This is a genomic window from Dickeya dadantii NCPPB 898, from assembly GCF_000406145.1.
Taxonomy (GTDB): Bacteria; Pseudomonadota; Gammaproteobacteria; order Enterobacterales; family Enterobacteriaceae; genus Dickeya; species Dickeya dadantii.
This window is the reverse complement of sequence record NZ_CM001976.1, coordinates 1,982,161-2,039,831: the sequence shown is the minus strand read 5'-3', so window position 1 is coordinate 2,039,831 and position 57,671 is coordinate 1,982,161. Positions and strand designations below refer to the sequence as shown.

Sequence of the window (57,671 nt, the reverse complement as noted above, 5' to 3'; positions counted from 1 at the left end):
ACAATGGCAAACGGCAAAGCATTGCTTTCCACCCTTTCCGACCGTGAAATTCATAACCGCTATGGATCCGGCATGCTGGAAAGAATAACGCCCAATTCAGTGGTCAATGTCGACGACTTAGTGAAACAACTTAACGCTATTCGGGCTGGTGGGTTCGCCTACGATAGAGAAGAGCATGCTGTAGATTCATGCGCCATTGGCCTACCACTCCGTATCTGGGGTGGGCTTAATCTCGCCATATCCGTAGTGGTTCCCACCCACAGGTTTCATTCGCACAGAAATGAAATTGAAACAGCGCTGAGGCTCTGCGTAGATGAATGCAATCAGTATCTGCTGAAAATGGACACACCAGATGAGTGAGCCACTAAGTCACATTATTATCCGCGGTGTGTCAAGGTCCCGTCGCTTCTTCAAGATGAATCAGATACGTCATGGCATCTTCGCGGTTCGTTGAACACATTTCGTGCGAGGGTTGTAAGCTACCACAGACTTTCGGGCGTAGCGGAGACCCGAAAATGTTGCACAGGTTATTTGCAGAGAGTTGGATGCAGGGCGTATTGGCCGGTTTTCCCTGCGGCATGCCGGGAATCGGGCTGGAGATAGAAGGCGCGGTACAGCAGGCGCCGCAATCAGGGCGACATTCCATCAACATAACCTCCGGGGATTCCCGTTACTCTTTCAGGCCGCAGAGCCTAACAGGCTGTCGGCCGCAAGGCCACTATTTACCTTATCGCCGTTTTACCGCCGTTTTTACTACCACCGTTTTTACTGCTCCGCCGCCGGTCTGTTTGGCATCTGGCCGCCACAAATCCCGCTTGCCTGAACCCATCCTGACGGGTAACGTGTCGCCACAAAAATTTCTCTTCTTTATTTAAGGTATGTTTCATGGCAAGAGCAAATGAGATCAAACGCGGCATGGCCGTTAACTACAACGGTAAGCTGCTGCTGGTAAAAGATATCGATATCCAGAGCCCCAGCGCCCGCGGCGCCAGTACGCTGTACAAAATGCGTTTTTCCGATGTCCGTACCGGCCTGAAAGTAGAAGAGCGCTTCAAAGGCGATGATATTCTGGACACCATCACCCTGACCCGCCGTTCCGTGACGTTCTCCTATATTGACGGTGACGAATACATCTTTATGGACGAGGAAGACTACACCCCGTATACCTTCAAGAAAGAGCAGATCGAAGATGAACTGCTGTTTATTCCTGAAGGCGGCATGCCGGGCATTCAGGTATTAACCATGGACGGACAGTTGCTGGCGTTGGAACTGCCGCAGACGGTCGATCTGGAAATCGTGGAAACCGCGCCGGGGATCAAAGGCGCATCCGCCAGCGCCCGCAACAAACCGGCCACGCTGACCACCGGTCTGGTGATTCAGGTGCCGGAATACCTGAGCGCCGGCGAAAAAATCCATATTCATATCGCCGAGCGCCGCTACATGGGTCGCGCGGACTAACCGCCCGCCGGTGAATTGAATACCCGCGTCTGGCGGGCCAAGCCAGACGTATTCCTGCAGATACAAGGAGGCTCCCTGTGTTGACGAAAGTAAACCTGATCACCGGTTTTCTCGGCAGCGGCAAAACCACCACCATCAAGCACCTGCTGTCCCGCAAGCCTGAAGACGAAACCTGGGCGGTGCTGGTCAATGAGTTCGGTGAAATCGGTATCGACGGCGCGTTGCTGAGCGATACCGGCGCACTGCTCAAAGAGATCCCCGGCGGTTGCATGTGCTGTGTGAATGGCCTGCCGATGCAGGTGGGGCTCAATATGCTGCTGCAGAAAAAACCTCACCGCTTACTGATTGAACCCACCGGTCTCGGCCATCCGAAGCAAATTCTGACGCTATTGACCTCGGAAGCCTATCAGCCGTGGCTCCAGTTGCAGGCTGCCGTGTGTTTGCTGGATGCGCGCCAGCTCGGCGACAGCCGTTACACCGAAAATGAAAACTTCCGCGACCAGTTGGCCGCTGCCGACGTGATTGTCGCCAACAAGCAAGATACCTGGCAGGACAGCGACCACGACGCGCTGCAGGCCTGGTATCAGCAGCAGGGTCAGGATCGTCGTCTGATCACCCTGTCTCAGGGGCAGTTGGATATCGCCGTGCTGGATTTGCCGCGGGAAAACCACAATGCGCTGCCGGATGCCCGTCACCACCATCACTCCGCCGTCGCCAAAACCGGGCTGGCCGCACTGAAACTGACCGGCCGGGAAAGCTGGCGCCGCGCACTGAATCAGGGTCAGGGCTATTATGCCTGCGGCTGGATTTTCGATGGCGATACCCAGTTCAACACCGCCAGTCTGCTTGACTGGGTGCGTCTGGCACCGGTAAGCCGCGTTAAAGGTGTGATGCGTATTCCAGAAGGCACGCTGGTGGTTAACCGACAGGGATTCGACCTGCGCATTGAAACGCAATCCGCCTCACCGCCGGACAGCCGCATTGAAATCATTAATGAATCTGAAGCGGAATGGAACACCTTGCAAAAGCAGTTGTTAAATTCCCGTTTAATATAAGCGATGTAAATTATACGCTTGGACAAATTTGACAGTGAGTCAGGATGTATGTCAAAGCGTAGTAAGCTACTTATTTTATTATTCAATCTTCTGGGTTTTTCTCTGTTCTTCTCCTGGTATTTGCCCGCACAGCACGGGTTCTGGTTCGACATAGACACATCATTGTTTTTCTATTTCAACCAGCGCCTGGCTACATCCAGCGCGTTTCTCCATCTGGTGGCGATTACCAACAATCGCGCCTTCGACGCCAGTGCGCTGCTGGCCATGGGGCTGCTTTATCTGTGCTATTACCTGCGTCGCTCCCATGACGCGCGCCGTCAGATGCTGCTTATCGGTCTGGTGATGCTGATGACCGCGGTGGTGCTAAACCAACTGGGACATCTGATACCGATACAGCACAGCAGCCCGACGCTGTTTTTCAGCGACATCAACCGGGTGGGTGATCTGACCGGTATTCCCACCAAGGATGCGTCCAGCGATAGCTTCCCAGGCGATCACGGAATGATGCTGATGATATTCGCCGCATTTATGCTGCGCTACTTTGGCCGGCTAGCCTTTGCCGTCAGCCTGTTGATCGTGCTGGTATTTGCCACGCCGCGCATCATGAGCGGCGCGCATTGGTTTACCGATGTCGCCGTCGGGTCGCTGTCAATCGTGCTGGTGGGGCTCAGTTGGTGGCTGCTGACCCCAGCCTGCGACGCGCTGATTAGCTGGCTTGACCACCTGTTACCCGGCAAAAAATCGCTCAGTCAGCAGGCCTGACTGATGGTGACCACTGCAAACGATCTGTCGCCTCCGGTAGTCGCCAAGATAGTGGTCACCCTGCCCACCTGTTCAACTTTTTTGGCTATTTTGCGCACGTTTTATCGTTCCACTCTCCCGCCGCAGATTTTTATAGGGCTGGCGTGAAAAATTTCATCATGAAATCGTATAAACAAAAGAGACAAAAAAACTCGCAATCTGATTTTCGTTAAGGTATGGTCGTCGAGGCTCGCGATTCATGGGCAGACATCCGGCCAGTTAACCAACTGTTGCCAAACCAATAATAGTGTGCAGTGTTGCACAATTTGGTGGATGGATAATTGTCCCATGAAAAGTAGTGCTTTAGTCTGACACTCGTTTTGTTTGGCATAGACACATTGATCATTGGCATAGAAACATTGATCAATAGACACATCGTTCAATAAATACATCGTTCATAAACACAGCGATAGCGATTGAATCGTTAAGGACATCAAGGGAACATAACAACAATGGTCAAATCTCAACCGACTCTGAGATATATCTGGCGGGCCTTGCCTGCCGTGGCGGTAGCGGTAATGCTCTCCGCCTGTACCAACAATACTGCAAGTGTTAATAATCAAACTGATAGGCGTGTGGTTAACGGTGGTGACCCTTCACTACAAGCCTCTCAGGATGAATTCGAAGCGATGGTTCGCAACGTGGAAGTCAAATCCAAGTTGCTTGAACAGTACGCCAGTTGGAAAGGCGTGCGTTATCGCCTCGGGGGCGACAGCCGTAAAGGCATCGATTGCTCCGGTTTCGTTCAGCGTACTTTCCGTGAACAATTCGGTATGGATTTGCCGCGTTCCAGTTATGAACAGCAGGACATCGGCGTTCAAATCCAGCGCAATAAGCTGCGCCCGGGTGATCTGGTCGTGTTTCATGCCGGCTCTACCGGCCGCCATATGGGCATCTACATCGGCAACCAGCAGTTCGTTCATGCTTCCACCAGCATTGGTGTGACTATTTCCAGCATGGATGACAACTACTGGAAACCTCGCTACCGCGAAGCGCGCCGGGTGCTGAAGCAGGATTCGCACAGCTGATTTTCTTTTTCCTTGATGTCGTCCAAACAAACTTAAAACGCCGCTCGTCAGACAGCGGCGTTTTTTATTGCTCCACTCGTCCCTCCGGTAACAACTTGGATCGATTAACAGTAGGTTTGACGCCTTAATTCATGGTAAAACAGAGCACCATAGCGTCCGGCATCGTGATTGCCAGGAATTTCAGGCACTTTCTCCGGCAAGTCGGCTTTTCATACGGGGAAACATGAGGTTATCAGGAGTCTGCCATTTCGATGTTTATACGTGCACTTATCGCCACCTTGCTGTCTGCCTGCACCTGGCTGGCCTATGCCGAACCGACCACGCAGCAGACTTATGCGTTTGCGACCCTGGGCGAACCGAAATACCAGCAGGGATTTACCCACTACGATTACACCAATCCATCGGCCCCCAAAGGCGGCAAAATTACGTTCAGCGCGCTAGGCACTTTCGATAACTTTAACCGCTTTGCTTTGCGCGGTCTGGCCGCCGCCCGCACCGAAAGCCTGTACGACGCCCTTTACGTCAGTTCAGAAGACGAACCCGCCAGTTACTACCCGTTGATCGCGCTTACCGCGCGTTATGCCAGCGATTACAGCTGGATTGAAGTAGAGATGAACCCCGCCGCGCGTTTTCATGACGGTTCGCCGATTACCGCCGCCGACGTGGCGTTCACCTTCAATATGTTCATGACCCAAGGTGTACCGCAGTTCCGTCTGTACTACAAAGGCGCCGACGTCAAAGCCATTACGCCGCACACGGTGCGCTTTACCTTCCCTGAACCAGACAAGGAAAAGATGCTGGGGATGCTGACGTTACCGGTCATGCCGGAGAAATTCTGGCGCGACCACAAACTCAGCGACCCGCTGAGCAAACCACCGTTGGCCAGCGGCCCCTACCGCATTACCGATTACCGCATGGGCCAGTACGTCATTTATTCGCGCGTGACCGACTACTGGGCAGCCAACCTGCCGGTCAACCGCGGCCGCTACAACTTTGACCAGTTGCGTTATGACTACTACCTGGACGACAGCGTAGCGCTGGAAGCCTTCAAGGCCGGCGCATTTGATTTCCGCATCGAGGGTTCCCCCAAACACTGGGCGACCCAGTACGAAGGCGGTAATTTCGCCCGCGGCTACATTCGCAAGAAAGATGAAACCAATCAGGCGGCGCAGGATACCCGCTGGCTGGTGTTTAACATCCAGCGGCCGCAGTTTAGCGATCGCCGGGTGCGTCAGGCGCTGGCGCTGGCCTTTGACTTCAACTGGATGAATAAAGCGCTGTTTTTTAATAGCTATCAGCGCCCCAACAGCTTTTTCCAGAACACCGAGTACGCGGCGCAGGGCGCGCCATCGGCGGAAGAGCTGGCCTGGCTGACACCGCTGAAAGACAAGATTCCCTCCGAAGTCTTCGGCCCGGCATACCGGCCGGAAGAATCCGACGGCAGCGGTTACGACCGCGCCGGGCTGCTCAACGCGCTGCAACTGCTGCAACAGGCGGGTTGGGAGCTGAAAAATCAGGTGCTGGTGAACAAGCAGACCGGTCAGCCTTTTCGTTTCGAACTGTTGTTGCCGAGCGCCGCCAACTCCATCTATGTGCTGCCGTTCCAGCATAGTCTGGCGCGACTCGGTATCCGCATGGAAGTGCGCAGCGTCGATAGTCCGCAGTTCAATAACCGGTTTCGCAAGCGCGACTTCGACATGATCCCGAAGCTGTACCCGGCGATGCCCTACCCCAGCTCCGACCTCGCCATCAGTTGGAGTTCCGGGTATATCAACTCCTCCTATAACTCGCCGGGGGTGCAAGACACCGCCATTGACCAGTTGATTGACAACATCGTGCGCCATCAGGGCGACAAGCCGGCGCTGTTGTCGCTGGGACCGGCGCTGGACCGAGTGCTGACCTGGAACCAGTTCGCCATACCGATGTGGTATTCCAATCACGATCGTTTCGCTTACTGGAATAAATTTGCCATGCCTGCAACCCGCCCGGCCTATACGCTGGGTATCGACAGCTGGTGGTATGACGCGGATAAAGCGGCCACCCTGCCGGCAGCGCGTCGATAAGGAGCCGATGTGGGAACTTACCTGTTACGTCGACTATTGCTGGTGATCCCCACGCTGTGGGCCATCATCACCATCAACTTTTTTATTGTGCAGGTCGCGCCGGGCGGCCCGGTCGATCAGGCCATCGCCTCGATTGAAATGGGCCAGGGCAGCGGCTTTAGCGCCGGCGGGGACGGCGGCGGGCTGGCGCGCGGGCCGGGCGGCAAACCGTCGGTGGAAAACACCTATCGCGGCGCCCGCGGGCTGGACCCGGAAATCATCGCGGAGATCACCAAACGCTACGGCTTCGATAAGCCGCTGCACGAGCGCTACGTCAAATTGATCTGGGATTACGTGCGGTTTGACTTCGGCAACAGCCTGTTTCGCGGCTCGTCGGTGCTTGCCCTGATTAAAGAGAGTATGCCGGTGTCGATATCCCTCGGGCTGTGGAGCACGCTGATCATCTATTTGGTTTCCATTCCGCTCGGCATCAAAAAGGCGGTGCGCAACGGCTCGGCCTTCGACGTCTGGAGCAGTACGCTAATTATCGTCGGCTACGCTATCCCGGCGTTCCTGTTCGCGATCCTGCTGATCGTGCTGTTCGCCGGCGGCGGTTACCTCGACTGGTTCCCGCTGCGCGGCCTGGTATCGCCGCATTTCGACAGCCTGTCCTGGTTTGATAAGGTTACCGATTATCTGTGGCACATTGCGCTGCCGGTACTGGCGATGGTGATTGGCGGCTTCGCCACGCTGACCATGCTGACCAAGAACTCGTTTCTGGATGAAATCCGCAAGCAGTACGTGGTCACCGCCCGCGCCAAAGGGCTGGATGAAAAACGGATTCTCTATCGCCACGTGTTTCGAAATGCCATGCTGTTGGTGATCGCCGGTTTCCCCGCCACCTTCATCAGCATGTTTTTTACCGGTTCGCTGCTGATTGAGGTGATGTTCTCCCTCAACGGCCTTGGCCTGCTGGGGTACGATGCTACCCTGCAACGCGATTACCCGGTGATGTTCGGCACGCTGTACATTTTTACCCTGATTGGCCTGCTGCTGAATATTCTCAGCGACATGACCTATACGTTGGTTGACCCGCGTATCGATTTCGAGGAGCGCCAATGAGCCGTCTAAGCCCTATCAATCAGGCGCGTTGGGCACGTTTTCGCGCTAATCGTCGTGGTTACTGGTCGCTGTGGGTTTTTCTGGCGCTGTTTGTCGTTACCCTGTGCTCTGAGCTGGTCGCCAACGACAAACCGTTGCTGGTGCGCTACGACGGGCAGTGGTACGCGCCGGTTATGGTGGATTACAGCGAAACTACCTTCGGCGGCCAGTTGGCGACGCCGGCCGATTACCGCGATCCCTGGTTAGTGCAGCGGCTGGAACAAGGCGGCTGGGCGTTGTGGCCGCTGATTCACTACCGCTACGACACCATCAACTACGCCACCCAGAGCGCGTTTCCGTCGCCGCCGTCGCGCCAGAATCTGCTCGGCACCGACAGTCAGGGGCGCGACGTGCTGGCGCAGGTGCTGTATGGCTTTCGTATTTCCATTCTGTTCGGGCTGGCGCTGACACTGTTGTCCAGCCTGATTGGCATCGTAGTAGGTGCGTCTCAGGGGTATTACGGCGGACGCGTAGACCTGTGGGGACAGCGCCTTATCGAAGTCTGGTCCGGTATGCCGACGCTGTTTTTGATTATCCTGCTCTCCAGCGTAATTCAGCCGAACTTCTGGTGGCTGCTAGGCATTACCGTACTGTTTGGCTGGATGGCGCTGGTCGGCGTGGTGCGGGCCGAATTCCTGCGTACCCGCAATTTTGACTATATCCGCGCGGCACAGACGATGGGCGTCAGCGACCGGTCCATCATGTTTCGCTGCATGCTGCCCAACGCCATGGTCGCCACCCTCACCTATCTGCCGTTCATTCTCTGCGGTTCCATCACCACCCTGACCTCGCTCGACTTTCTGGGGTTTGGTCTGCCGATGGGGTCCGCCTCGCTCGGCGGCCTGCTGCTGGAAGGGAAAAATAATCTACAGGCGCCGTGGCTTGGCATCACGGTCTTTATGGTGCTGGCGGTGGTGCTGTCACTGCTTATCTTTATCGGCGAAGCGGTTCGCGACGCCTTTGACCCAGGTAAGGCGCATTGATATGTCCGCACACCCTTTACTTGAAATCCGGGACCTGAGCATTGCGTTTCGCAACGGCGACCAGCAGCGGCAGGTGGTCGACCGAGTCTCGCTGAGCATTGAGGCCGGAGAAACGCTGGCGCTGGTCGGCGAATCCGGCTCCGGCAAAAGCGTGACCGCGCTGTCGGTGCTGCGTTTGCTGCCCTCGCCGCCGGTGGTCTACCCTCACGGCGACATCCTGTTTGCCGGCGAATCGTTACTGAACGCCAGCGAGCAGCGGCTGCGCCAGGTGCGCGGCGACCGGATTGCCATGATCTTTCAGGAGCCGATGGTCTCCCTCAACCCGCTGCACACCATTGAAAAGCAACTGGCGGAAGTGCTCTCGCTGCACCGGGGTATGCGCCACGAAGCCGCGCGAGGTGAAATCGTCGGTTGCCTTGAACGCGTCGGTATTCATCAGGCGGCGCGACGACTGGCGGACTTTCCCCACCAGCTTTCCGGCGGTGAACGCCAGCGGGTGATGATCGCCATGGCGCTGCTGACGCAGCCCGACCTGCTGATTGCCGACGAACCGACCACCGCGCTGGACGTCACCGTACAAGCGCAAATTCTGGCCCTGCTCAACGAGCTGAAACAAGAGCTAAACATGGGCCTGCTGTTCATTACCCATAACCTGAACATTGTGCGCCGGCTGGCGGACCGGGTGGCGGTGATGCAGGCCGGGCGTTGCGTAGAGCAGAACCAAACCCGCGAGTTGTTCAGCGCGCCGCAGCATCCATATACCCGGCAGTTGCTGGATGCCGAGCCGACAGGAGAAGCCTTGCCGCTAGAGCAGGCCGCATCGACGCTGCTGGATGTCCGGGAGTTGGGCGTCAGCTTCCCCATCAGACGTGGCCTATTGCGCCGCACGGTGGGAGAAAAACCGGTGTTACAGGCGCTCAGCTTTAGCCTGCGCCGCGGAGAAAGCATCGGACTGGTGGGCGAATCCGGCTCCGGCAAGAGCACCACCGGACTGGCGTTGCTGCGCTTGCTGCGCAGTCGCGGCGAGATCTGGTTCGACGGCCAGCCGCTGCACCGTTTTAACCGTAAGCAGATGCTGCCGGTGCGTCGCCGCATTCAGGTGGTGTTTCAGGACCCAAACGGTTCGCTGAATCCCCGCCTGAACGTGGAGCAGATTATCGCGGAGGGGCTGCGGGTACACCACCGGTCAAGTCCGGCGGAACAGACGCAGCGGGTGATCCAGGCCATGCAGGAAGTCGGGCTGGACCCGGACAGCCGCCATCGCTATCCATCAGAGTTTTCCGGCGGCCAGCGCCAGCGTATCGCTATCGCCCGGGCGTTGATCCTGCAACCGGAACTGCTGATTCTCGACGAACCGACCTCATCGCTCGATCGTACGGTACAGGCGCAGATTCTGGCGCTGCTGAAAACCCTGCAACAAACCCACCAGTTAGCTTATCTGTTCATCAGCCACGATCTGCACGTAGTGCGTTCACTGTGTCATCAGGTTATCGTGCTGCGGCACGGCGAAGTGGTAGAGCAAGGCGAGTGTCGGCAACTCTTTGAACACCCACAGCAGGATTATACCCGGCAGTTATTGCAACTGTCGGTCTGAGCATCTCGCTCGGTTCAGGAAAGCCTGGAGAGAAGTGGCGTTACCGCAGCATCGTTACCGATGCTGCGGTTTCAGAAAGGGTATTGAGCACAGACGGATTCGGCGATCGCCACGCCGACGTCTTTCAGACGGCACATAGCGGCGCTTTCGTCCTGACGATGCAGGAACAGGCACGGCTCGCCTTCCCACTCGACTACCGCGCATTGCAGCTGGATATCATCCAGTGACTGGTTGAGGTGGCGCATAATCTGGCGAGCTTCTTCGCCGTCGTGGCTGAGCAGTTTAAAACCGATCAGATAACTGTCGTCATCCATGCTGCAAAGCGGAATCGGTTCAACTTTGATGCCAGTAAAACCGGATAACCAGCGGTAACTTTGCGGCAAGCGATGAACCACCGAAAGTTGGAGAGTATTCACAGCGGTCTTCCTCAGCTAAGCTGCTTTTAAAATTCACAAAATTATAACATAAATCAGTAAACTTTTTTTGCTCCGCATCTTCATTTACTACTATTCGGACACAAAAAAGCAACATTTCGTCATGATGAGGCCGTCCCAGAAGCATGGCGCTCAGATTGGTAACCGTTCAAAACGTTAACAAGATCACGATTTTGACTGATTTTGCGCTATATGTAACCTTTTATTCCAGATATCTCAACCAATTTCTTCAAGTTGTTCACTTTTGGTTCAATATTTTCACATTTAAGCGCAGCAGGCGGAGAGCACTGCCGGCAGGTTACCGGCAGCAAGAAGCAGGAAAGAGAGGAGTGAAAGAGGAACCTAACGCCGACTGGCGTACAGGAATAAACCGAACGCGCCTGCCGAGCAGAACGCCATAGCGCCCACCATCGGCCACACGCTCTGGAACGTCGCCAGCGACAATAACGTCCCCACCAGCGACCCCAGCCCGAAGCGCATGGTGCCGGCCAGCGAAGACGCCGTTCCGGCCATATGGGGGAAACCATCGAGAATCACCGCCATGGCGTTGGATGCCACCGTGGCGACGCAGCCCACGAATACCGCAACGCCGATCACCAGCGGAATAAACCCCAAATCGAAACTACTGACCACCACCAGCCATATCCCCATCACAAACTGGATAATCAACCCCAGCCGGAACATGAACATCGCTCCCATCCGCGACACAATACGGCTGTTGAGCAACGTCATCAAAAACAGGAATACGATATTCAGCGCAAAGTAGTAGCCGAAATGCTGGGGCGACACGCCGTTAAGATCGATGTAGACAAACGGCCCGGCGCTCAAAAAGGCAAACATGCCGGAAAACGACAGCCCGCTGGCAAACATGTAACTGAACACGCGGCGGTGGCGGACCAGTTGGGAAAAGTTCCCCAGCGTGGTACGCAGATGGAAACGCTGTCGCCGTTCCGCCGGCAGGGTTTCATGGATAAACAGCCATACCAGCACCGTCGCCACCAGCGACGCGGCGGCGATAGTCCAAAAGATGGCGTGCCAGCTAAGCCAGAACAACAGCGCGCCGCCGATGATCGGCGCCAGCAGCGGCGCCACCGTCATCACCAAAATCACAAACGACATCATGCGCGAGAACTCATCCTTCGAGAACATATCCCGCATCAGCGCGTTGATCACCACGCTGGCCGACGCGGCCGACAAGCCGTGCAGGAAGCGCATATGAATCAGTTGATCGACCGTTTGCGACAGCGCGCAGGCGGCGGCGGCCAGAGTAAAAATCAGCACGCCGCCCAGAATCACCGGCTTACGGCCGATGCTGTCCGACATTGGGCCATAGAAAATCTGGCCGATGGCGAAACCGAGTACATACGAGCTGAGGGTCATCTGCACCCGGCCCGGATCGACCGAAAATTCTTTTGCGATCACCGGCAGCGCCGGTAAATACATATCGATGGCGATTGGCATCAGCATCGATATCAATCCCAGAATAAAAATCAGACCGACGCGCGAGGATGAATGTGGTTGCACGAAAAACGGTTCTCCAGGTAGACGCGGTTTCCCGCCACCCGACGGCGGCGGATACAGGGATTTAACAGATAACAGGCCGGTGACCGACGGTCTTTCGGCTATTGCCCGATGCCGGCCACTTCTTCCGGCGTCAGCGGGCGATATTCGCCGGGCTCCAGCGCGTCATCCAGCGTAATGGCCCCGATGCGTTCACGATGCAACGCCACCACATGGTTGCCAACCGCGGCAAACATGCGTTTTACCTGATGATAGCGGCCTTCGCTGATGGTCAACCGCACCTGGTGCTCAGAAATCTGCTCCAGCGTTGCCGGGCGGGTCAGATTCTTCTCACCGTGTAATTGCACGCCAGCCTGAAAATTATCCGCAGTATCCGGCGCCAGCGGCTGCTCCAGCGTCACCAGATAGGTTTTTTCGCAATGGTGCTTCGGCGAGGTAATACGGTGCGACCACTGGCCGTCGTCGGTCAGCAGTACCAGACCGCTGGTGTCAATATCCAGCCGGCCGGCGGCGTGCAGCTTGTGCGCCACCGGTTCATCGATAAAATACAAAATCGTCGGATGGTCGGGATCGTCGGTGGAGCACACATATCCCTGCGGCTTATTCAGCATGAAATAACGCGGACCGTTCTGCTGTTCGAGCACATTGCCGTCGAACGCCACTTCATGCTCCGGCAGCAGCTTGAACGCACCGCTTTTTATCACCTCACCGTTTACCGTCACACGCTGTGCGCGCAGTTCGCGCGCTACCAGCGCACGGCTGATCCCCAACTGCTGGGAAAGAAATTTATCCAATCGCATTAATGAATACTGCCTATGGTCGTTACGAATTGCCGGTCAGGCATGGCGCTGACCGCCGCCTGATAGGAAAAGGCGCTGGCTTTCACACCGGATATTGATGTAAACCGCCCTTCTGCGCCGTTTAAAAAAAGCATAATAAAAGCAACTTTTTGCTCTTCACTGCCCTGCTACCCTGCCCGTCATTAAGCAGGAAAGGGAGAGTGCACCGCGACGTTTTGCCGTGTTGGCGGCATTTCATCGCCCGATAATTATCAGGAGCCCTATTATGTCATCGATTCACGGTCATGAAGTATTACATATGATGGTGGCCGCCAACAGATCCTTTACCACTGACGAGCTGATTGCCGCCATTGAGGCGCGTTTTGGCCGCGATGCCCGCTTTCATACCTGCTCCGCTGCCGACATGACCGCCGCCGGACTGGTGCAATTTCTGGCTGACAAAGGCAAATTCATTCCGCAAGATAACAGGTTTACCACCCATGAAAGTAAAATCTGCCGCCACTGATGTCCTTTACACTGCGCCCGTACCAGCAAGAGGCGGTTGACGCCACCCTTGCCTATTTTCGCCAGCACACCGCGCCGGCGGTGATCGTTCTCCCCACCGGCGCCGGCAAAAGCCTGGTGATCGCCGAGCTGGCGCGGCTGGCGCGCGGCCGGGTATTGGTGCTGGCGCACGTCAGGGAACTGGTGGAGCAGAATCACGCCAAATATTGCGCGCTGGGGCTACAGGCGGACATTTTCGCCGCTGGGCTCAATCAGCGCGACAGCGAAGGCAAGGTAGTGTTTGGCAGCGTGCAGTCGGTGGCGCGGCACCCCGGCAAATTTGATGACGCGTTCTCGCTACTGATCGTCGATGAATGCCACCGGATTAGCGACGATGAAAACAGCCAATACCAGCAAATCATCCAGCATTTGCAGCAGGCCAACCCGCAGTTGCGGCTGCTGGGATTGACCGCCACCCCGTATCGCCTCGGCCGGGGCTGGATCTACCAGTACCACTATCACGGCATGATCCGTGGTGACGACAGCTGTCTGTTCCGCGACTGCATCTACGAACTGCCGCTGCGCTATATGATCCGGCACGGCTTTCTGGTACAGCCGGAACGGCTGGACATGCCGGTGGTGCAGTACGACTTCAGCCAACTGGCGGCGCGCGGCGATGGACTGTTCAGCAATGGACTGTTCAGCGACGTGGAGCTGAACCGCGAGCTGAAGCGTCAGCAACGGGTCACGCCGCAGATTGTCCGCCAGATTACCGAGTACGCCGCCAACCGACGCGGCGTGATGATTTTCGCCGCCACGGTCGAACACGCGCGGGAAGTCGAAGGGTTGCTGCCGGCCGGCGAAGCGGCGTTGATCAGCGGCGAAACGCCGGCACCACAGCGGGATGCGCTGATCGCCGCCTTCAAGCAGCAACAGCTGCGCTATCTGGTCAACGTGTCGGTGCTGACTACCGGTTTTGATGCGCCGCACGTCGATGTGATCGCCATTTTGCGCCCGACGGAGTCCGTCAGCCTCTATCAGCAAATCATCGGCCGCGGCCTGCGCCTGTTTCCCGGTAAAACCGATTGCCTGATTCTGGACTACGCCGGCAACCCGTTTGATCTCTACACGCCCGAAGTCGGCCACAGCAAACCGCACAGCGACAGCCAACCGGTGCAGGTGTTCTGCCCGCAATGCGGCTTCGCCAACCTGTTCTGGGGAAAATGCACCGACGATGGCACGGTGATTGAGCATTATGGCCGCCGTTGCCAGGGGTGGCAGGCGGATGAGCAAGGACGGCGGCAACAATGCGACTACCGCTTCCGCTTCAAAAGCTGCCCGCACTGCGGCGCCGAAAACGATATCGCCGCACGACGCTGTCAGGCGTGCGATGCGGTGCTGGTCGACCCAGACGACATGCTGAAAGCGGCCCTGAAACTGAAAGACGCGCTGGTGCTGCGTTGCAGCGGCATGAACCTGCAACACGGCGTCGACGCCAAAGGCGAATGGCTGCGCATCACCTATTACGATGAAGACGGCGCCGACGTCAGCGAACGTTTCCGGTTGCACACCGCCGCCCAGCGCCACGCCTTTACGCATGTGTTTCTGCGCACACACCAGCGCGCGCCCGGCGTGCCCTTCCACTGGCAGCGTGCCGAGGATGTGGTCGCGCAGCAGGCGCTGCTGCGCGCGCCGGATTTCGTGGTAGCTCGTTTGCAGGGCAAATTCTGGCAGGTCCGGGAAAAGATCTTCGATTATCAGGGCCGCTATCGCCGCGCCCATGAACTGCGCGGCTAATCTGCGGCGGTTTTATTTGCCCGCGCCATCATATTCCGCTAGAATCTCGCCCGCTTTTATTTCGAATATCAACATGGTTATTTGAACAAAGCGGATTATCCTGCCTGTTGCTGGGTCGCCTGTAGCAGGTTCATTTTATCAAGTAGAGAAAGCAATGATTACTATCAACGCAGAAGTACGTAAAGAGCAGGGTAAGGGTGCGAGCCGCCGCCTGCGCACTACCGGTAAATTCCCCGCCATCGTTTACGGCGGCAGCGAAGCACCGGTTTCCATCGAACTGGACCACGATATCGTTAAAAACCTGGAAGATCGTAACAGCGAAGGTCTGTACGGTGAAATCGCCCTGGTTGTCGATGGCAAAGAAACCAAAGTAAAAATTCAGGCTGTTCAGCGTCATCCGTTCAAGCCGAAACTGACTCACATCGACTTCGTTCGCGTTTAATCACGCAGCGACGTCTTCGTCGAGCCAGCAAAAACGCCGCACTTGTTGCGGCGTTTTTGTTTTTCTCATCGGCATATTCCCGTGATCTCACCAGTACCTCACTTCCTCCCTTGCCCTATCCCTTCCCCCCCAAAAAAAACGCCACCGGCATGGTGACGGTGACGTTTGGCTACACGATTTGGCTACACGAAAAGGGTGAGGCTTCTTAATCAGGCGTGGCTGCCCTGTGCGACCAGCGGCGCATCCTGCTCGCGCGGCGCTTTCGGCGGCTGAATGAACAGGGTAATCACCAGCGACACCACCGACAGCAGCGCAATGGCGATAAAGGTACTGTGGAACCCGCCCAGCGCGGCGGCGATAAAGGAACCGGCCAACGGCCCCAGACCGAAGCCCTGATAAATCAGCCCGTAGTTTTTACTGTGATGCTTCAGGCCAAAGAAATCGGCCACAATCGCCGGGTAGACGGTGATATTACCGCCGAAACAGAAGGCCACCGCACCGGTGCACAGGAAGAACGTCATAGCATTCAACGGCAGGAAAGCCATCACGGTCACCGACAGCGCGGTCACCAGCAACGTAAAGTTCAGCACCCGCAAGCGCCCCACTTTGTCGGACAGATAACCGAGAATCAGGCGTCCGGCGGTGTTGCAGATGGCAATCGCCGATACCACGCTGGCGGCCGTCACCGCATCCAACCCGGCCATTTTCACACCGATATCCTTCGCGATGCCGATCAGATAAAGCCCGCTCATGCAGGAAGTGAAGAACACCACAAACAGCAGCCAGGCTTCTTTACGACGCAGCATTTCGCTGACGGTAAAGTTGACGTTGCCACCGAGTGCCGCCGTCTGGGCCGGTTGTACCGGCGCGTCTTTCAGCAGCATGGCGCCGCCGGTAATCATCACCAGCGCCATCGCTCCCCACCAGAAGAAGGTCTGGGACACACCGACCTGCGCCAGCAACGCGCTGTTGATGTATTTGAACACCAGGCTGCCGGTGCCGTACGCGCCGACCGAAATCCCGGCGATAACGCCCTTGCGATTCGGGAACCATTTAATCAGGTTGGACAATGTAGTGATGTAGGCCGCGCCGTCGGCAAACCCGACCACCACCCCCACCAGTAGCCACAACATCGGCAGCGAGGACACCATAGAGGCCGCCATCAGCGCCGCTCCCAGCACCAGACCGGCGATCAACGTCAGCTTACGGATACCGATGCGCTCCTGAATACGCCCGGCAAACAGCGTGGCGAACGCCAGGAAAAAGCTGGTTAAAGAAAAGGTGGTCGCCACCGAACTGAGCGGCCAGTCGAATTTGTCGACCAGCGGCTGGTTGTAAAGGCTCCAGGTGTAAATAGTCCCCAGCCCCATTTGGGCGAGGACAGTCCCTGCAATAATAACGCCGCGATTTGCCGGTTTGCTGTTCATACCGGACCCCCTGATTTTTCTGATGTGAAGATAAAACAGGCCGGAGCCTGCCGAATGGCACCAGTATAAAGAGGGGCTAAATCCATGGGTTTAATAAGGGCATGAACGGCATGAATTAGGGAATGAAATGCCGCCAGAGCGGTATCAATGACATTGAATACGTTTCATGCCGGACCTATTTACAGCTACAACCGCATCAGCTGGCGAAATTCCCTCACTTTGCTGCGGCTGACCGGCACCTGAAAATCCAGGTCGCTCAGTTTGAGAATATAGGTGTTGTTGAACCAGGGTTCGATCTCGCGGATCTTGCTCAGGTTAACGCAGTACGACCGGTGACACCGGAAAAAATAGGCCTCCGGCAGCCGGCTGCAAAACTCGGTGATGTTCATCGACATCACGAACTCGTCACGTCGGGTATAGACAAAGGTCAGCTTTTCGTGGGATTCGGCGTAATAGATATCGTGAATATTGGTGACGATAATCCGTTTATCTTTAATCAGATTGATGGTCATCGGCGCCGGGCGGTTGTCGCCGCCGGAATGGGTAGGCAATTGCTGTTGCTGCCACGCCGCTTCAAGTTTTTGCAGCATGCCGACAATGCGGGTTTCATGGTAGGGCTTGAGGATATAGTCGAACGCTTCCAGCTCAAACGCCTCCACCGCATGATTCTTATACGCGGTGATGAAGACGATCAAGGGCTTATGGGCGAACTGGCTGATGTTCTTCGCCAGCATCACCCCGTCCAGTGATGGAATGTTGATATCCAGGAAGATCACATCCACCCGGTTATCCTGCAGGTATTTCAGCACGTCGAGGCCATCGTCAAACACGGCGGCCACCTCGATCTGACTGTGTTGTTTGACCAGCCAGCTCAGTTCCTGCTGCGCCAGAAATTCATCTTCGACAATGATCGCTTTCACGCTTTTCTCCTACCGCCAACCCCGTTCACGAGGGAAACGCCACCATGCTGTCCGAGCGGTTAACGTTGTCCCGGGTGATAAAAAATTCGATTTCCGTGCCGGGGTTGAGCCGGCGAATCCGCAGCCCCTCACCATACAGCAGTTTGATGCGATGATGCACATTGAGCAGGCCAATCTTGTTGCCCGGCAGTTCGTTGCGCTCGACGCGGGCGATCACCTCATCGCTGATGCCGCTGCCGGTATCCCGTACCGCCACCCGAATACGTTCCCCCTGCTCCTGAATACTCAACGTCACCACGCCCTTGCCTTTACAAGGCCGAATACCGTGCACTATCGCGTTTTCAATCAGCGGCTGAATCAACAGGCTGGGGATATGGCAACTGACCTCTTCATCAATGTCGTAAATCACCGTCAGTTTGTCGCCGAAACGGGCCTGCTCGATGGCGATGTAATCCTTGACCTGATAAAGTTCGCTTTTGATATCAATCAGTTCCTCGTCATTGCGCTCCAGGTTATAACGCAGATAACGTGACAGGTTGATAATCAGCTGACGCGCCGTATCCGGGTTCAGCCGGATAGAGGTGGAAATGGCATTAAGCGCATTAAACAGAAAATGCGGATTAATTTTGCTTTGCAGCGCCCGCAGTTCGGCGCGGTCGGCCATCTCGCGCAGTTGCTCGGCCCGCGAGACTTCAAGCTGGGTGGAAATAATCTGCGACAGCCCGATCGCCATCTCTTTCAGCGACCAGGTAATCCGGTGCGCCCGCCGATAATAGATCTTGAGCGTGCCGGTTACCTCGCCTTTTTCCCGCAGCGGAATCACGATCATCGAATGAATTTCCGGGGTACGGTAGGCCTCATCGTTATTTTTGATAATGATCTTCCCGCCCTTTAACGCCAGTTGGGTCGTCGGGCTGAGATCGCGATCGCCGCTGTGGTAATTCTCCTCCCCTACCCCCACGTAGGCCAGCACCTGCGAAGTGTTGGTGATCGCCACCGCGTCGGCATCGATGTCACGGCGGATAATATCGCATACCGTACTCAGCGACTGGCTATTGCTGTGGCGGAACAGCGGCAGCGTCTTGTTGGCGATATCCAGCGCCAGCTTGGCCTGCCGGGCGGCAATCGCCTCCTTTTCCCCTTCCACGCTGCGCACCAGCAACACAATCAGACCAATGCTGACCGCCCCCAGAATCATCGGAATGGCGATGTGGGCGACGATATCCAGCCCCAGCGAAAACGGCCGCGCCCACAGCACCACCAGCAGCATGGTCAGCGATTCGCACAGCATGCCGCCGGCAATGCCCACGCTCCAGTGACGATCGCGCGGAATACGGCGGTGAATCCAGGCGGACATAAACCCGGCCACAATACTGGTGATCAGGCAAGGTATCGAAGTAATGCCATGAATATCGATCAGATAGCGGTGAACGCCGGCGATAACTCCCGTGGTGATGCCGACCCACGGTCCAAACAGGATACCGCCGGACATCACCGCCACCACCCTGACGTTCACCAGCGAGCCTTCCACATTGATGCCGGACCAGGTGCTAAACAGCGCGAACAGGGAAAAAATGGCGGTGACCACGGCCAGATCAAAACGAGAATGCTCGTCCTGCTGAAGCAACTGGCGGAAATGACGCGTCCGCGTCAGGAAAAACAGGCAAATAAGCATCAGTGCCGCACGATCGTACACCGCCAGCAACATGTCAAAGGTCGAACGCACGGGAATCTCACAACACAAGCAATCGAATGCCCATCATAAAACAGCGGGCAAGCGCTGCCAAACCGGTTTACAGGCAGGGAGAACCCCCTGCCTGAACGCGCCGCTCACCGCTCAGAGCGGAAAGCAGGCCGCAGAAAGGAGAAATCAGCGATTGCCGCCGCCGAGCCGGCGCTGTAATTGATCGCGCAGATTGGGCGGCGTGCCTTTGATGGTCAGGGTATCGGTGGCAGGGTCCCAGAAAATGCGCTCGCCCAGCAACAACGCGTCAAAATTGATGCTGAGCCCGCCGCCGCTGCCGGCGAACTTGGTCAGTTGGCGCAGCGTGCCGCGATCGGCCGGAAAACTCTCTTCCAGCTCATAGCCCTGCTCGGCGGTGAACGCCTGAAAGGTCTTGTCGCCCAGCGGCGGCAACTCATTCGACAACGCTTCCAGCTCAATCTCTTCGCCCGCCTGCAACTGCTCGTTGCAGTAGCTGTACACTTGCTGACGGTATTGCTGGCGCTCGTTCTTATCCAGTTCCGCATCGGCGCAATAGTCATCCACCGCTTTCAGCAGCCCTTTGTTCTGTGCCTTGGTATCCAGCCCTTCCGCCGCGGCCAGGAAATCCATAAAGAAATCCGACACCTTACGGCCGACCCGGCCCTTGAGGAAGGTCAGATAGCGGGTAGATTCCGGGCTGGTTTCCCATTCGGTCAGGTCGATGCGCGCCACGATATCCGCATGGTGGATGTCCAGATAATGGGTGCTGCTGATATCCAGCTGTTCGTTGACCCGCAGGCTGTTGCAACTGTTCAGCACCGCAATCAGCAGGTACTCCACCGCCAGATAGCGATACTGACAGAACAGCACCACGCCCCCTTCGGCGAACGGATATTTCGCCAGTTCATCGCGCAATCGGCCGGTAGCGGCGCGGGAGAATGCCAAAAAGTCATCATCGCCTTTGCGACAGGAACGTAATGCCGTCGCCAGTTCGCTCTCTTCATTAAACAGGCCGTATGCCTTGCTTTTGGCGCTGTAAACGCGGTGCAGTTCCGCCATCATATCGCTGACCGCGCCGTTCACGGTCAGCAGCGAATCCCGCAGCACCATCTCCAGTGACTGCTCGTCGCGCTTGATCAACTGGTGCAGGGCAATCTGGTCGATATCCAGACTCATGGTAAACTCTCCTTCTAGTAAGGCGCGTATTCAAGCACCTGACGTTTCGGCATGCAACTCAAAGCATCCCGGTTCTGACGATCCGCATTGATAAAAGTGCGGAAAACCACGCCCCTATACGGTAATATATTTGCCTTTCATCACCTGAGATACACGATTTTATGCCACAATCATCCCGTTACAGTGACGAGCAAATCGAACAACTGCTGTCTGATCTGGTCAATGTGCTGGAAAAGCACCACACCCCGACCGATCTCGCACTGATGGTGCTCGGCAACATGGTCACCAATCTGCTCAATACCAGCATCGCTAATCCGAAACAGCGCGAAGCGCTGGCTGGCTCGTTTGCCGACGCGTTGCAGGCGTCCATAAAAACCAACGACATCCACTGATACCGGCCCGTTTATGGTAACCAACCGTCCGCGCTACCGTGAAAAAGTCTCCCAGATGATTAGCTGGGGGCACTGGTTCGCCCTGTTCAACATTCTGCTCGCACTGGGGCTGGGTAGCCGCTATCTGTTCGTTGCCGACTGGCCGTCGTCGCTGGCCGGGCGAGTCTATTCGCTGGTGAGCTGGCTGGGGCATTTCAGCTTTATCGGATTTTCGGCCTACCTGCTGATTATCTTCCCGCTAACATTTATTGTGATGTCGCAGCGGTTGCTGCGCTTCCTGTCCGCCGCGCTCGCCACCACCGGGCAGACGCTGCTGATTGTCGATGCCGCGGTGTTCAGCCGCTTTCATCTGCACCTGAACATGACCGTCTGGGAACTGGTAACCAACCCGGAACAAAGCGAGATGGTGCGCGACTGGCAGTTGCTGTTTATCAGCGTGCCGGTGATCTTCATGGTGGAGATGCTGTTCGGCACCTGGTGTTGGCAAAAGTTGCGCAGCTTGGGGCGACGTCATTTCGCCAAACCGCTGGCGGCGGTATTCATCGTGGCGTTTTGCCTGTCTCACCTGATGTATATCTGGGCGGACGCCAACTTCTACCGCCCGATTACCATGCAGCGCGCCAATCTGCCGCTGTCCTACCCGATGACGGCGCGTCGTTTCCTGGAAAAACATGGCCTGCTCAACGCGCAGGAGTATGAACGTCGTCTGACGTTGCAAGGCAACCCGGATGCGGTATCGGTGGAATACCCACTCAGCGACATCAACTTCCGCGACGCCGGCAGCGGTTACAACCTGCTACTGGTGGTGATGGACAGCGTGCCGGATCAGGATACGCCCCGCTCCATGCCCAATCTGGCGCGCTTCGCTGAAGAAAACGTACGCTTCAGCAACCACTTCAGCGCCGGAACCCAGCAGGATGGCGGTCTGTTCAACCTGTTCTACGGGATCTCCACCACCTACATGGATGGCGTGCTGGGCAGCAGCAAACCGTCGGCGCTGATCAATGCGCTGAGCCGCCAGGGCTACCAGTTCGGCCTGTTCTCGGCCAGCGGATTCAGCAGCCCGCTTTACCGTCAGGCACTGTTGTCCGACTTTTCGCTGCCGCCGGCGCAACCGCAGAGCGATGAGACCATTACCACCCAGTGGACCAAATGGCTGGACAACAATACCGATGCTCGCTCGCCCTGGTTCTCGTTTATCGAATTCAACCACAGCGAAGCAGGCAGCAACGGCCGTCCGGTTTCGGCCAGCGAACAGCAGCGCCGTTATCGTCAAGGCACCGCCAGCATTGATGAACAGATCGATCGCATCATCACGACGCTGCGCGAGAAAAACCTGCTCGACAAGACGGTGGTGGTGATTACGGCCGAACAGAGCAGCGCTGAACGTCTCAAAGACGACGACCCGTCGCCGATGAACCGTGAGCATCGTCAGGTGCCGCTGGTGGTACACTGGCCGGATACCCCGGCGCAAACCATCAGCAAGATGACCGACCCGAAAGACGTGATGACCACGCTGATGCAGCGTCTGCTGCATGTGAAAACCGCAACCGATGATTACTCTCAGGGTGAGGATCTGTTCAGCGCCGAGCGGCGCACCAATTGGCTGCTCAACGGTGACGGCAATGCGCTGACCATCATCACCCCACAGCAGGTTATTGTGTTGGGACGCAACGGCAACTACCGCGCTTACGACGCCAGCGGCAAGGTTTTGCCAAACGAAAAACCCCAGTTGGGGCTGCTCTTACAGGTACTGACGACTGAACGGCGATTTATTGCCAACTAACTGCCTAAATCTAAAGCAGTCGTTTGGGGCGGCTATTGCAATCGGGTCAGGAAACGGTAGTATAGCGGCCCATAGCATCGGCACGTAGCGCAGCCTGGTAGCGCACCGTCATGGGGTGTCGGGGGTCGGAGGTTCAAATCCTCTCGTGCCGACCAAATACATATTCGGTTAGTATCGTTTACTACCGGAAACCCCACAAGAACCCGCATTCTCACTGAGTTTGCGGTTTTTTTTGTTGCCTGTTATCTATCGGGATACCCCGTTTACAGCCGGAAAGTTTAGTTATACGCTTAGTTATACCGCCCCATATAACTACAAAAGCGTATAACTACGATGGCTCGTATAACTACACCACTGACCAATACCGAGATCAAAGCCGCCAAACCTGCCGAAAAGGAATACACGCTACAGGACGGGGATGGGTTGTATCTGCTGGTGAAACCGAGCGGCTCTAAAATCTGGCGCTTTAATTATTACCGCCCTGATACGAAGAAACGTGCATTAATCAGCTTTGGTTCATTCCCAGCGGTTTCTTTGGCCGAAGCCCGACAGCGGCGTGAAGCAGCAAAGGCGCTGATAAGTAAAGGCATCGATCCGCAATTCCACCAGCAACAGCAGCGCGAACAAGAGCAAGCCATCAACCTAAACACGTTCGCCAAAGTCTCCGCTGACTGGTACGAAGTGAAAAAATCCCAACCTCTGGCCGAGAACACCATTAAAGATATCTGGCGTTCGTTGGAAAAATACGTCTTCCCGTTCATCGGAACCTTACCGATCACCCAGCTTACCGCTCGTCACTTCATCACCGCGCTGGAACCGATACAGGCCAGCGGCAAACTGGAAACCGTCAAGCGGGTAAGCCAGCGGATTAACGAAGTGATGGACTATGCCGTTAATTCCGGCCTGATACCGGCTAACCCGGCGGCGAAGATCCGCAAAGCGTTTCAGACGCCGGTGAAAACCCATATGCCGACTATCCGGCCAGAGGCATTACCTGGCCTGATGAAAACGCTATCGGTCGCCAGCATAGAGCTACAGACTCGTTTATTGATCGAATGGCAATTACTGACCGTTACCCGCCCTGCCGAAGCCGCTGAAACCCGCTGGAGCGAGATAAACCTTACAGAGAATACCTGGACAATCCCCGCCGGCCGCATGAAGATGCGCCGTGAGCATGTTATTCCCCTGCCCCCGCAGGCATTAGCCATTTTGGACGCCATGAAGCCCATCAGCGGCCACCGGGAATACCTGTTTCCTTCCAGTAAAGACCCTAAGCAGCCGATGAACAGCCAGACCGCTAACGCCGCACTGCGCCGTATGGGGTACAAAGGCGTGCTGGTATCCCACGGCCTACGCGCCATATTCAGCACCGCCGCCAATGAAGAAGGCTTCTCGCCAGACGTGATCGAAGCCGCCCTCGCCCACGTTGATACTAACGAAGTACGCCGCGCCTATAACCGCTCCACCTATCTGGAACAACGCAAGGTATTGATGTGCTGGTGGGGGGAATTTGTGGAAACAGCCGCAACGGGAAAAGTCATGGCGTCGGAAGGAGCCAGAGGATTACGCATCGCCAATAGCTGACACTGTATTTATATACAGTTAATTATTGATTCCTGTTAATTGCCCTCCTAAAATGTCGTTATCCGGTGAAAACAGGCAGAACCGAGAACCCCATACCTGAATGCTTTTCTCCGTCAACTGGCACAAGATTCACTGATAGGGAGCATCATGAAAAAGCTGTTTAAGCTCAAAGAGTGGTTAACATTAGAAGAAACCGCCCGCAGACTGACCACCAGCTTTCAGGAAGAAGTATCCATTGCAGACTGTCTTCAACTTGCACTTGATGGTCACATCATCATTTCAGCGTTAATAGAAAAAAATCGCTATGGTATGTGGGCTGAAAAAAAGAGCCCTCTTAGCAAAGATCTTTTAGCAGGGTTTAACGAATTCTTATTAGAGAAAGGAATGCTTAAGGAAAATCCTCATGTGTTGGATGATGCACTTGAGACAATATCAAATAGGATGCCTATACGCATGTCTCGATATGGGGAAGTGTTTCGCCTTGAAACAGGCATCTATGATCTACCGATGATAGGGGCTGAAGTATTGGATGTTTTGCATCTTTGTTCTATTCACCAAGGAAGAGAGCCAGCAACCTTTATTAATCTGGATGGACCATTTTTAATTGATGACGAACGATATATCAGCATAGTCGAACCTTTCATTGAGAAAGCTGTTGGATACAAAATGGATGATGCAGGAAAGCTAAGATTATTTGATGAAAAAAGAAAAGAATTCGTAACACCAGATAATTATCACTCATCGTTTTATCCCGCAGATGGGTTACGTGATGTCGAATTTGTATTTCGTCGCGTAAATATTGAGCAATTTGAAAAGCAGCAGTTGGATGAATATACCGATCTCAATCTGAATGAAAGCCTTTTCGTTATTGGCGCGATTATTGATGCACTAAAAAATACATCGACCAAATCAAAAAGATGGACACAAGATAGCTTGAAGCTAGAAATAGTCGAGAATACGGAGAACATCAAAAGCCGCACTCTGGATAACTACTTTTCAGAATCGAATAAGTTTTATAAATCAAACTGTTAAATTTGCAGCGAAAATCTATTTTTCGTTGCGATGCCAATTCCCTCACTCTGTTATTGAATAGCCTCATCGACCGGATACGACCGGTCATTGATGAGGTATATCGCTATGAACCTGTTAGACAGAAAAATCCTGTTAAAGAAAGAAGTGAAAGCCATTCTGCGCGTTAGCTCGGACAGCAGCTTTCAGGAAATGATCAATGCCGGAGAATTCCCCAAAGGGTTTCGGGTTGGCTTACGGCGCGTAGGCTGGTTCGAGGATGAAGTTAGCGACTGGTTGAGGCAACGCATTGCCGAACGTGACCAGCAAACCGAAACCGCATAAGCCAACACATCCATTTTTATTGCCGCGATAGCGGCATATCGGAATCAAAAAATATGATGATCCAAAAATCTGGCGCTGGCTGGAACGGGCATTGTTACGCCAAAAATCAGCACATCAGCTATTTAGAAAAACGCTCAAATCACGGTTTTGATTTATCGTCTTTTTCCGCCTCTAACTTACGTCCGCAGGCATCCAATACCCACGCAGAAAAATTAGCGTTGGGATTGTCTACTTTTTCACGCGCTACACTGGCATCAATTTCATCAATAAGTTCGTGTGGGAAACGGATTCCCTTTTTAGTGGATTTACTATTGTTATTGCCTGTAGCCATGCCTAACTCCGTTAAAGACACTGACGGTACTCTGCCTGAAAAATTGAAATTTAAAGCGCTTGACGTGTGCGCACACCAAGAACTATCCTGTGCGCACACCTTGATTGAATTCAAGGTTAACATAACGAAGCCCGGCAGTGCAGCAACACATACCGGGCTTCTGACCACAGCGTTAAAAGGAGTAACGTCATGGCTGATTCACAGTCTACCCAAACTCGCCTTAAATTTCAGTATCGCTTTCTGGTACTGCCCTACTCTTCGCAGGCAAAAACGTTTTGTCGCCTATCCGTTGAATCCTATTCAGAGCAGGAAGCACGGCAAATGCTGTCTCCATGTTTCACATTCGCTTTCGCTGCTCGTCTTCCCGCCCAGGAGGTGCGCCATGTTTGATAACACGCCGCTGGAGCAGGAAGAACTGATCGATCAGTGTCGTGCGTTGGCTTATGCCATCATGGAGTTAAGGGAGCCGCAGGCAAAAGAGATCCTGATGTTCATTCTTGCCGAGCGGCTTGATGCGCTCCACCGAGCGCAGGAGGACGAGGCCGCATGAGCAACACGTTTATTCAAGACGTGCGGACAAAAGCCAACGACCATTGGGAGGGGATTTTGCAGCGGTTAGGCATCCCGACCAATCGGCAGGAAAGTGAATGTCCCAACTGTGGCGGGAATACCCGCTACCGTTTTGACGATAAAGAAGGTCGAGGCACCTATTTTTGTTCTCACTGCGGTGCAGGAACCGGACTAAATCTGGTGATGAAAGTGAATAAGTGTGGCGCGAGACAAGCAGCGGAACAGGTCGCTGAGGTGCTGGCGCTTCCGTTGCCGGTCGTTACGCCCGCCAGTGAGAAGCCTGATAATCGCACGATTATCAAACGGGTGAATTCGCTGGTGTCGAAAGCGGTATCCGGCCAATCTGCCTATCTGCTGAATAAGGGGCTGCAACGATCCTCACTACTCTTAGATGATGGTTCTCTGTTGCTGGTGCTGCAAAACATGGGTAGCACTCCCACCGGCGCACAGCTAATCAAACCTAATGGCGAGAAAAAGTTGATTGCCGGTAGCCGCAAGAAAGGTGCATTCATTCCCGTTAATACCCTACCTGAACACACGGACACAGTGATCATTGCCGAAGGTTACGCCACGGCAATTACGGCATCGTTACTGATGCAAGGTGTCGCTATCAGCGCATTAGATAGCGGGAATCTGATTCACGTTGCGCGGTCTTGCCGTGCTGTCTGGCCGGATGCCAAAATCATCCTTGCTGCGGATAATGATCGTAAACCCGATGGTAACAACACGGGAAAAATCGCGGCTGAAAAAGCGGCACTGGCGGTAAACGGTTGGGTCGCGCTCCCGCCCACCACTGAAAAAGCCGACTGGAATGATTACTACCAACAACATGGCGCGGCGGTATCCATATTGGCCTTTGCTGCCTCACTTTATCAACCAGGACAAAAGCCGCTGCCGTCTTCCAATTCCCCCTTAAAACCTTACGCAGCCATTCGTCATGGCGGGCTGTATTGGGTAGAGCCGAAGACTGACCATGACAGCGGCGACATTATCGAGCGTGAAAGCTGGCTGTCTGACCCTATTACGGTAGCGGGTATCGGATCAGATGAGTCAGAGCGTTATCTGGTTTTAAGCTGGACACCAAGCGGTGAGAGCCAACCCCGTACCGAAGCCATTCCAATGCGAGATATTGGAGAACGTGAAGGCTGGGCGCGATTGCGTGCAGGTGGGCTGGCGGTCACGGCCAAAGGCGGGTTACGGGCAATACTGGCCGATCACGTGTGTCGCAGTCATGCGGGTTGTCGCTGGGCAATCGCCAGCGCGACCGGCTGGCAGCATGGCGCATACCTGATGCCGGATGGTTCCGTTATCGGTACACCAAGTATTCCCGTCTTGTTCAACGGTAAATCAGGTGCCGCCAAAGGTTATACCACCAGCGGAACGGCGCAAAGCTGGCGTGAAAACGTCGCAGCGCTGGCACAGGGTAATCCCTCCATGATGCTGGGGATCGCCTGCGCCTTTGCCGCACCGCTTATCGGGCTGGCAAACGCGGACGGGTTCGGCGTCCACCTGTTTGGCGGTTCATCTGCGGGCAAAACCACCACCGGCAATATCGCCTCTTCTGTCTATGGCGATCCTAATGCGCTTAAACTAACGTGGTATTCCACCGCGTTGGGGCTGGTGAACGAAGCCGCCGCCCACAATGACGGCTTTATGCCGTTGGATGAAATCGGGCAAGGCAGCAATCGCAAAGCCGTGGCCGATGCCGCCTATGCGCTGTTTAACGGCGTGGGTAAGATTCAGGGAGCCAGAGAAGGCGGCAACCGAGAGTTAAAACGCTGGCGAGCAATGGCATTCAGTACCGGCGAGATCGATCTGGAAAGCTATATCCGCGCTGACGGTGGGCGAGTGAATGCCGGTCAATTGGTACGCCTGCTGAATGTCCCGATCACCAAAGCGACGGTATTTCATAGCTATCAGGATGGCAAAGCCCATGCTGACGCGATCCGTGATGCCAGCAACGCCCATTATGGCGCGGTCGGTCGAGAGTGGATCGCCTACCTTGCCAGCCAGAAAGAAAATGCGCTGGCAACCTACCGCGAAACAGAGCGACGCTGGTTGTCACTCTTGCCCGATGATGCCAGCGAACAAGTGCGGCGGGTGGCGTCACGTTTTGCCGTATTAGAGGCGGCTTTATTACTCTCAGCCTCTTTAACTGGTTGGACAGCGCAAGAATGCCACGATGCGTTACAGCATAGCTTCTATGCCTGGGTAAATGAATTTGGCATGGGCAACCGTGAGGCCAAAGCTTGGGTAGAACAGGCTGATGCCTTTTTGCACCAGTTTGGCTACAGCCGTTATTTACCGCATCCCAATCCAGATCCACGCGATTTACCCATCAAGGATCTGGCGGGGTATCGGGTGAAAAAGCCAGGAGCCGATACGCTGGTGTTTCACACCTTCCCCGCCGTGTTCAATAACGAAATTGCCGCTGGTGCCAATGCCGCCGCGTTTGCGCAGGTGCTGGCCGATGCCGGAATGCTGGATAAACCCGCCAAAGGCATTACACGTAAATCACTGCGCATTGACGGTAAGCAGCCGCGCTTTGTGGTGCTCATGACACTCGACGACGAAGAAGAGTAAATCACGCGTAAGGTAAAATAAGGTCGGTTCGGTAGGTTCAGTCGGTTCATTATTTTAATACATTGATTTATGGTTATTTTTATTTGAATAGTGAACCGACCCTGAACCGACTTTAGCCATTTTGAACCGACCTAACCAAACGCCCTTTTTCTGGCTGGCTTGATGAACCGACTTTCACACCGCGTGAACCTACCCATAGGTCGGTTCAATTCTGAAAATAATCACCCTATTTATCAATCAGTTGACTACGTGAACCGACTGAATCTACCGAACCGACCTACTTTTGCTTATCTATAAGAATTTGCGCACACAAAAATCATGATGGGTTAAAAGCATTCCCAGCAAGAAAGTGCGCAAAACGACACTGAACAGCTACGGTAAAATTCGCAATGTGGTTCGCAGTTCATACGCAATTGTACGCATTGCTGTGCGAACTGCGTACCTCGCTTCAACCCGCGCCACGCCTCATTTTATTCAATTTGAAATCAATTTTTTGGTCGGTACGCATGTATCGAAATGCTAAGGTTTTTTCGTGGTCGGCGCGGCGGGGGATGGTGTGGGGAGTGTGCTTGAAATGATAGATTGGGAGTAATTTCGATCTATGACAGAGTCAATCACTACTGGAGAGCAGCTAAGCTCGACGGTCTGCTATGTGCCAAAGTGGGCGTTTAGAACACATCCAAGCTTAAAATAATGATATATTAGTCCTATAATAACCAAATACTTTCAAACAAAGCAGTGAATATCTTCAAGCTCGTTTTATTAACTTCATAGAAGAGGGCACGCATGGACCACGATACTTTAGTTAACCATATTCGCGGGTTGAGTAAGAATTTCTTTGATGCGGCTTGTAAAATAGTCCTTAAAGACTATTTTAAAATCAACGCAATAAATGTTGATGGTTCTAATGATGGCGGCGCTGATTTTATAAATATAAGTAATGATGGGATTAGGACTAACACGATTTACCAACTCACTACTCAAAAAGAAAAAATCCCTCAAAAACTAGGTAGTGATATCTTGAAGGCAGTTGAAAAACTTTCAGCCAGAAGATTTTATTTTTTCACAACAAACAACGTTAGTGAGGTTGAGTGCAGAAAGTTTGAAAGGAAATATAATGAAGAGCTAGAAATTCAAGTTTCATTTTTTAGTGCTAGGCACATTGCCGAGTTTTTGCTCGACGGAAATCTTCTCAATAAATTTTTGGATGAAACCAATTATCCTCTTCCTAGATCATTTCAAAGCAATCCAGATTATAGAGAAATGGCGCTTCATGGTTATACTGTGATGTCAAATGAAGTCAAATACATGCGGGATGGTGTATATGATGATACAATACTTTTTATTTTATCTGACTCTAAAAACCTACAAGAAGATGAATTGGTAGGAAATGTCATCAAATTTCTTAATGTTGAGTCAGATAAAGAATCATACTTAAGGAAACGTATCGGTGCTTTATTCTCAAAATCCCTATTACAGCGGAATGACGAAGGATTAATCGGACTTTCGCAAGGTTCAAGTCAAGATATCGAAGCCAGAAAAAGAATCTACGAGAAAGAGTTAAGTGATCTCGCCGCAGTCCAAATAGATATTATGCGGGAAGATTTTCAAGTTAACTGGACTTTGGAAGAGTCAAAGGAAATAAGCATTTACATTGCTGACTCTTACATATCAAACCAACTTGAACTTTTGTCAGATGTTAAGGCTAAGATTAGTATTGAGTCATTTTTCAATCACAGAAATAGAGACAAAAATAAGCATAAGAGACTATATAAAAAATAAATCAGGCCTAACAAATAAAAAAGCTAATGAGGCTGCTCTGGCTATACTTGAAAGCGCATCGAATCATCCTCTCATAATTAAACTTGCTAGAGCATCTATATATGTAGCTTTAGAGGGTAAAAATACAATAACCTCTGCAAAAGCTCTCGGAGCAAGTAGGTGGAGTGATTTTAATATCTTAGTCGAGCCTACAGTAGCTATCCACTGGATATGTTCTTGCCTTTACAATGGAAATATCGATGGTTTTTATAATATTAGCAAAAAAGCCATAAAACGAGCATTAAAACTAGATGCTATGCCGTTTATCCCATTCTTTTACATTAATGAATGCGCCTCTCATTTGTTAATGGCTCGGAAGTATTCATTTCTTCAGGACTATGAAAACCCCGAAGAGCTACAATATTCTAAAAATGCCTTCATCGCTAATTATTACGCACTAAAATTACAAGGAGTAACAGTTCCTGATAATATTTTTGATTATTTAAAAACTTTCAGTTCCGCCGTCCTTATTGAACGGGATAACTGGAAGGATTGGGTAAGATTTGTTATGACTGACATTCAATCTATATTAAGTAAATCAGGCGTTCAATTTATAGATATTCCATTTTATCAAAATGGAGATTGCGCCCAATTCGAGCATGAATATAATACTTATCTGGAGTCACGCAACCAGACTAAATCGCCTTATCTTATGGATCACGATTTGTGGGCTTTGCAATTCACCCAGAACGAAATAACTGATTCGAATGCTCACTGGATAATCTTAACTTTTGACAATACCATGATAAAAGTTAGCAAAGAAGCATCGCATGCCGGATGGGTTGTATCTCCTCATAAATTTCTTGACATAACAGCATCGACGCAATCATTATCAGATCCTCAATATTTTTCACTTGTGCATTCTTTAGCTGTATCAAGTGCGAAAACATTATCGATCGGAGCAAGAATAATTGACAGGGTTATTGTTTATGCCTCCGAACAATTTCAGAACTGGGAGTTTAAGCGCGATTTTGAAACATTTAAAAGTAATTTAATATCCGAATTAGATGATACTGATGCTAGCTTTGAAGATGAAGATGTCGAGTTAAACAGAAAGGTTGATGAATTCTTAAGAAATAAAGGAGTTGTTATTCAAAATGAAGAAAAAAATGATTAATACTCCGCTTAGAAAATAAATTAAGTTAGCGATACTATGTTTGGATAAAAACACCTTCAGGCGAAGGTGTTGCATCCATCGGTTGAACTCACAACTCTTAACAGACTCCAGAGGCTAATCCATACCTGCATAGAGAGCAACATCCCAAATACCATTGAGTAACCACTTGTCTCTCTCCCCTCACCTCACTACAATGTATACAAAACATACAATGTAGTGAGGTGTTAACATGGGCGTTATGTCCGTTCGATTGAATGATGAAACAGCCGCGCAGCTTGATGCCTTGGCTAAAGCTACGGGACGTACCCGCTCTTTTCTGGCCGGACAAGCTATTGAAGACTATCTTGCGCGGGAAGCCTGGCAGATAGCAGAGATTGAGCAGGCTATTAAAGAAGCCGATGCGGGTGATTTTGTCTCATCAGATGAGATGAACAATCTGTTTAAAAAGTTAGGTACGGTAAGACATGGAAATTAAATGGCTGCGTAAAGCCGCGGCCAATTTGGAAGCCGAGTACCTCTATATCGCGCAAGACGATCCACTGGCTGCCAGCCAGTTCGTAGATGAAGTCCAACGGTTAACGGAATTACTACCGCAACAGCCAGCAATGGGAAGGCCAGGCCGTGTGCCAGGAACGCGTGAGCTAGTGTTAACGCACTATCCCTACATCATACCCTACCAAGTGAAAGATAATATGATCCAGATTCTGCGCGTCTTTCATACGCACAGGCGTTTACCCGCGAAATGGTGAACAACTGCCTTTCTGAATTTTGACGAACATACATCCACTAACTAATCGCCACGCAGCCATGAAAGACAACAAAAAACATAACCAACAATCAAGATCGTCCGGCTGGGGCGGGAAACGTATCGGCGCAGGTGCTCCCGTTGGTAACACCAATGCCGTGAAACATGGGGAACGCAGCCGCCAGGCATTCTTTCCTTTGGTTGGTAATAATGGGCGATTCACGCCGTTGCAATTGCTACGAGTAAGAAACCTGCTCCTTGCCGAACGTGTGGGTGAGTTGATGCACAAATCTCTTTCTTTAGGTACAGCAGAATGGCGTGAGTTTATGTTGCTCGATGGGATTCTGTGGCAACACACCCGAAAAATGATGGTGTTGGAGCGTCGTAAAGCAAAATTAAATGTACAACGCATCTAGGGCTAAAAATCAGCGTATCAAACGAAACCCTAATGTCATGCGCAGACTATTTTTCAGGATGACTTTTCGTTTTAGTTATACGTTTAGTTATATGATAAAAAACAAACCTATAATTAATGCAATATAAATAAATACTTAAACCATAAATTCAACCTCTCTCGTGGCATGGAAATTAAATGGCGACGCATAGCCGCCAACCGAATGCCACCATATTACACAAGATAACCCGCAAGCAGCTGACCAGTTTGTCAGTGAGGTCAGATGATTAACGCAACTCCTGCCGGAGCGGCCATCAATGGGGCGACCGGGGCGCGTTCCAGACGCACGAACGGGTGCTATCGCATCATCCCCTATATCCCCTACCGTGTAGAAAACAACACCATTCAGATCTTACGCATTTTCCATATCCACTGGCATTTATCGTCCACATGGTGAGTGGTAAGTCTGACCGTTCACGGGTTACAGCAAAACGGTGCGCAATAAAGTACGCAGCATCATACGCCATTTTCAGTGCGTACCACCGCGCAAGCATCTTGATCTCTTCCGTTGTTCAGTGCTGGAGTTTTTGCAAATATCTCGGCGATGAAATCCATGAATACGATGGCCCGCTTGGGAAGAAGCCGGGCGGCAACGTAAAGGACTTGAATGGGCACAGGCGGAGCCGTGTAGTCCCTCAGCAACAACTGCAAATTGCCATTTTTCAGCCCTTCCTCGTATAGCCATTCTGGCCCCTGAGCGATCCCTTGTCCCGCATTGACACATTCTCGTATGGCCTCCGGTGAGTTGACCCTAAGCCTGCCAGAAACGGGAATATCGGCATTTCGGAAACGCCATGTGGCGCCTGTCGACAACAGAGTGTAGACCAAACAATCGTGCATTCTTAGATCATCGGGAGTATTGGGGATTCCGCGTTTAGCCAGGTATCCCTTGCTGGCGACGCATACGCGTTCGAACAACCCCAGGTGCCGGGCACGCAATGTGCTGTCTTCTAAATGCCCGATCCGGATCGCCAGTTCAGCCCCCTCGTCGACCAGATTTACGTAGCGGTCACTGATCTGGAGCTCGAGCGTCAACTCTGGATATCGTTCTAAGAAGGCGGGTACATGCGGCACCACGAATGTATGGGCTAGCGCGGTCGGGCATGCGACACGTAACAATCCGGACGGGGCGACGTTCTCTCTGAACGACGACTCTGATTCTTCCACGGCGTCAAGAATACGTCGGGCTTCTGCATAGTAGCGCTCTCCCTCCGGCGTGAGGGCAAGCTTACGCGTTGATCGGTGAAGCAGTCTGGTTTGTAAATGATCTTCCAGCGCCGCTACATGACGGCTGACTTTGGGCTGCCCTAAACCCAAGGCGCGCCCTGCAGCCGAGAAGCTTCCTGTCTCAACAACCCGGACAAAGCATGTCATCAGCAGTAATCGATCCATTCATAACCTCTGATTTATGCAAAATAGGCATGAAATATATCTAAAAAGGCAATCTTATCAAAATTTAGGCATGAGTGCATAGTTCTCCACCAGGCAGGTCAGCACAACGACTGATCGCCAATAACGTAAAGGAGAATGTCATGTCCAGATTGCAAGGCAAACGCACCCTCATTACCGGTGGCACCAGCGGCATCGGCCTTGAAACAGCCAAACAGTTTCTCGCTGAAGGCGCGCGCGTGATTGTTACAGGAGTCAATCCGGAGTCAATCGCAAACGCCCAGGCGGAACTGGGGAGTGAGGTTCCGGTGCTGCGCGCTGATTCAGCCAGTATTGCAGCGCAGAAGGAACTGGCGCATACCGTCCAGGCTCACTATAGTCAGCTCGATATCGCCTTTCTCAATGCGGGTGTATCCGTTTGGTTGCCAATCGAACAGTGGACGGAAGAAATGTTCGATCACTCCTTCGACATTAACGTCAAGGGGCCGTACTTCCTGATGCAGGCATTGCTACCGCTCTTCGCAAACCCCGCATCAGTAGTGCTTAATACATCGGTCAATGCACACGTCGGCGCAGCAAATTCATCGGTCTATGGGGCGACAAAGGCTGCGTTCCTGAACATGGCGAAGACGCTTTCAACCGAATTGCTCCCACGCGGTATTCGCGTCAATGCTGTCAGCCCTGGCCCGATCGAAACGCCGCTTTACGATAAGCTCGGAATTCCCGATGCCTATCGCGAGCAGGTCAACAAAGACATCATTTCAACCATCCCACTCGGCCGCTTCGGTACGCCCGAGGAGGTGGCCAAGGCTGTGCTGTACCTGGCTTCAGACGAATCACGATGGACGGTCGGCTCGGAAATTATCGTCGATGGCGGTCGCTCGCTCTAGCGACCAGCGATAGCAGCAGAAACGTATCTTGCCGTTTTACGGTAATGCAATGACGACCCAGGATTTCCTGAAGTCATAAACCTTATCTTCCACACGGCCCGCTCCCATTCGTGGCGGTGGGCTATCATTTTATTAGGCGTCTTCCCATGTCCCAATCACAGTTGACACTCATCAGCCACCATTTATGCCCATTTGTTCAGCGAGTTGCCATCGTGTTGCTCGAAAAAGGCATTCCCTTTCAGAGGATTAATGTTGATCTTCAAAACAAGCCAGACTGGTTTTTTGCGATATCGCCAACGGGCAAGGTTCCGTTGCTCAAAGTTCCAGACAGCCATGGGGGTGAGTCCGTTCTATTCGAGAGCATCGCAATCTGCGAATATCTCGAGGATGTGTACCCCGAACCAGCACTGCATCCAATGAATGCGTTACTCCGAGCACAACACCGCGCATGGATTGAATTCGTATCTGCCACGCTGTCGGATGCATGGGGATTTCTGAACGCCTCCGACCCGCGGACAGCCCTTGCCAAATCCGCAGCTTTAAGAGGAAAACTGGAACGATTTAATGCCGAAATATCGGATGGCCCTTATTTCGCCGGAGAAGAGCTCAGTATGGTAGACATTGCCATAGCTCCAGTTTTTCGCTACTTCGACATACTTAACGTTGAGTCCAGCCACCCTGTGTTTGATGGGCTAAATCGAGTGGCGGATTGGCGTCGTGCACTGGCTAAGCGCCCTAGTATTCAGACGGCCGTCGCCGGGGACTACGCTACCCGGTTCCATAAGCACTTGCAGGAAGCAAGAGCACTTCTGGCTGACCTGCTCCCCATTGATTAGCGCATTTTGATTTAGTCTTAATTTACAATGTATTCTGGCTGAATCTACACACTTTATGGCTAGTACGTTCGGTTCACGCCGAGAGTTCAATGGGTCAATCCAACGCGACCCTTAAACGAGGAGGACGCTGCCATGAAACAAAGAGCGTGCATGGCTACACGCCAGAATCAGACGTGCCGGGATGCGGTACATCCCAGCATTAACACATAGATTTCAAATAAGTTTTATCGCCCATTTTCTGTGCCTTTATGATTTCAATTCAATTTTATTCTCTTGCCTAATTTATCGACGACGTGTTCTCCATCCTCTTTAACGAACGCGCCTTGCTGTGCATCAGGCAGGATATCCAGCACCACTTCTGACGGGCGGCATAGCCGGGTGCCGAGCAGCGTGACGACAATCGGGCGATTAATCAGTATGGGGTGAGTCAGCATAAAGGTGAGCAATTGTTCATCGCTGAATTTATCTTCGGCCAGCCCTAACTCGCTATAAGGCTCGACGTTTTGGCGTAACAGCATACGTGGGCTAATGCCCATCGCGATAATCAACCCAATAAGTTCCTCTCTGGAGGGTGGGGTTTCAAGGTAGTGAATGATGGTTGGTTCAACACCACTATTACGAATTAACGCCAGTGTATTACGGGATGTGCCGCACGCCGGATTATGGTAGATGGTAATCTCTGTCATTGCCTAATTCTCTTTAAAAGCCTGCGGTGAGCCGCCACATCCATCAGATAGAAAGACGCAGCGCCAGCGCCGCCAGCGTCACGAACAGCACCGGTAACGTCATCACGACGCCAACGCGGAAGTAATATCCCCAACTGATACGAATCTCTTTCTGCGCCAGCACATGTAACCACAGCAACGTGGCAAGGCTGCCGATGGGTGTCAGTTTGGGCCCTAAATCACAGCCGATAATGTTGGCGTAAATCATGGCCTCACGGATTACGCCATCAGCCGAAGACGCGTCAATCGACAGCGCGCCGATAAGGACCGTCGGCATATTGTTCATCACCGATGACAATAATGCGGTGAGAAAACCGGTGCCGATTGTCGCAGTCCATAGTCCCTGCGCGGCAAAATCATTCAACACGCGTGTCAGATAATCCGTGAGCCCGGCATTGCGCAGACCATACACCACCAGATACATGCCCAGTGAAAACACCACAATCTGCCAGGGTGCGCCACGCAGTACACTGCCGGTATCAATGATTTGCCCGCTTCGGGCTACCAGCCAAAGAATTACCGCTGCCACAGTCGCAACCAGACTGATGGGTACGCCCAGCGGTTCCAGCACGAAAAAGCCGCTTAACAACAGTGCCAGAACAAGCCATCCTGCGTTGAATGTCTGTCTATCGCGAATCGCCGCAGCGGGATCTGTAAGCTTGCCCAAATCATAATCGACTGGAATTTCCCGGCGAAAAAACAGGTGCAACACACCCAATGTGGCAACGACGGCAACGATATCCACCGGGATCATCACCCGCGCATAGGTATTGAAATCAATGCGGAAGTAATCCGCCGTGACGATATTAACCAAATTCGACACCACCAGCGGCAAACTGGAGGTATCAGCAATAAAGCCAGCCGCCATCACGAATGCCAGCGTTGCTGGCGCGGCTAAAACCCAGCGCTGCCAGCATCGCCACCACAATCGGCGTCAGGATCAGCGCGGCGCCATCGTTGGCAAACAGCGCGGCGACCAATGCCCCCAACACAATCATCAAAGTAAATAAGCGTTTGCCCCGCCCTTGACCTCTGCGCGCCATATGTAGCGCAGCCCACTCAAAAAAACCCGACTTATCGAGCAGTAAGCTGATAATAATCACCGCAATGAACGTGGTAGTCGCATTCCAGACGATGTGCCATACCACGGGAATATCTTCTAAGTGAATCACCCCGGTTGCCCAAGCCAGCGCAGCCCCAAACGATGCACTCCAGCCGATGCCCAACCCACGAGGTTGCCAAATGACCAGGATTAACGTCAGTATAAAAACGGCTCCAGCCAGTAACATGCCATGCTCCCATCAACATATATGAAATAACAAATATATAAGGATAAATTTTTTATTCGCAAACCCGCTGATGCCCAAGTCTGTTTATCACGCCAGCAACGGTGTGACGCTGACTCAACCATGCCTGCTCAATAATCGTGGCGCACCAGGCAGGGACATGAGGTGAAAGCCGATAATGAATCCATTTACCCTGGCGGCGATCCACTAACAGCCCGGCATCGCGCAACAGTGCAAGATGACGGGAGATCTTGGGTTGAGGTTCCTGTAACCCCTCACACAAATCACACACGCACAACTCATCCACTTCTCGCAGCAACAGCACGATCGAAAGGCGGGTTTCATCAGATAACGCCTTAAACAGTTCCAGCGGGGTCAAGGTAGTCATGAAATCCTCCAGCACGAAATTTAATATATGCCAAATCGCATGTGTTTGTCATGACAACTTCATCCCTGTGATACCGAAACAACGCCATTCAGACCTTACCTATTGGCATATCCAGAGCACGTCCCTCCCCTCTCAATCAATTTATTTGATGCATTATGTTAAACAACTGATATTTAATCTCATCAGGTAATGCGTAAAGTAGGGATAACCCAAGGCAGGCGCAGGTTTGCTTCATCATGAATAGTGCCCGCCTGCTGATAATTCCCCTGAAAACCAGGATAAACACGTCATGAAAAAGATCGGATTTTTGTCATTTGGTCACTGGACGCCGTCTCCGCAATCGGGAACCCGTTCGGCCGCTGACGCACTGCTGCAATCCATCGATCTGGCTGTTGCCGCCGAAGAACTGGGGGCAGACGGAGCCTATTTCAGGGTGCATCACTTTGCCCGCCAGCTCAGTTCACCGTTCCCCCTACTGGCGGCGATAGGCGCGAAAACCCGGCGTATTGAAATCGGCACCGGTGTTATCGATATGCGCTATGAAAATCCGCTGTATATGGCGGAGGATGCGGGCGCAGCGGACTTGATCTCCGGCGGGCGTTTACAGCTTGGTATCAGCCGTGGCTCCCCGGAGCAGGTGATTGATGGCTGGCGCTATTTTGGTTACGTCCCTTCCGAAGGGGAAACCGAATCTGATATGGCGCGCCGTCATACCGAAGTGCTGCTGGACGTGTTACGTGGAGAAGGCTTTGCGAAACCCAATCCACAGCCAATGTTCCCGAACCCGCCGGGCCTGTTGCGCCCTGAGCCTCATTCAGACGGTTTACGCGACCGCATCTGGTGGGGCGCTGGTTCGAATGCGACCGCGATGTGGGCTGCAAAACTGGGCATGAACCTACAAAGTTCCACGTTGAAAGACGATGAAACAGGCGAACCTTTCCACATTCAGCAGGCAAAACAGATCCGTGCGTATCGCGAAGCTTGGGCAGAAGCCGGGCATACACGCACGCCACGTGTCTCGGTCAGCCGCAGCATTTTTGCCCTGATGGATGAACGTGACCGGATGTATTTCGGTTCAAGCCGTGACGACAGCGATAAGGTCGGTTTCCTTGATGAGAAAACCCGCGCGATTTTCGGGCGCAGCTATGCCGCAGAGCCGAGCAAGCTGATCGAACAACTGAAACAGGATGAAGCGATTGCCGAAGCGGATACATTATTGCTAACCGTGCCGAATCAACTGGGCGTGGATTACAACGTGCACGTTATCGAGTCCATACTGAAACATGTTGCTCCGGCGATGGGCTGGCGCGACGAATAAGTCTGAAATGAAAACGCCTGGTATGTGTTACGGCATACCAGGCGTTCAATCTGGATTCACTGAGCTGTATTAGCTCAGACCCAATGCCTCACCTACCATAATTATCTATACTTCCCTGTACTTATTCTCATCCATTAGGGGTCCCCGTGTTAGCCAATATCCTTGTCGCAGTTATTGCTGTTATACATCTCTATATTCTTGTGCTCGAAATGTTTTTGTGGGATACGGAAATCGGTCGAAAAGCATTTAATCTCCATGCTGATTTTGCGCGCAGCACCCGCACGTTAGCGGCAAATCAAGGGCTGTATAACGGCTTTCTGGCGGCAGGTTTACTTTGGGGATTATGGCTGGGTGAAAGCGGAATTCAGGTCACTGTCTTTTTTCTGGTCTGCGTGTTGATTGCCGGGATTTTTGGTGCAGTGACGGCCAGCAGGAAAATACTTTACGTTCAGGCGATACCGGCATCGACTGCGTTAATCGCCCTGTTTTTTCGTTGATGACTAACGGTTTTCACGCTGATAACACCCTTCACCATTTCTGCTACCGACAAAAGGATAAAGAGGTCGATGCGGTGAAGGGTTTAGCGCCTATCCCATTAATAGCTCATTTCCACATCGATGAAAGTAAAGCGCTTCGTCTGATCCTGGCCCTGAAAACCGATGCAAACCAAGACGCTCAAGATTTCAAAACAAGCATAATTTGAAGGCTGCTATTTAATTCGCCAGTCATTGCCTTTTTATATTTTCGCTGCAACCGACTTAAAACTTTCACTCAAAGAATCATAAAGATAAAAAATAAACCATCAAAATTAAAAACACAGAATGAATTATTTTATGTGATACGATTTAAAAACAAAATATATCCTTATGGAAAGGATAGTCTCATCGCCAAAGCGGTCCTCTCGACATAAAAAAGTGTTTATTGCCATTTTAAAAACTTATGCCATCCTTATAAGACATTATAACCACCTTATTAGTGAGGTAAGAGCATGCCATTAGAGATGATTTATCGATCAACCAACTCCCAATCACTTTTATTATTGAAAAATAATATTTTTTCCTTGTATTACATTAATTATCGCCGCGAGCACCATTGCCTGTTCATGCAAAAACAGGGGCCATGAACACCCATATACAGGCCCTATCTTACTGCATTCATAATTATCTCTGGAGTAACGCATGAAAAAACTCGCCCTTGCAATTGGTTTGTTATTTCCATTGAGCGTGATGGCGGCACCCGCTGTCGATAATCAGCATAAAGAAGTCAAAGTCGGTGAGCAGTTTGAAGTGACGCTGCCGGCCAATCCCAGCACCGGTTATACCTGGGCGATTAAAAAGTTGCCTGACGTCGCCGTGTTAACCGGCAAAACCTACAAACCCGGCGCAGACTGCCACGACAAAGTGGGATGCGGCGGTCATGAAATGTTTCACTTCAAGGCGGTGAAAGCCGGTGAAGGCGAAATCGACCTGTCCTATGCCCGCCCCTGGGAAAAACAGCCTCAACCTGATGATAAAGAAGCGGTTATTAAGGTGACGGTGAAATAACGTCACCCTGTCGTCAGGCGGTGTCAGGATACCATCGCCTGACGACAGCGATGAGCATCACATCAGGCTTCCGCGTCGGATGCCGCTTGCTGGCGGGCATCCCACGCCGCCTGAGCCGTTAGTACGGCGTCAATATTCTTCTCCGCCCAGTGCGCCAACGTGGCAACGGTTTCCGTCAGTGTGTAGCCCAATGGCGTCAAGGCATACTCTACGGTTACAGGTACGGTGTTAAACACCTTGCGTGAAATCAGCCCGTCGCGCTCCAGTTTACGCAATGTTTGGGTAAGCATTTTTTGCGTTATCCCCTTGATGCCGCGTTTCAGCGCATTGAAGCGAACCGGTTCGAGCGTTTGCGCCAGCCGGGCCAACACCAGCAGCGCCCATTATCACTGCTGGCTTGCTGGTTCCTGCACCGCGTGCCAGCAGGCCACCCGGTGCCCGGCGTCGAGCTCGCGTAACGGCGGCGCGGCGATGCGGCACGGTTCGCTCGCCAGCATGCAGCGGGCATAGAACGGGCAGCCAGCCATCGCCGGCGCAGGCTCGTCCGGCTCGGCGGCAACCGGCTCATCCGGTGCCTGCGCTCGCGGGTCCGGTATCGGGATGGATGCCAGCAGCATGCGGGTGTATGGGTGTGCCGGATGGCGATACAACTGTTCCGCCGGCGCTTCCTCGACCAGCCGCCCCTGATACATCACCCCAATCCGATCCGAAATATGGCGCACCATCGACAGGTCATGGGCGATAAACAGATACGTCAGCCCCCGTTCCTGTTGCAGATCCTGTAGCAGATTAACCACCTGTGCCTGCACCGACACATCCAGCGCCGACAGCGGCTCATCGCACACCACGAATTGCGGATTCACCGACAACGCCCGGGCAATGCCAATGCGCTGCCGTTGTCCGCCGCTGAATTCATGGGGAAAACGCGGCAAATGCTCCGCCTTCAGCCCCACCCGCGCCAGCAACGCCAGCGTGCGCGCCTGTCGCTCATCCCGCGCATAGCCGTGAATTTGCATCGGTTCGGCGATCAGTTGCGCCACCGTCATTCCTGGATTGAGTGAGGAATAAGGATCCTGAAAGATAGCCTGTACACGCCGGCGAAATGGCTTTAGCGCCGCTTCCGGTAACGCGCTGATAAGCTCGCCGTCAAACTGGATCTCACCGGCGGTAATCTCGACCAGTCGCAGCAGGCTGCGCCCGAGGGTCGACTTGCCGCAGCCGGACTCCCCCACCAGCCCGTAGGTTTCGCCCGGCCAGATGTCAAAACTGACGCCATCCAGCGCCCGCACCGGCTCGCCTTGTTTGCGCCAGCCCCGGCGCATGTCGTAATACTTTTTGAGATCGCGGATACGCAACAGCGGTTGTCGGTTACTCGGCATGCTGCACCTCCGCGGAATCCGCCAGCCAGCACCGCACCCAGTGACTATCGCCGCACTGCCGCCGGTCCGGCTGCTGGGCGCATATGTCCATACGTTGTGGGCAACGCGCGGCAAACGGGCAGCCTGTCGGCGGTTCCAACAGTCCCGGCGGAACGCCCTCAATTGGCGATAACCGCTGACGCGCGGCGTCATGCCGTGGCAACGACGCCAGCAATCCCCGGGTGTAAGGGTGCGCCGGTCGGTAGAAAATATCTTCCACGCGTCCTTCTTCCATCACCAGACCGCCATACATCACCACCACCCGCGAGCAAAGCTGCGCGACTACTCCCAAATCGTGGGTAATCAGCATGATGGCGGCGCCGGTCTGCCGTTGCAGTTGCTTAAGCAAGCGCAGAATCTGCGCCTGAATCGTGACGTCCAGCGCGGTGGTAGGCTCATCGGCAATCAGCAGCGCCGGATGGCAGGACAACGCGATGGCGATCATCACCCGCTGGCGCATGCCGCCGCTGAATTCGTGGGGATACTGATCGTAGCGCTGCTCGGCATGGGCGATGCCCACCTGCTGTAACATGGCGATCGCCCGTAGTCGGGCGGTTTTTTTATCGAGTTGCTGATTGCGCATCAGGATGTCACGCATCTGCCGCCCAACCGTCAGCACTGGATTAAGCGCGGTCATTGAGTCCTGAAAAATCATAGCGATATCGTTGCCGCGTAATCGACGCAGCGCCTGCGGACTGTAACCGGCCAGATCGTCGCCGCGAAAGCGGATCTGCCCGCCCACGATACGCCCATTGCCGCCCAGCAGGTGAATCACCGATTTACAGGTGACGCTTTTCCCGCAGCCAGATTCACCGACGATACCGACGATTTCCCCCTCGTTAACGCTGAAGCTGACGCCGCGCACCGCCTGCACTTCCCCCGCGCGGGTAAAAAAGGAGGTACGCAGGTTTTCAATCGCCAATAATGGATGGCTCATCACGGCCTCATTCATCACGTTGCGCTCCCGGTTCAAACGCGGTGCGAAACACATCGCCCAGCACATTAAAACTGAGCACCGTCAGCAGAATCAGCACGCCGGGGAACAGCGCCAGCCAGGTGGCGTCGCCAATATACGCCTGCGCGTTGTTGAGCATACTGCCCCAGGAGGCGTTAGGCTGCTGCACGCCCAGCCCGAGGAAGCTGAGCGTGGACTCCATCAGGATCGCCGAGGCGATATTCAGCGTCGCCGCCACCATAATGGTGGGCAGAATATTGGGGATGATGTGACGCAGGATGATGCGCCACGCCCGTTCACCGGAGGCGCGCGCGTACAGCACATACTCCCGCTCTTTCAGCGACAGGGTTTCCGCCCGCACCAGCCTCGACAGGCTCATCCAGGTCAGCGCGCTGATGATCAGAATAATGTTGGCGACCCCCGGCTTAAGATAAGCATTCAACACCAGCAGCAGAAAGAAGGCCGGGATCGACATCAGCATATCCACCGCCCGCATCAGCACCGTATCCAGACGGCCGCCAATGTAACCGCTGACGGTCCCCACCAACGTGCCGATCAGGGTGGAAAACACCATCGCCAGCACGCCCACCATCAGCGAAATCTGCCCGCCGTAGAGCGCGCGGGTAAAATAATCCCGGCCGTATTCATCGGTGCCGAACCAGTGTGCGCCATCCGGCGGCAGCATCCGCGCCTGAATCGCCATGGCGTTCGGGTCCCACGGGCTGAGCCACGCCAGCGCCGACGTCGCGCCGAACACCGCCAGAACCGCCAGCGCCAGCTGCGCCGGCCGGTTGCGGCGCAGCTGTTGTCTTGCCTGTTGCCAACGTCTTCCCATCAGCCTTACCTCATTGCCTTGATGCGCGGATCGGCCACGCGATACAGTACATCCGCCAGCAAATTGCCGATCACCAGCATGCAGGCCGACAGCATCACCATCGCCATGATCAGCGGGTAATCCAATGACGTGATGGACTGAAGGCCCAGCAATCCCATTCCCGGCCAGGAGAACACGCTTTCCGTCACATAAGCGCCTACCACCAGTTCAGAAAACGACAGACCGAACAGGGTGATAACCGGCAACATCACGTTTTTCAGCACATGCCGAAACAGGATATGCGCGCGCGTTGCGCCATACGCCAGTTGCGTTTGCACGTAGTCAGCGGAGAGTTGCGTGATGGTGTGGGAGCGGATGTAACGCACATAGTGCGACAGGTTGTAAAAGGTCAACGCCACGCACGGCAGCACGCCGTGCCGCACCACGTCTAACCAGGAATCCGCCGCCCCGACGGTACGCATTCCCATGCTCGGCAACCAGTTAAGCTGGACCGAAAAAATGATGATCAGCAGAATACCGAACCAGAAAATCGGCACCGAAATACCGATGTACGCCACCAGATTGAGCAAATGATCCAGCCAGCGGTGCCGGAACGCGCCCGCCAGCAACCCGAACGATATGGCGATCGCCACCGCCAGCAGCATCGACGCGCCCATCAGGCCGAGCGTCGCCGGCAGCCGCTCGACGATCAGGGTCAGCACCGGGCGGTGGGAAATCAGCGAATAGCCCAGATCGCCGCGCGCCACGTTTTTCAGCCACAACAGGTACTGCATCGCCAGCGGCCGGTCTAACCCGAGGCTATGGCGCACCCGCTCGATGTCATCCTGGCTCATACGCGGCGTGATATACGCCTGCACCGGGTCGCCCGGCGCCAGCTTCACCAGCAGAAACGACACCAGTGAAATAAAAAACAGCATCGGCAACAGTTGCACAAGCCGACGCGCCACGATCTTATCCACAAGTAATGTTATCCACGATTAATGTTATCCATGAGTCTTCGCACATATTGCCGCCCGCCGTCGCGGCGAACGGCCGGGGGAGATTATTGCTGATAGATTTTCGACAAATCCTGGAACAGGTAGACCGGTTTCGGCTCCGCTTCCTGCGTACCGCCAAAGCGTTTGTCTACCGCCACCACCGCGTTGGTGTAGGCGATCGGATACCAGACCATCTCGTTTGCCACCGTCTGCTGAATATCCTTATAGATCGCCGCGCGCCGGCCCGCGTCGGTTTCGACGGCGCCGTTGTCCCACAGCGCGTCAAACGCCGGGTTCTTGTAGTGCGCGTAGTTGTAATCTTCGTTGCTCATGAACAGCGACTTGTAGCCGTCCGGCTCGGCGCCCATGATGTACCCGCCCAGACTCAGTTCGTAGGCGGTGTTGTTCTTGTCGCGCCCTTTTTGCGACATGGCGTTGGCGTCCAGCGGCAGTAACTCCACATTGATGCCGATACCCTTGAGCTGCTGCTGGATATACAGCCCCATGCTCTCCTGCGTTTTGTTGGCGTTGATATACGCCAGCCGCAGTTTCAGCCCCTGCGGCTGACCGGACTCGCGGAACAGCGCTTTGGCCTTATCGAGGTTGTAGGGATACGCCTCGACATCCCCGGTCTGGTAGAGCGTATCCGGCGTCAGAATCGAATTGGCGGGTTTGGCGTAATCCAGCGAGGTAAACGCAGTCTGCACCAGTTCGTCCTTGTTGATGGCATAGGCGATCGCCTGACGCAGCGCTTTGTTCTTCATGCTGTCGACGTTCTGGTTGAACACCATGTAAGCCAGACGGCCCTCCGGATAGATGATGAAGTCAAAGCGGCCGGTGGCCTTGAGCGGCCTGACGTCCTGCGGGTCGATCAGCTTGAGGTTGATTTCGCCATTCTGCATCGCCAGCCTGGCGGCGTTGGCATCTCTGGCGAAGCGATACGTCACCGCCTCCAGCTTCGGCTTGCCGTTCCAGTACTCATCAAAACGACTCAGCGCATAGTACTGACCGGAGCGGTATTCACCGAATTTGAACGGACCAGAACCAACCGGCGCATCGTTTTTGGCGCTTTTCGATAAATCCGCTTCGTTGGCAAAAACATGCTGAGGGATGGGGTAAATCTGCACCAGCGAACCGGCAAAGGCGGCGCTGACTTGCGGCAGCGTGAATTTCACCGTCAGGTCGTCCACCTTGCTGACCGCCACCGGCTGGTTGTTGTACACAAACATGCTGCGGAAAAAGCTATGTTGGTTCTCATCCAGCAGTTTATTGAAGGTGAACACCACATCATCGGCCGTGATGGCTTGCCCATCCTGCCACTTCAGGCCGGGTTTGAGTTTCAGCGTGTAGGTCCGGTTATCGGCTGATGGCGTCAGACTTTCCGCCAGCCCCCACTCCACCTTACCCTCGTTGTAGCTGTACAGCGGCGAATACAGCGCCTGCATGATGGTGAGCGTGGTTCGGTCGCTGGCATACAGCGGATTCATCACCAGCGGGTCACCGCTGGTGATGCCGATGATCAGATTGCCGCCCGCGTTGGCTGTCGTCTCCGCCGCGGCCTGACCGCTAACGCCCAACGACAGCATCATGGCCGCCGCCCATGCTGAAAAGGCCAATTTACGCATTGTGTTTTACTTCCCCTGGAATGATAAAAATTCGAATATTGCACCGGGGAGCAGGCTTACCAAAGCGCGTAAATCGCATAAGGTTAGCAAAAAAACGGCTAATCCAGCGTCGCTATCAACGTCCGATTCGCCGCACTCTGGCGCCGAATGCGATAAGGCGCGGTTCAGGAATGATCACCGCCATCCCGCTGGCGGTCGTATCCGCCGGGAAAACTCGCTAGAGTACGTGGAGATATCGACTATAACGCGGGAAAAACAACAATGCAGTTCGATGACTGGTTATGGCGTAAGAAGCTGATTGCGCTGCTGATTGTGGTGGTTGTGATTGAACTGGTGCTGCTGCTGGTTCCCTGGGATCGTTTCTGAGCGCCCGAGCAACGTTTAGCCATAGCAAATAAATCGTTCTGAGAATCCGGCAGTCGACGTAAGATAGACGTATTATCACCGCCAAGCCCGTACGGTTCCTGTCCCCCCGTCAGGCGCGAGGCCCAGTACCATTGCAACGCACAATATCATAGCAACATACAATCACGAGGGTTCTCATGAACAGGCCATATCCCCCCTTGCTGGCGCTTACCCTGTCGCTGCTGTCGCTGACGGCATCCGCCGCCGACGGCTACAAAAACCTGAAATTCGGCGCCTCCGCGGCCACCATCCGACAGCAGGCCAACTGTTCACTGCGCGGCCCGGAAATGATTATGGGGCAGACCGTGTATACCTGCCCGGATTTCGGTTTCGCCGACAAAAAAACCCAGGCGATCTTCAGTTTCAGCAGTGACAAGTTCAACCGTCTGGCGATTTCGATCGCGCTGGCCGACGTGCCCAGCGTCGTGGAAGGACTGAAGAGCAAATACGGCATGACCACACCGTTGTCCGCCAGTGATGTCGATACCTTCATGAACAAGCCTAATTCCCGTGTGACCGCCCGGTTCGACAAGAACAACATCACGCTGGTGTTCGACAACGGCATCGACAATCGGAAGAATATCTACCTGGTGTACAACGCCGAAAACAGCGTCAGCGCCGGCCCAACCGCCGCACCGGTCACCCGTGGCATCACCAAGGACGACCTGTAACTGACGACCCGTAACGGTAGCATTGCCACCCGGCGCTGGTCGCGCCGGGCGTGTTTACCGCCTGCGCCGCGCCCTCATATCCTATCAGGCATAGTAACTGCTCCAGACTTTCACCAGCACCGCCGCCGACAGGCTCCAGCACACCACCGCCAGCATCAGCGCCGACGGCAGGCGCATCACACCGGTAAAGTAATAGAGCGAAATCAGGTACACCAGATAAGGGATCACCGCCCAGATGCCAAACAGAATGGTGGTGCGCAGCGCTTCCACGCCGCGCTCCGCCCCCACGATGTAATGCGCTATCAGCGCAAACGTTGGAAACAGCGGCACCAACCCGGCAATATAATAATTACGGGTTTTGGCCAACAGGCCTATCAATACCACCACGAGCGCGCCTAGCGCCGCCTTTATCAGTAATGCCATGTTTTATGCTGTTCAGTTATCGGTTTACCATCCGGCCCGTCTGTCACGTCCGTCCTTCCCGCCACCTATCCCTGACGGAACGTTTCTATATCTAACAGAAAAGCCGCTAAAAATCAGAATTGCGCTATGTTTCGTCGCAGCAGTTCGCAGACAAAAATGAAACGCAGGTTTATTTTTCGGAAATTATGATCCCGCTTCGCGTTTTTTCGTAGCGGGTTGCGTAGGCTGCCACAGCCTAACGTATACGAATACAGCAACATGACCTCAACCTGAAAGGAGTACGCTGTGAGTCTGACACACTATTCCGGGCTGGCCGCCGCGGTGTCCATGTCACTGATTCTGACCGCCTGCGGCGGCCAGACGCCGAATTCGGCGCGTTTCCAGCCGGTGTTTCCCGGCACCGTCAGTCGCCCGGTGCTATCGGCGCAGGAGGCCGGTCGCTTTACCCCGCAGCACTATTTCGCCCACGGCGGTGAATACGCCAAGCCGGTAGCGGATGGCTGGACGCCAACGCCCATTGACACCTCGCGCGTTACTGCCGCCTATGTGGTCGGCCCCCGCGCCGGCGTGGCGGGCGCCACCCATACCAGCATCCAGCAGGCGGTGAACGCGGCGCTGCGCCAGCATCCAGGGCAAACGCGGGTGTACATCAAACTGCTGCCGGGCACCTATACCGGTACGGTATACATACCGGAAGGCGCGCCGCCGTTGACGCTGTTCGGCGCGGGTGACCGGCCGGAACAGGTGGTGGTGTCGCTGGCGCTGGATTCGATGATGTCGCCGGCCGACTACCGCGCCCGCGTCAATCCGCACGGCCAGTATCAACCCGCCGACCCGGCCTGGTATATGTACAACGCCTGCGCCACAAAAGCGGGCGCCACCATCAATACCACCTGCTCGGCGGTGATGTGGTCGCAGAGCAATGATTTTCAGTTGAAAAATCTGACGGTGGTCAACGCCTTGCTGGACACGGTCGACAGCGGCACCCATCAGGCGGTCGCGCTGCGCACCGACGGCGATCGGGTACAACTGGAAAATGTCCGCCTGCTCAGCCGTCAGGACACCTTCTTCGTCAATACCAGCGACCGCCAAAACAGCTATGTCACCGACCATTACAGCCGCGCCTACATCAAGGACAGCTACATTGAAGGGGATGTCGATTACGTGTTCGGCCGCGCCACCGCCGTGTTTGACAGGGTGCGTTTCCATACCGTGTCCAGCCGCGGTTCGAAAGAAGCCTATGTGTTCGCACCGGACAGCATTCCATCGGTAAAATACGGCTTTCTGGTGATCAACAGCCAACTGACCGGCGACAGCGGCTATCGCGGCGCGCAAAAGGCCAAGCTGGGCCGCGCCTGGGATCAGGGCGCGAAACAGACCGGCTACCTGCCGGGCAAAACCGCCAACGGCCAGTTGGTGATCCGCGACAGTACCATCGACAGCAGCTACGACCTCGTCAACCCGTGGGGCGCAGCGGCCACCACCGACCGGCCGTTCAAGGGTAATATCAGCCCGCAGCGCGATCTGGACGACATCCACTTCAACCGACTGTGGGAATACAACACCCAGGTGCTGCTGCGCGAGTAATGCCGATATGCCGTATGGCTTTCAGCCGAAGAGCGGTGCCAGCCCGGCACCACTCTTTTCTTCGAACACTCAGCGGGTAGCGGTAGTTTCGCGGCAACAATCCCACTTTCGGACCTCGCCGGGCTCCAGCCCTTTTACCAGAACACCCTGTGGCAACGGGCTGACGACGTCAATCCGCCTCACTTCCGGCGCTGCCTGTGGTGTGCGGCGATAATAAACCGCGGTTTTTCCCTGCTCATCCTGGCCGATCTCATCCGGTAACAGCACCATGCCTTTCGGGTCGGATAATATGGTGATTGTCACCAGCGCGGACATACCAAACCGCGGCACCGCCTGCCCGGCATGGCAGCAATCGAGATTGAAGACAACATCATAGGTAGCGCCTGGCTGCCCTTCGGTGTAATTAGCCTGCGGGCTGACCATCCGTAATGTGCCAGCCAGCGGCTGGCCGGGCAGCGCCTCGCTGGTAAGCGTGACGGGCATACCCGGCCGCAGATGCTCGATATCGGCTTCGTCGGCTTTGGCCCGCGCGTCAAAGCGCGTCACGCCCGCCAGCATGAATAACGGCTCCCCCGCGCCGACACGCTGGCCTAGTCGGGGAAACGTTACCTTATCTTTGTCGTCGTTTTGTATACGAACGGCATAACCGTCACCGGGCGCATACAGCCAACTGCGTGCCTGCTGGTCACGAATTTGCTGTAATTTCTGTTCGGCGTTATTCAGCTCCAGTTCAGCCACCGTCTGATTTTCCGCACTTCCCGACGCCCGTACGGATGTCAGCGCCTGACGCGCCGCCTGCAACTCCAGGCGGCGGCTGGCCAGTTGCTGAGCCAGGCTGTCGCGCTCCGAACGTGCAATAATCCCCTGGTGATACAGCGGCTCCGCCGCATTCAACTGGCTGGCGGCGTCGCGTTCGCCCATTTCCGCCATGACCAACGCCCGCTGAGCCGACATCACTTCATTGCTGTTTTCCCAGGCGCGTAAATTTCGTAGCGACTGACGTGCCTTGAGAAATTGCGCCTGACCGTCGCGATACTCAATCTGCAGCGGGGTGGTGTCCAGCACCAGCAGGGGATCGCCTTTATGCACCTCTTGTCCCTCCTGAACGCTCAATTGGCTGATATGACTATCAAAAGGGGCGCTGACCAAATATTGCTCCGCCGCCTGCACGTGCGCCAACAGCGTAATATGGTTTTCCACCGGCGATGGCGTGACAGCACGCCATTGTGTCCCGGTTTCCCCCTCGCTCTCGGCCCGTCGGGATAAAAATACCGAGGCCGCTGCCACCAATATGATTACTCCGCCATACAGCACCCGCCGCCACCAGCGAAAATTACCGATCATTCTGCTGTATTCTCCAGTGGTTAAGGGTGGTGCCCAGCACGCGATCCAGCTCAGCACGCGCGTTGAGATAGGCGATCTGCGCGGACACGCGCGCACTTTGCGCGGTGCGCAGACTGGTCTGGTAGCTCAGCACCTGAAAGTTCGATGAACGCCCTGCCAGTAGCTTGGCCTGCTCCGCCTGCAATGTTTTTTCCGACAGTCGCGTCAGGCGATCGGCAATCAAAAACTGCTGCCAGTTGCTATTAAGCGCGTTGACCTGCTGCGTGACCGTTTCTTCCAGTTGCTGACGCACATCCGCCATCTGTAATAGCTGTATTTTCCCCGCCACCCAGGCGCGCTGCTCTTCCTGACGCGCCTGCAGGTCGTTCAACGGAATGGAGACATTCAGGCCGACATAGCGCTGCCAGCGGCCATCATCCTCGATATCTGCCGCCCGGGTATTCACCCGCCCGGCCCCGGCGACCAGATCCACCCCCCACAGGCGCTGGTTTTTCGCCTGCATCAGGTAGATCTGCTGTTTGTCCGCCGTGAGTTGCTGAATCAGATAATCAGGTTGATTTTTCATCGCCAACGCTATCGCCTGCGGCGCTTTCAGGGTGATCGGCTGTATGTCGAGGCGCTCGCTGGCACTCAACGGCGTACGGGTGTCAATGCCCAATAAACCGTTCAGCGCCAGACGTCGCTCGTTCAACGCATTCTCCTGCTGTTCCAGATTTAACTGCTGCGAGGATATATCGGCATCGCTCTGGAGTTTGTCGAGCGCCGCCTGCCTGCCGCTGTCAATCAATGCCTGCATCACGTCGCGCTGCGCGCTGGCGCGTTGCAGCGATTCCTGCGCCAGCATCACCCCTTGCTGTGCGGCCAGCAAGCCGTAGTAAGCCTGAATAATCCGGGTAATGGTGTCGGCGAACTGCTTTTGCTGGTTCAGGTGACCAATGCGCTCATCAAGCCGGGCCAAACGCACCGGCGCGGTATTAAAGTCAACACCGGCGCCCTTTAACAACGGCTGCACGACACTGGCCGAGTTTCCCAGACTGCGGGAACTTCCTGCCGATGACTGGCCGGAATAGTCATCGTTCCAGTCAGCCTCAAACTGCGTGCCCAATGGCGTCAGCAGGCTGGCGGAAAGACCGGCATGATTTTCCTGCCCGGGCAACTGCGCCCCCATGTTGTGACGATACTGATTGTTCAACACCAGATGCGGCCGGAAGCCATCTTCGGCAACCAGCAGATCAAACTTGTCCATTAGCCGGGTTAACGCAACGCTTTTCAGCGTATTACTGTTGCGTACGCCCAGCGCGACCGCATCGGCCAGCGTAAGCGGCACCTTTTCCTGTAATAACGGCACGCCGGCTGTCGCACCATTCGCCAGCGACAGCCAGGGTGCGACCAGTAACGATAAAAAAGCGGCGGCATACGCCGGGTTAATGTTCACGTAACGCCTCCGCAGGAGATAAACGAGCAGCGGTCAAAGAGGGTTTCAAACCAAAAAAGACCGCCAGTACCAACGCGCTGCCGATAGCCAGCGGAAACACCCACAGCTCGACCATCAGCGGCCAATCGGCGTAACGGGTATAAGCCCAGGCGAGCAGCGCCCCTGCTACGCTGCCCAGCACCGCGCCGGGCAATGAAAGCAGAGCAGCTTCCAACAGAAACAACACGCCGATATCCAGCGAACGGGCACCAATAGCCTGACGCAGGCCGATCTCATACCGACGCGCTGACACGCTCATCACCATGACGTTCATGACGCCAATCCCGCCCATTAGCAGCGCCACGGCAGCCAGCGCAGCCAGCAGATAGCGGAAGGTCGCATTTTGCTGCGCCATGCTATCGATGAGTTGTTGCTGGATCTGAACTTGGATCGTCCGCGTCGGCAGCATCTGCTCAAGCCAGGGCCGGATCGCATCGACAACCGACGTCAGGAGCGTGGTCGACGTCACCTGTATGTACAGCAGATCCGTGGTCGCAAAAGGCGAAATCCGCGTGATGGTTTCTATCGGCACCAACACAATATGCTCGGTCGTCTGACCGCCGATTGATAACGTCGCTGATTTCAGGGTACCAATAACATCAAAGCCATAATGGCCGAGCCGGAAAGTGCGCGCCGGGGCAGAACCCGAAAGCCGGGAGGCCAGATCCGCACTGACGATGGCATAGGTGCTGCGGCTGTCGTAACGGGAAAACGCCCGCCCCTGCGCCAGCGTCAACCCCAGCAACGGCATCAGGTCGGGCGTAGAGCCGATCACCATCAACGGGATGCCGTCATCATCCCCTTTCTGTGGCAACGAGGCATTCCAGCGCGCTACCGGGACAACACGCCGAATGCCGCGGTGCACATGGGACAGCGCCGACAGATCCAGCTTGACAGGCAACAACGGCACCGGCGAGTGACTGTCCTCCTTGATGCCGATATCGACCACAATGATATCGCCGCCCAAATGGTCAAACGCACTCATTGCCATCTGCTGGGCGCTTTTGCCCAGCATTAACAGGGTCACCACCAATGCGCTGCCAACGCCGATGCCCAACATCGCCAGCGACGCACGCTGATGGAAGGCGATCAGATTGCGGCAAGCTTCAAGCCATTGTTGCATCACATTCATGCCGCACTTACTCCGCAACCAGCACGCCGTCTTTCATGCGACAACGTCGCTGCAGCCGTTGTGCCAGTTGCTCGTCGTGGGTCACCATCACGAGGGTTAATGCCCGCTGGCGGTTGATATCCAATAACAGGCTGAGGATCTCTTGCGCGGTTTCGGCATCCAGGTTGCCGGTCGGTTCATCCGCCAGCAACACGGAGGGTTCGCCCACCAGCGCCCGGGCCAATGCGACCCGCTGGCGTTGCCCGCCGGACAGGGTTGCCGGGCGTTGCAGACGATACGAATACATCCCCAATTCGTCCAAAACGTCGGCGGCGCGGCGGCGGGCCTGCGCCACGGGGATATTTCGATACAACAGCGGCAGCGCCACGTTATCCAGCACGTTATGGCTGGTCAGCAAATGAAAATGCTGGAACACAAATCCCAGTTTTTGATTACGCAGCCGGGCACGCAAACCAGCGGAACACAGCCGGATATCCTCGCCATCCAGATGATAACTGCCCTGCTGTAGCGGCTCCAGCAGCCCCAGGATATTGAGCAGCGTACTTTTGCCGCTGCCGGAGCGACCAAGAACGGCACAGGTTTCCCCATGCCGAAGATGTAATGAAAGTGAATGCAATATGGTCATATCACCATAGCAGTGGTGCACATTTTCAATTCGAATCACAGGTATAGGTTTCCCGTCCACATTCCCACGAAAAGCAGTGAGCGAAACTGCCGGGGCATATTAAATAGACCATCAGGGCACATCGTCCAGGTTTATCTCATGAAACTTATAATAAAAATGCTTCTCTTTTATCTCTGTATTTTCTGGCCGCCCTCGCTGTTGACCGCTGTCATTGTTTACTGAATCATTCTTTTCATCAGCGATCATGGCGTTTTATCGGCCGGGGTTTAGACGGTCGATTCTTGGGGATGGTTGCCTTACTGGTAGTCATCCGGCAGGTAATAGTTCGGTTTTTTCATTGCTAAAGGGTTTTTTATCCATTCTGTCGATCTTGATGCAATATTTGGTTGCGTTTCCTACTTGCGTATTCTTATTAATAACTTCTTTCTTTTCTGCCACGGCTATTCCCGATGATATGAGCAGCAAGGCTATCGCAGAATCTAATTTTTCAGCATGTTTCATGATTCACCTCTGATGTTGTTAAAATGACCAAAACAATATTCTTGTTATTAGTAACATCTCTCAGGATGTGAGATACTCCATTATCCAAAGTCTCCTCACAAACGACAGTAAGCGACAACTGCCGGGGCATAGTAACCAGACCATCAGGGCACATCGTCCAGGGTTATCGCATCAAACGGATAATAAAAATGCTTATCTTTTTCCCTGTATTTACTGCCGCCACACTGCTGTACCGTGTCATTTTTCGAACTCTTATAAAAAACGACATGGAGTTTTATCGGCCGGGGAACAGCGGTACTCGCGGCGATAGTGGCCTCCAGGTACTCATCCGGCAGGTAATACACCGACTTATTATCGCTAAACGCTTTTTTATCCATTCTGGAAATCGTGATGCAATACCCGGTTGCATTTCCCACATGCGTATTCTTAGAAAAAACTTCTTTATTTTCTGCCACGACCACCCCCGATGACATGAGAAGCAAGGCTATCGCACAATAAAATTTTTCAGCATACTTCATAATTCACCTCTGATGTTGTTAAAGTTATCCTCTAAAGAACCATGACAAGGCACATCATTTTAATTCCTTTTATCAGACATCAGATTTATAAAAATCAATATAAAGTATTACGGGACGGAATTTTGGTCCAACACCATGCAAACCCGGCCCATATAAATATCCAACTTGTTATTTTTAACAGGTTGATAATCCAGCCTATAAATATCCATACAATCACCAGTGTATTTGTACACAGTAAGTCAAGTGATTATAAGTATTAGCAACCTCTGCCATGCCTGAATCATGGTTACCTTAGCCCGTGCCATAGTTATTATTTCAAAAAATAAAAGTTGTAAAAACCGCCAAAAACACAACCAACCGCTACGCAAGCACTAGGTGTCATTTTGATTTTTCGGCATTATCAATGCCTGTTAGTACTGTACAGTACTCGTTATTGCTACCATAGGGCGATCTAACTTCAGGTGTTTTTTCCCTTTCATATAGAAAGCCCCCTTACAAGGGTTATTACCAATCTTGCCATCGTTACTGTCAGGCACATAAAAATCAACATCGACATAAACAGGGTGTTTTCCCATCACGGTCTCACCACTATCATCTTTAATATAAATGCGCGGTAAACTTTCACCGCCCTTGAAATCACCACTGAGATTACCACCGTCTTTACGGTGAACAACAGCACAATAACCACTTTCGTTAATCACATAAGTATTGCCATCATATAGATTTTCGTCTTTAGCCTCAGCCACACCTGAAAAAAGGAGAGTCGACATCACACACAAAACCCCACCATATACATATTTCATAAGAGCACCCTTCTAAGTAAGTTAAGATTAATAAACCCTCACAAAGCGTCATATCCATACTCTGAATCAGGATTTTCACCTGTGAGTTTTAATACACATTTATTACCTGTTACTGACTTAATGATTTCTACTGATATCACACAGCCATACAACTCTGATAATAAGAGCTTATCCGACCTCACCCATATCGGTATCAGAATATTCCCAACCATTACCCCAGAGAAACTATCACCATAAAACCAAAGAAAATAAACATTTATATACAGCGACGGACAACCTGCAACGATTATGGCAGTATCAGTCAAGCACTCTTAAATATTACTTATAAAAAAGCCCCGATAAAAATCGGGGCGAAGAAATCACAAGAAGGAATAAGAAAAAAATTAATGTTCGTGTTCCAATGCCTGAGTCCCCGTCTGATTACGGTTTTCAATGGCGA

57 protein-coding genes, 1 tRNA gene and 1 pseudogene (1 of these 59 running past the window's edge) are annotated in these 57,671 nt (G+C 53.8%); 32 read left to right on the top strand and 27 right to left on the bottom strand.

The features are described 5' to 3' along the window. Nucleotides 1-360: the 3' end of an IclR family transcriptional regulator gene (locus DDA898_RS09485; RefSeq protein ID WP_050570245.1), read on the top strand. 408 nt of this gene lie to the left of the window's left edge; 360 of the gene's 768 nt are visible here — the last part of the coding sequence; its start codon lies beyond the left edge, outside the window; the stop codon is at nt 358-360. Nucleotides 361-391: 31 nt separating this feature from the next. On the opposite strand, the gene DDA898_RS22235 is transcribed toward DDA898_RS09485, so the two are convergent. Next, the gene (locus DDA898_RS22235) at nt 392-646 is read right to left on the bottom strand and encodes a YkgJ family cysteine cluster protein (RefSeq protein ID WP_071604596.1); all 255 of its coding nucleotides are present in this window, start codon (nt 644-646) and stop codon (nt 392-394) included. Here DDA898_RS22235 and DDA898_RS23395 point away from each other — a divergent pair. The 9 genes from DDA898_RS23395 to yejF all read left to right on the top strand — a co-directional run bounded on the left by DDA898_RS23395 (nt 546) and on the right by yejF (nt 10,122). Next, nucleotides 546-875, top strand: a complete 330-nt coding sequence (locus DDA898_RS23395) for a hypothetical protein (protein ID WP_162471547.1) — start codon at nt 546-548, stop codon at nt 873-875. The genes DDA898_RS22235 and DDA898_RS23395 overlap by 101 nt on opposite strands. 10 nt (nt 876-885) lie before the next feature. Then, entirely contained in the window at nt 886-1,458 is a 573-nt protein-coding gene (gene yeiP / locus DDA898_RS09480; protein WP_013317618.1) for an elongation factor P-like protein YeiP, read from the top strand. A 77-nt stretch (nt 1,459-1,535) separates the two neighbouring features. After that, complete coding sequence (locus DDA898_RS09475) at nt 1,536-2,513, top strand: CobW family GTP-binding protein (protein ID WP_038911070.1); 978 nt, start codon at nt 1,536-1,538, stop codon at nt 2,511-2,513. Between the two features lie 48 nt (nt 2,514-2,561). After that, nucleotides 2,562-3,275, top strand: coding sequence for a phosphatase PAP2 family protein (locus tag DDA898_RS09470; protein WP_038911069.1), 714 nt, complete (start codon nt 2,562-2,564; stop codon nt 3,273-3,275). A 491-nt stretch (nt 3,276-3,766) separates the two neighbouring features. Beyond that, nucleotides 3,767-4,342, top strand: a complete 576-nt coding sequence (mepS, locus tag DDA898_RS09465; RefSeq protein ID WP_013317614.1) for a bifunctional murein DD-endopeptidase/murein LD-carboxypeptidase — start codon at nt 3,767-3,769, stop codon at nt 4,340-4,342. A 251-nt stretch (nt 4,343-4,593) separates the two neighbouring features. Further along, nucleotides 4,594-6,405 carry an extracellular solute-binding protein gene (locus DDA898_RS09460; protein ID WP_038911068.1) on the top strand — a complete coding sequence of 604 codons (1,812 nt, stop codon included), beginning with the start codon at nt 4,594-4,596 and terminating at the stop codon, nt 6,403-6,405. Nucleotides 6,406-6,414: 9 nt separating this feature from the next. After that, complete coding sequence (locus tag DDA898_RS09455) at nt 6,415-7,506, top strand: microcin C ABC transporter permease YejB (RefSeq protein ID WP_038911067.1); 1,092 nt, start codon at nt 6,415-6,417, stop codon at nt 7,504-7,506. Beyond that, entirely contained in the window at nt 7,503-8,528 is a 1,026-nt protein-coding gene (locus tag DDA898_RS09450) for an ABC transporter permease (RefSeq protein ID WP_038911066.1), read from the top strand. Before DDA898_RS09455 ends, DDA898_RS09450 begins: the two co-directional genes overlap by 4 nt. Before the next feature lies 1 nt (nt 8,529). Then, entirely contained in the window at nt 8,530-10,122 is a 1,593-nt protein-coding gene (gene yejF / locus DDA898_RS09445) for a microcin C ABC transporter ATP-binding protein YejF (protein ID WP_038911065.1), read from the top strand. A gap of 71 nt (nt 10,123-10,193) precedes the next feature. On the opposite strand, the gene DDA898_RS09440 is transcribed toward yejF, so the two are convergent. The 3 genes from DDA898_RS09440 to rsuA form a co-directional block, all read right to left on the bottom strand. Further along, on the bottom strand, nt 10,194-10,538 hold the full coding sequence (locus DDA898_RS09440) for a YejG family protein (RefSeq protein ID WP_013317609.1): 345 nt from the start codon (nt 10,536-10,538) through the stop codon (nt 10,194-10,196). 360 nt (nt 10,539-10,898) lie between these two features. Next, nucleotides 10,899-12,023 (bottom strand): Bcr/CflA family multidrug efflux MFS transporter, encoded by a 1,125-nt coding sequence (locus tag DDA898_RS09435; RefSeq protein WP_438830422.1) that lies wholly within the window; start codon nt 12,021-12,023, stop codon nt 10,899-10,901. A 155-nt stretch (nt 12,024-12,178) separates the two neighbouring features. Next, on the bottom strand, nt 12,179-12,877 hold the full coding sequence (rsuA, locus tag DDA898_RS09430) for a 16S rRNA pseudouridine(516) synthase RsuA (RefSeq protein WP_013317605.1): 699 nt from the start codon (nt 12,875-12,877) through the stop codon (nt 12,179-12,181). Nucleotides 12,878-13,142: 265 nt separating this feature from the next. Between rsuA and DDA898_RS09425 the strand changes: the two genes are divergently transcribed. From DDA898_RS09425 to rplY, 3 genes are all read left to right on the top strand, one after another. Continuing rightward, entirely contained in the window at nt 13,143-13,382 is a 240-nt protein-coding gene (locus tag DDA898_RS09425; RefSeq protein WP_038911063.1) for a YecH family metal-binding protein, read from the top strand. Then, nucleotides 13,382-15,157, top strand: coding sequence for a DNA repair helicase RadD (radD, locus tag DDA898_RS09420; protein ID WP_038911061.1), 1,776 nt, complete (start codon nt 13,382-13,384; stop codon nt 15,155-15,157). The genes DDA898_RS09425 and radD overlap by 1 nt, the downstream gene beginning before the upstream one ends. 154 nt (nt 15,158-15,311) lie before the next feature. Then, nucleotides 15,312-15,599, top strand: coding sequence for a 50S ribosomal protein L25 (gene rplY / locus DDA898_RS09415; protein WP_013317602.1), 288 nt, complete (start codon nt 15,312-15,314; stop codon nt 15,597-15,599). A 209-nt stretch (nt 15,600-15,808) separates the two neighbouring features. On the opposite strand, the gene DDA898_RS09410 is transcribed toward rplY, so the two are convergent. From DDA898_RS09410 to yejK, 4 genes are all read right to left on the bottom strand, one after another. Further along, nucleotides 15,809-17,026 (bottom strand): L-lactate MFS transporter, encoded by a 1,218-nt coding sequence (locus tag DDA898_RS09410; RefSeq protein ID WP_013317601.1) that lies wholly within the window; start codon nt 17,024-17,026, stop codon nt 15,809-15,811. A gap of 185 nt (nt 17,027-17,211) precedes the next feature. Then, entirely contained in the window at nt 17,212-17,946 is a 735-nt protein-coding gene (locus DDA898_RS09405) for a LytR/AlgR family response regulator transcription factor (protein WP_038901023.1), read from the bottom strand. Nucleotides 17,947-17,971: 25 nt separating this feature from the next. Beyond that, a complete protein-coding gene (locus DDA898_RS09400) occupies nt 17,972-19,672 on the bottom strand; it encodes a sensor histidine kinase (protein WP_013317599.1) in 1,701 nt (566 codons plus the stop codon). A gap of 144 nt (nt 19,673-19,816) precedes the next feature. Beyond that, a complete protein-coding gene (yejK, locus tag DDA898_RS09395; RefSeq protein WP_013317598.1) occupies nt 19,817-20,827 on the bottom strand; it encodes a nucleoid-associated protein YejK in 1,011 nt (336 codons plus the stop codon). 161 nt (nt 20,828-20,988) lie between these two features. Between yejK and DDA898_RS09390 the strand changes: the two genes are divergently transcribed. From DDA898_RS09390 to DDA898_RS09365, 6 genes are all read left to right on the top strand, one after another. After that, the gene (locus tag DDA898_RS09390) at nt 20,989-21,219 is read left to right on the top strand and encodes a YejL family protein (protein WP_013317597.1); all 231 of its coding nucleotides are present in this window, start codon (nt 20,989-20,991) and stop codon (nt 21,217-21,219) included. A 13-nt stretch (nt 21,220-21,232) separates the two neighbouring features. Continuing rightward, nucleotides 21,233-23,005 (top strand): LPS biosynthesis-modulating metalloenzyme YejM, encoded by a 1,773-nt coding sequence (gene yejM / locus DDA898_RS09385; protein WP_038911060.1) that lies wholly within the window; start codon nt 21,233-21,235, stop codon nt 23,003-23,005. Nucleotides 23,006-23,083: 78 nt separating this feature from the next. Next, nucleotides 23,084-23,160 (top strand) — tRNA-Pro (locus tag DDA898_RS09380). Nucleotides 23,161-23,338: 178 nt separating this feature from the next. Then, nucleotides 23,339-24,589: an integrase domain-containing protein gene (locus tag DDA898_RS09375; protein WP_038911059.1), complete on the top strand. Its 1,251-nt coding sequence runs from the start codon at nt 23,339-23,341 to the stop codon at nt 24,587-24,589. A 147-nt stretch (nt 24,590-24,736) separates the two neighbouring features. Further along, the gene (locus DDA898_RS09370; protein ID WP_038911057.1) at nt 24,737-25,621 is read left to right on the top strand and encodes a hypothetical protein; all 885 of its coding nucleotides are present in this window, start codon (nt 24,737-24,739) and stop codon (nt 25,619-25,621) included. Nucleotides 25,622-25,726: 105 nt separating this feature from the next. Beyond that, nucleotides 25,727-25,942: a helix-turn-helix transcriptional regulator gene (locus tag DDA898_RS09365; protein ID WP_010286533.1), complete on the top strand. Its 216-nt coding sequence runs from the start codon at nt 25,727-25,729 to the stop codon at nt 25,940-25,942. A 139-nt stretch (nt 25,943-26,081) separates the two neighbouring features. On the opposite strand, the gene DDA898_RS09360 is transcribed toward DDA898_RS09365, so the two are convergent. Next, nucleotides 26,082-26,273, bottom strand: a complete 192-nt coding sequence (locus tag DDA898_RS09360) for a YlcI/YnfO family protein (protein WP_014915000.1) — start codon at nt 26,271-26,273, stop codon at nt 26,082-26,084. A gap of 546 nt (nt 26,274-26,819) precedes the next feature. On the opposite strand from DDA898_RS09360, the gene DDA898_RS09355 reads away from it, so the two are divergent. The 6 genes from DDA898_RS09355 to DDA898_RS22220 all read left to right on the top strand — a co-directional run bounded on the left by DDA898_RS09355 (nt 26,820) and on the right by DDA898_RS22220 (nt 33,525). Further along, entirely contained in the window at nt 26,820-29,426 is a 2,607-nt protein-coding gene (locus DDA898_RS09355; RefSeq protein WP_038911055.1) for a TOPRIM and DUF927 domain-containing protein, read from the top strand. A 786-nt stretch (nt 29,427-30,212) separates the two neighbouring features. Next, nucleotides 30,213-31,208, top strand: coding sequence for a hypothetical protein (locus DDA898_RS09350; protein WP_038911054.1), 996 nt, complete (start codon nt 30,213-30,215; stop codon nt 31,206-31,208). Then, the gene (locus DDA898_RS09345; protein ID WP_152490681.1) at nt 31,144-32,364 is read left to right on the top strand and encodes a hypothetical protein; all 1,221 of its coding nucleotides are present in this window, start codon (nt 31,144-31,146) and stop codon (nt 32,362-32,364) included. Before DDA898_RS09350 ends, DDA898_RS09345 begins: the two co-directional genes overlap by 65 nt. 229 nt (nt 32,365-32,593) lie before the next feature. Beyond that, nucleotides 32,594-32,839 carry a type II toxin-antitoxin system RelB family antitoxin gene (relB, locus tag DDA898_RS09340; RefSeq protein ID WP_038911051.1) on the top strand — a complete coding sequence of 82 codons (246 nt, stop codon included), beginning with the start codon at nt 32,594-32,596 and terminating at the stop codon, nt 32,837-32,839. Further along, on the top strand, nt 32,829-33,113 hold the full coding sequence (locus DDA898_RS09335; RefSeq protein ID WP_038911050.1) for a type II toxin-antitoxin system RelE/ParE family toxin: 285 nt from the start codon (nt 32,829-32,831) through the stop codon (nt 33,111-33,113). Before relB ends, DDA898_RS09335 begins: the two co-directional genes overlap by 11 nt. A 58-nt stretch (nt 33,114-33,171) precedes the next feature. Next, nucleotides 33,172-33,525: a hypothetical protein gene (locus DDA898_RS22220; RefSeq protein WP_071604524.1), complete on the top strand. Its 354-nt coding sequence runs from the start codon at nt 33,172-33,174 to the stop codon at nt 33,523-33,525. 494 nt (nt 33,526-34,019) lie between these two features. On the opposite strand, the gene DDA898_RS09330 is transcribed toward DDA898_RS22220, so the two are convergent. Beyond that, complete coding sequence (locus DDA898_RS09330; protein ID WP_050570244.1) at nt 34,020-34,955, bottom strand: LysR family transcriptional regulator; 936 nt, start codon at nt 34,953-34,955, stop codon at nt 34,020-34,022. Nucleotides 34,956-35,095: 140 nt separating this feature from the next. Between DDA898_RS09330 and DDA898_RS09325 the strand changes: the two genes are divergently transcribed. Both DDA898_RS09325 and DDA898_RS09320 read left to right on the top strand, forming a co-directional pair. Further along, nucleotides 35,096-35,842, top strand: a complete 747-nt coding sequence (locus tag DDA898_RS09325; RefSeq protein WP_038911048.1) for an SDR family oxidoreductase — start codon at nt 35,096-35,098, stop codon at nt 35,840-35,842. A 146-nt stretch (nt 35,843-35,988) separates the two neighbouring features. Next, on the top strand, nt 35,989-36,678 hold the full coding sequence (locus DDA898_RS09320) for a glutathione S-transferase family protein (RefSeq protein ID WP_038911046.1): 690 nt from the start codon (nt 35,989-35,991) through the stop codon (nt 36,676-36,678). A gap of 254 nt (nt 36,679-36,932) precedes the next feature. On the opposite strand, the gene arsC is transcribed toward DDA898_RS09320, so the two are convergent. The 3 genes and pseudogenes from arsC to DDA898_RS09305 all read right to left on the bottom strand — a co-directional run bounded on the left by arsC (nt 36,933) and on the right by DDA898_RS09305 (nt 39,077). After that, on the bottom strand, nt 36,933-37,364 hold the full coding sequence (gene arsC, locus DDA898_RS09315) for a glutaredoxin-dependent arsenate reductase (RefSeq protein WP_038911045.1): 432 nt from the start codon (nt 37,362-37,364) through the stop codon (nt 36,933-36,935). 43 nt (nt 37,365-37,407) lie between these two features. Further along, nucleotides 37,408-38,692, bottom strand: a pseudogene (locus tag DDA898_RS09310) (arsenic transporter). 52 nt (nt 38,693-38,744) lie between these two features. Continuing rightward, nucleotides 38,745-39,077 carry a metalloregulator ArsR/SmtB family transcription factor gene (locus DDA898_RS09305; protein WP_038911044.1) on the bottom strand — a complete coding sequence of 111 codons (333 nt, stop codon included), beginning with the start codon at nt 39,075-39,077 and terminating at the stop codon, nt 38,745-38,747. Nucleotides 39,078-39,366: 289 nt separating this feature from the next. Between DDA898_RS09305 and DDA898_RS09300 the strand changes: the two genes are divergently transcribed. The 3 genes from DDA898_RS09300 to DDA898_RS09285 all read left to right on the top strand — a co-directional run bounded on the left by DDA898_RS09300 (nt 39,367) and on the right by DDA898_RS09285 (nt 41,939). Then, nucleotides 39,367-40,395, top strand: a complete 1,029-nt coding sequence (locus DDA898_RS09300) for an LLM class flavin-dependent oxidoreductase (RefSeq protein ID WP_038911042.1) — start codon at nt 39,367-39,369, stop codon at nt 40,393-40,395. Between the two features lie 146 nt (nt 40,396-40,541). Then, entirely contained in the window at nt 40,542-40,892 is a 351-nt protein-coding gene (locus DDA898_RS09295; protein ID WP_038911041.1) for a DUF1304 domain-containing protein, read from the top strand. Between the two features lie 681 nt (nt 40,893-41,573). Further along, complete coding sequence (locus DDA898_RS09285) at nt 41,574-41,939, top strand: protease inhibitor I42 family protein (protein WP_013317564.1); 366 nt, start codon at nt 41,574-41,576, stop codon at nt 41,937-41,939. A gap of 62 nt (nt 41,940-42,001) precedes the next feature. Here the strand turns inward: DDA898_RS09285 and DDA898_RS09280 are convergent, their stop codons facing one another. From DDA898_RS09280 to DDA898_RS09255, 6 genes are all read right to left on the bottom strand, one after another. After that, nucleotides 42,002-42,310, bottom strand: coding sequence for a winged helix-turn-helix transcriptional regulator (locus DDA898_RS09280; RefSeq protein WP_081639240.1), 309 nt, complete (start codon nt 42,308-42,310; stop codon nt 42,002-42,004). A gap of 15 nt (nt 42,311-42,325) precedes the next feature. Then, nucleotides 42,326-43,318, bottom strand: a complete 993-nt coding sequence (locus tag DDA898_RS09275; protein WP_038911039.1) for an ABC transporter ATP-binding protein — start codon at nt 43,316-43,318, stop codon at nt 42,326-42,328. Continuing rightward, the gene (locus DDA898_RS09270; RefSeq protein WP_438830421.1) at nt 43,308-44,309 is read right to left on the bottom strand and encodes an ABC transporter ATP-binding protein; all 1,002 of its coding nucleotides are present in this window, start codon (nt 44,307-44,309) and stop codon (nt 43,308-43,310) included. Before DDA898_RS09270 ends, DDA898_RS09275 begins: the two co-directional genes overlap by 11 nt. Continuing rightward, nucleotides 44,302-45,147, bottom strand: a complete 846-nt coding sequence (locus DDA898_RS09265; RefSeq protein WP_038911035.1) for an ABC transporter permease — start codon at nt 45,145-45,147, stop codon at nt 44,302-44,304. The genes DDA898_RS09270 and DDA898_RS09265 overlap by 8 nt, the downstream gene beginning before the upstream one ends. 5 nt (nt 45,148-45,152) lie before the next feature. Next, nucleotides 45,153-46,094 carry an ABC transporter permease gene (locus tag DDA898_RS09260; protein ID WP_236616724.1) on the bottom strand — a complete coding sequence of 314 codons (942 nt, stop codon included), beginning with the start codon at nt 46,092-46,094 and terminating at the stop codon, nt 45,153-45,155. 95 nt (nt 46,095-46,189) lie between these two features. After that, nucleotides 46,190-47,749, bottom strand: a complete 1,560-nt coding sequence (locus DDA898_RS09255) for an ABC transporter substrate-binding protein (RefSeq protein WP_038911033.1) — start codon at nt 47,747-47,749, stop codon at nt 46,190-46,192. A gap of 542 nt (nt 47,750-48,291) precedes the next feature. On the opposite strand from DDA898_RS09255, the gene DDA898_RS09250 reads away from it, so the two are divergent. After that, nucleotides 48,292-48,825: an HI_1492 family protein gene (locus DDA898_RS09250; RefSeq protein ID WP_038911031.1), complete on the top strand. Its 534-nt coding sequence runs from the start codon at nt 48,292-48,294 to the stop codon at nt 48,823-48,825. Nucleotides 48,826-48,909: 84 nt separating this feature from the next. Here the strand turns inward: DDA898_RS09250 and DDA898_RS09245 are convergent, their stop codons facing one another. Continuing rightward, entirely contained in the window at nt 48,910-49,248 is a 339-nt protein-coding gene (locus tag DDA898_RS09245) for a GlpM family protein (protein ID WP_038911030.1), read from the bottom strand. A gap of 285 nt (nt 49,249-49,533) precedes the next feature. Between DDA898_RS09245 and pemB the strand changes: the two genes are divergently transcribed. Next, on the top strand, nt 49,534-50,835 hold the full coding sequence (pemB, locus tag DDA898_RS09240) for a pectinesterase PemB (RefSeq protein WP_071604523.1): 1,302 nt from the start codon (nt 49,534-49,536) through the stop codon (nt 50,833-50,835). Nucleotides 50,836-50,904: 69 nt separating this feature from the next. Here the strand turns inward: pemB and DDA898_RS09235 are convergent, their stop codons facing one another. The 7 genes from DDA898_RS09235 to DDA898_RS09205 form a co-directional block, all read right to left on the bottom strand. Continuing rightward, the gene (locus DDA898_RS09235) at nt 50,905-52,179 is read right to left on the bottom strand and encodes an HlyD family secretion protein (protein ID WP_050570243.1); all 1,275 of its coding nucleotides are present in this window, start codon (nt 52,177-52,179) and stop codon (nt 50,905-50,907) included. Beyond that, a complete protein-coding gene (locus DDA898_RS09230; RefSeq protein WP_050570242.1) occupies nt 52,169-53,614 on the bottom strand; it encodes a TolC family protein in 1,446 nt (481 codons plus the stop codon). Before DDA898_RS09230 ends, DDA898_RS09235 begins: the two co-directional genes overlap by 11 nt. After that, nucleotides 53,604-54,785: an ABC transporter permease gene (locus DDA898_RS09225; protein ID WP_038901009.1), complete on the bottom strand. Its 1,182-nt coding sequence runs from the start codon at nt 54,783-54,785 to the stop codon at nt 53,604-53,606. The genes DDA898_RS09230 and DDA898_RS09225 overlap by 11 nt, the downstream gene beginning before the upstream one ends. A 7-nt stretch (nt 54,786-54,792) precedes the next feature. Then, a complete protein-coding gene (locus DDA898_RS09220; RefSeq protein ID WP_081639239.1) occupies nt 54,793-55,470 on the bottom strand; it encodes an ABC transporter ATP-binding protein in 678 nt (225 codons plus the stop codon). Between the two features lie 246 nt (nt 55,471-55,716). Next, nucleotides 55,717-55,911 carry a hypothetical protein gene (locus DDA898_RS09215; protein WP_038911027.1) on the bottom strand — a complete coding sequence of 65 codons (195 nt, stop codon included), beginning with the start codon at nt 55,909-55,911 and terminating at the stop codon, nt 55,717-55,719. 143 nt (nt 55,912-56,054) lie between these two features. Next, on the bottom strand, nt 56,055-56,429 hold the full coding sequence (locus tag DDA898_RS09210; protein WP_038911026.1) for a hypothetical protein: 375 nt from the start codon (nt 56,427-56,429) through the stop codon (nt 56,055-56,057). Nucleotides 56,430-56,839: 410 nt separating this feature from the next. Beyond that, nucleotides 56,840-57,232 (bottom strand): hypothetical protein, encoded by a 393-nt coding sequence (locus tag DDA898_RS09205; protein ID WP_038911025.1) that lies wholly within the window; start codon nt 57,230-57,232, stop codon nt 56,840-56,842. Nucleotides 57,233-57,671: the final 439 nt, after the last annotated feature.

What these genes read in the sequence shown, in the direction of transcription:
- DDA898_RS22220 (WP_071604524.1), top strand. Translation starts at nt 33,172, where the DNA reads ATGAAAGACAACAAAAAACATAACCAACAATCAAGATCGTCCGGCTGG.
- DDA898_RS09425 (WP_038911063.1), top strand. Translation starts at nt 13,143, where the DNA reads ATGTCATCGATTCACGGTCATGAAGTATTACATATGATGGTGGCCGCC.
- DDA898_RS09270 (WP_438830421.1), bottom strand. Translation starts at nt 44,309, where the DNA reads ATGAATGAGGCCGTGATGAGCCATCCATTATTGGCGATTGAAAACCTG.
- DDA898_RS09350 (WP_038911054.1), top strand. Translation starts at nt 30,213, where the DNA reads ATGGACCACGATACTTTAGTTAACCATATTCGCGGGTTGAGTAAGAAT.
- DDA898_RS09205 (WP_038911025.1), bottom strand. Translation starts at nt 57,232, where the DNA reads ATGAAATATGTATATGGTGGGGTTTTGTGTGTGATGTCGACTCTCCTT.
- DDA898_RS09215 (WP_038911027.1), bottom strand. Translation starts at nt 55,911, where the DNA reads ATGAAACATGCTGAAAAATTAGATTCTGCGATAGCCTTGCTGCTCATA.
- rsuA (WP_013317605.1), bottom strand. Translation starts at nt 12,877, where the DNA reads ATGCGATTGGATAAATTTCTTTCCCAGCAGTTGGGGATCAGCCGTGCG.
- DDA898_RS09390 (WP_013317597.1), top strand. Translation starts at nt 20,989, where the DNA reads ATGCCACAATCATCCCGTTACAGTGACGAGCAAATCGAACAACTGCTG.
- DDA898_RS09275 (WP_038911039.1), bottom strand. Translation starts at nt 43,318, where the DNA reads ATGCCGAGTAACCGACAACCGCTGTTGCGTATCCGCGATCTCAAAAAG.
- DDA898_RS23395 (WP_162471547.1), top strand. Translation starts at nt 546, where the DNA reads ATGCAGGGCGTATTGGCCGGTTTTCCCTGCGGCATGCCGGGAATCGGG.
- DDA898_RS09435 (WP_438830422.1), bottom strand. Translation starts at nt 12,023, where the DNA reads ATGCTGATGCCAATCGCCATCGATATGTATTTACCGGCGCTGCCGGTG.
- DDA898_RS09335 (WP_038911050.1), top strand. Translation starts at nt 32,829, where the DNA reads ATGGAAATTAAATGGCTGCGTAAAGCCGCGGCCAATTTGGAAGCCGAG.
- DDA898_RS09225 (WP_038901009.1), bottom strand. Translation starts at nt 54,785, where the DNA reads ATGAATGTGATGCAACAATGGCTTGAAGCTTGCCGCAATCTGATCGCC.
- DDA898_RS09265 (WP_038911035.1), bottom strand. Translation starts at nt 45,147, where the DNA reads ATGGGAAGACGTTGGCAACAGGCAAGACAACAGCTGCGCCGCAACCGG.
- DDA898_RS09370 (WP_038911057.1), top strand. Translation starts at nt 24,737, where the DNA reads ATGAAAAAGCTGTTTAAGCTCAAAGAGTGGTTAACATTAGAAGAAACC.
- DDA898_RS09305 (WP_038911044.1), bottom strand. Translation starts at nt 39,077, where the DNA reads ATGACTACCTTGACCCCGCTGGAACTGTTTAAGGCGTTATCTGATGAA.
- DDA898_RS09470 (WP_038911069.1), top strand. Translation starts at nt 2,562, where the DNA reads ATGTCAAAGCGTAGTAAGCTACTTATTTTATTATTCAATCTTCTGGGT.
- yeiP (WP_013317618.1), top strand. Translation starts at nt 886, where the DNA reads ATGGCAAGAGCAAATGAGATCAAACGCGGCATGGCCGTTAACTACAAC.
- yejF (WP_038911065.1), top strand. Translation starts at nt 8,530, where the DNA reads ATGTCCGCACACCCTTTACTTGAAATCCGGGACCTGAGCATTGCGTTT.
- DDA898_RS09355 (WP_038911055.1), top strand. Translation starts at nt 26,820, where the DNA reads ATGAGCAACACGTTTATTCAAGACGTGCGGACAAAAGCCAACGACCAT.
- DDA898_RS09285 (WP_013317564.1), top strand. Translation starts at nt 41,574, where the DNA reads ATGAAAAAACTCGCCCTTGCAATTGGTTTGTTATTTCCATTGAGCGTG.
- DDA898_RS09360 (WP_014915000.1), bottom strand. Translation starts at nt 26,273, where the DNA reads ATGGCTACAGGCAATAACAATAGTAAATCCACTAAAAAGGGAATCCGT.
- DDA898_RS09460 (WP_038911068.1), top strand. Translation starts at nt 4,594, where the DNA reads ATGTTTATACGTGCACTTATCGCCACCTTGCTGTCTGCCTGCACCTGG.
- DDA898_RS22235 (WP_071604596.1), bottom strand. Translation starts at nt 646, where the DNA reads ATGGAATGTCGCCCTGATTGCGGCGCCTGCTGTACCGCGCCTTCTATC.
- radD (WP_038911061.1), top strand. Translation starts at nt 13,382, where the DNA reads ATGTCCTTTACACTGCGCCCGTACCAGCAAGAGGCGGTTGACGCCACC.
- rplY (WP_013317602.1), top strand. Translation starts at nt 15,312, where the DNA reads ATGATTACTATCAACGCAGAAGTACGTAAAGAGCAGGGTAAGGGTGCG.
- mepS (WP_013317614.1), top strand. Translation starts at nt 3,767, where the DNA reads ATGGTCAAATCTCAACCGACTCTGAGATATATCTGGCGGGCCTTGCCT.
- DDA898_RS09320 (WP_038911046.1), top strand. Translation starts at nt 35,989, where the DNA reads ATGTCCCAATCACAGTTGACACTCATCAGCCACCATTTATGCCCATTT.
- yejM (WP_038911060.1), top strand. Translation starts at nt 21,233, where the DNA reads ATGGTAACCAACCGTCCGCGCTACCGTGAAAAAGTCTCCCAGATGATT.
- DDA898_RS09375 (WP_038911059.1), top strand. Translation starts at nt 23,339, where the DNA reads ATGGCTCGTATAACTACACCACTGACCAATACCGAGATCAAAGCCGCC.
- DDA898_RS09300 (WP_038911042.1), top strand. Translation starts at nt 39,367, where the DNA reads ATGAAAAAGATCGGATTTTTGTCATTTGGTCACTGGACGCCGTCTCCG.
- DDA898_RS09410 (WP_013317601.1), bottom strand. Translation starts at nt 17,026, where the DNA reads ATGAACAGCAAACCGGCAAATCGCGGCGTTATTATTGCAGGGACTGTC.
- DDA898_RS09250 (WP_038911031.1), top strand. Translation starts at nt 48,292, where the DNA reads ATGAACAGGCCATATCCCCCCTTGCTGGCGCTTACCCTGTCGCTGCTG.
- arsC (WP_038911045.1), bottom strand. Translation starts at nt 37,364, where the DNA reads ATGACAGAGATTACCATCTACCATAATCCGGCGTGCGGCACATCCCGT.
- DDA898_RS09235 (WP_050570243.1), bottom strand. Translation starts at nt 52,179, where the DNA reads ATGATCGGTAATTTTCGCTGGTGGCGGCGGGTGCTGTATGGCGGAGTA.
- DDA898_RS09245 (WP_038911030.1), bottom strand. Translation starts at nt 49,248, where the DNA reads ATGGCATTACTGATAAAGGCGGCGCTAGGCGCGCTCGTGGTGGTATTG.
- DDA898_RS09325 (WP_038911048.1), top strand. Translation starts at nt 35,096, where the DNA reads ATGTCCAGATTGCAAGGCAAACGCACCCTCATTACCGGTGGCACCAGC.
- DDA898_RS09365 (WP_010286533.1), top strand. Translation starts at nt 25,727, where the DNA reads ATGAACCTGTTAGACAGAAAAATCCTGTTAAAGAAAGAAGTGAAAGCC.
- DDA898_RS09450 (WP_038911066.1), top strand. Translation starts at nt 7,503, where the DNA reads ATGAGCCGTCTAAGCCCTATCAATCAGGCGCGTTGGGCACGTTTTCGC.
- DDA898_RS09330 (WP_050570244.1), bottom strand. Translation starts at nt 34,955, where the DNA reads ATGGATCGATTACTGCTGATGACATGCTTTGTCCGGGTTGTTGAGACA.
- relB (WP_038911051.1), top strand. Translation starts at nt 32,594, where the DNA reads ATGGGCGTTATGTCCGTTCGATTGAATGATGAAACAGCCGCGCAGCTT.
- DDA898_RS09210 (WP_038911026.1), bottom strand. Translation starts at nt 56,429, where the DNA reads ATGAAGTATGCTGAAAAATTTTATTGTGCGATAGCCTTGCTTCTCATG.
- yejK (WP_013317598.1), bottom strand. Translation starts at nt 20,827, where the DNA reads ATGAGTCTGGATATCGACCAGATTGCCCTGCACCAGTTGATCAAGCGC.
- DDA898_RS09255 (WP_038911033.1), bottom strand. Translation starts at nt 47,749, where the DNA reads ATGCGTAAATTGGCCTTTTCAGCATGGGCGGCGGCCATGATGCTGTCG.